61 protein-coding genes and 1 tRNA gene (1 of these 62 running past the window's edge) are annotated in these 57671 nt (G+C 29.7%); 58 read left to right on the forward strand and 4 right to left on the reverse strand.

Annotation, left to right across the window (positions count from 1 at the left end):
• A partial coding sequence (locus CLTEP_RS07435) for a MerR family DNA-binding transcriptional regulator (protein ID WP_153016297.1) occupies positions 1 to 124 on the reverse strand: 124 nt, incomplete at its 3' end.
• Positions 125 to 362: 238 nt separating this feature from the next.
• Here CLTEP_RS07435 and CLTEP_RS07440 point away from each other — a divergent pair.
• The 29 genes from CLTEP_RS07440 to CLTEP_RS07580 all read left to right on the forward strand — a co-directional run bounded on the left by CLTEP_RS07440 (position 363) and on the right by CLTEP_RS07580 (position 25067).
• Positions 363 to 839, forward strand: a complete 477-nt coding sequence (locus CLTEP_RS07440) for a hypothetical protein (protein ID WP_066824898.1) — start codon at positions 363 to 365, stop codon at positions 837 to 839.
• A gap of 780 nt (positions 840 to 1619) precedes the next feature.
• Positions 1620 to 2264, forward strand: a complete 645-nt coding sequence (locus tag CLTEP_RS07445; RefSeq protein WP_066824901.1) for a C40 family peptidase — start codon at positions 1620 to 1622, stop codon at positions 2262 to 2264.
• Between the two features lie 106 nt (positions 2265 to 2370).
• Complete coding sequence (locus CLTEP_RS07450) at positions 2371 to 3108, forward strand: SPOR domain-containing protein (protein ID WP_066824904.1); 738 nt, start codon at positions 2371 to 2373, stop codon at positions 3106 to 3108.
• A 146-nt stretch (positions 3109 to 3254) separates the two neighbouring features.
• Entirely contained in the window at positions 3255 to 3515 is a 261-nt protein-coding gene (locus CLTEP_RS07455; RefSeq protein ID WP_066824907.1) for a DUF4321 domain-containing protein, read from the forward strand.
• Positions 3516 to 3526: 11 nt separating this feature from the next.
• The gene (locus CLTEP_RS07460) at positions 3527 to 4102 is read left to right on the forward strand and encodes a Maf family protein (protein WP_066824910.1); all 576 of its coding nucleotides are present in this window, start codon (positions 3527 to 3529) and stop codon (positions 4100 to 4102) included.
• A 35-nt stretch (positions 4103 to 4137) separates the two neighbouring features.
• Positions 4138 to 4824 (forward strand): RadC family protein, encoded by a 687-nt coding sequence (gene radC / locus CLTEP_RS07465; protein WP_066824913.1) that lies wholly within the window; start codon positions 4138 to 4140, stop codon positions 4822 to 4824.
• 164 nt (positions 4825 to 4988) lie between these two features.
• Positions 4989 to 5840, forward strand: a complete 852-nt coding sequence (gene mreC, locus CLTEP_RS07470; RefSeq protein WP_066824915.1) for a rod shape-determining protein MreC — start codon at positions 4989 to 4991, stop codon at positions 5838 to 5840.
• A gap of 11 nt (positions 5841 to 5851) precedes the next feature.
• Complete coding sequence (gene mreD / locus CLTEP_RS07475) at positions 5852 to 6343, forward strand: rod shape-determining protein MreD (protein WP_066824917.1); 492 nt, start codon at positions 5852 to 5854, stop codon at positions 6341 to 6343.
• A gap of 18 nt (positions 6344 to 6361) precedes the next feature.
• Positions 6362 to 9325, forward strand: coding sequence for a penicillin-binding transpeptidase domain-containing protein (locus CLTEP_RS07480; RefSeq protein WP_084364754.1), 2964 nt, complete (start codon positions 6362 to 6364; stop codon positions 9323 to 9325).
• Positions 9326 to 9486: 161 nt separating this feature from the next.
• Positions 9487 to 10119, forward strand: a complete 633-nt coding sequence (minC, locus tag CLTEP_RS07485) for a septum site-determining protein MinC (RefSeq protein WP_066824919.1) — start codon at positions 9487 to 9489, stop codon at positions 10117 to 10119.
• A 15-nt stretch (positions 10120 to 10134) separates the two neighbouring features.
• The gene (gene minD, locus CLTEP_RS07490) at positions 10135 to 10932 is read left to right on the forward strand and encodes a septum site-determining protein MinD (protein ID WP_066824921.1); all 798 of its coding nucleotides are present in this window, start codon (positions 10135 to 10137) and stop codon (positions 10930 to 10932) included.
• Between the two features lie 13 nt (positions 10933 to 10945).
• Positions 10946 to 11203, forward strand: coding sequence for a cell division topological specificity factor MinE (gene minE / locus CLTEP_RS07495; protein ID WP_066824923.1), 258 nt, complete (start codon positions 10946 to 10948; stop codon positions 11201 to 11203).
• A 134-nt stretch (positions 11204 to 11337) separates the two neighbouring features.
• Positions 11338 to 12438, forward strand: coding sequence for a rod shape-determining protein RodA (gene rodA / locus CLTEP_RS07500; protein WP_066824926.1), 1101 nt, complete (start codon positions 11338 to 11340; stop codon positions 12436 to 12438).
• 146 nt (positions 12439 to 12584) lie between these two features.
• A complete protein-coding gene (locus CLTEP_RS07505; RefSeq protein WP_066824929.1) occupies positions 12585 to 12938 on the forward strand; it encodes a hypothetical protein in 354 nt (117 codons plus the stop codon).
• Positions 12939 to 12989: 51 nt separating this feature from the next.
• Positions 12990 to 13790, forward strand: a complete 801-nt coding sequence (locus tag CLTEP_RS07510) for a M50 family metallopeptidase (protein WP_242863887.1) — start codon at positions 12990 to 12992, stop codon at positions 13788 to 13790.
• Positions 13791 to 13863: 73 nt separating this feature from the next.
• Positions 13864 to 15729, forward strand: a complete 1866-nt coding sequence (locus CLTEP_RS07515) for a TIGR03960 family B12-binding radical SAM protein (RefSeq protein ID WP_066824934.1) — start codon at positions 13864 to 13866, stop codon at positions 15727 to 15729.
• On the forward strand, positions 15704 to 16405 hold the full coding sequence (locus tag CLTEP_RS07520; RefSeq protein ID WP_066824936.1) for a TIGR03936 family radical SAM-associated protein: 702 nt from the start codon (positions 15704 to 15706) through the stop codon (positions 16403 to 16405). The genes CLTEP_RS07515 and CLTEP_RS07520 overlap by 26 nt, the downstream gene beginning before the upstream one ends.
• A gap of 17 nt (positions 16406 to 16422) precedes the next feature.
• Positions 16423 to 17880 (forward strand): ribonuclease E/G, encoded by a 1458-nt coding sequence (locus CLTEP_RS07525; RefSeq protein ID WP_066824938.1) that lies wholly within the window; start codon positions 16423 to 16425, stop codon positions 17878 to 17880.
• 102 nt (positions 17881 to 17982) lie between these two features.
• Positions 17983 to 18294, forward strand: a complete 312-nt coding sequence (gene rplU / locus CLTEP_RS07530; protein WP_066824940.1) for a 50S ribosomal protein L21 — start codon at positions 17983 to 17985, stop codon at positions 18292 to 18294.
• A 19-nt stretch (positions 18295 to 18313) separates the two neighbouring features.
• A complete protein-coding gene (locus CLTEP_RS07535; RefSeq protein ID WP_066824942.1) occupies positions 18314 to 18643 on the forward strand; it encodes a ribosomal-processing cysteine protease Prp in 330 nt (109 codons plus the stop codon).
• Position 18644: 1 nt separating this feature from the next.
• The gene (gene rpmA / locus CLTEP_RS07540) at positions 18645 to 18950 is read left to right on the forward strand and encodes a 50S ribosomal protein L27 (protein ID WP_066824945.1); all 306 of its coding nucleotides are present in this window, start codon (positions 18645 to 18647) and stop codon (positions 18948 to 18950) included.
• 121 nt (positions 18951 to 19071) lie between these two features.
• The gene (gene obgE / locus CLTEP_RS07545; RefSeq protein ID WP_066824948.1) at positions 19072 to 20349 is read left to right on the forward strand and encodes a GTPase ObgE; all 1278 of its coding nucleotides are present in this window, start codon (positions 19072 to 19074) and stop codon (positions 20347 to 20349) included.
• A 15-nt stretch (positions 20350 to 20364) separates the two neighbouring features.
• The gene (locus CLTEP_RS07550; RefSeq protein ID WP_066824950.1) at positions 20365 to 20655 is read left to right on the forward strand and encodes a YhbY family RNA-binding protein; all 291 of its coding nucleotides are present in this window, start codon (positions 20365 to 20367) and stop codon (positions 20653 to 20655) included.
• Between the two features lie 86 nt (positions 20656 to 20741).
• Positions 20742 to 21344, forward strand: coding sequence for a nicotinate-nucleotide adenylyltransferase (gene nadD, locus CLTEP_RS07555; RefSeq protein WP_066824952.1), 603 nt, complete (start codon positions 20742 to 20744; stop codon positions 21342 to 21344).
• Positions 21345 to 21355: 11 nt separating this feature from the next.
• Positions 21356 to 21943 carry a bis(5'-nucleosyl)-tetraphosphatase (symmetrical) YqeK gene (yqeK, locus tag CLTEP_RS07560; RefSeq protein ID WP_066824954.1) on the forward strand — a complete coding sequence of 196 codons (588 nt, stop codon included), beginning with the start codon at positions 21356 to 21358 and terminating at the stop codon, positions 21941 to 21943.
• A gap of 18 nt (positions 21944 to 21961) precedes the next feature.
• On the forward strand, positions 21962 to 23263 hold the full coding sequence (locus tag CLTEP_RS07565) for an LCP family protein (protein ID WP_242863888.1): 1302 nt from the start codon (positions 21962 to 21964) through the stop codon (positions 23261 to 23263).
• Positions 23264 to 23305: 42 nt separating this feature from the next.
• Entirely contained in the window at positions 23306 to 23689 is a 384-nt protein-coding gene (locus CLTEP_RS07570) for a RidA family protein (protein WP_066824960.1), read from the forward strand.
• Positions 23690 to 23753: 64 nt separating this feature from the next.
• On the forward strand, positions 23754 to 24140 hold the full coding sequence (locus CLTEP_RS07575; protein ID WP_066824963.1) for a tetratricopeptide repeat protein: 387 nt from the start codon (positions 23754 to 23756) through the stop codon (positions 24138 to 24140).
• A gap of 18 nt (positions 24141 to 24158) precedes the next feature.
• Positions 24159 to 25067, forward strand: a complete 909-nt coding sequence (locus CLTEP_RS07580; RefSeq protein WP_066824966.1) for an RluA family pseudouridine synthase — start codon at positions 24159 to 24161, stop codon at positions 25065 to 25067.
• Between the two features lie 73 nt (positions 25068 to 25140).
• Here the strand turns inward: CLTEP_RS07580 and CLTEP_RS07585 are convergent, their stop codons facing one another.
• The gene (locus CLTEP_RS07585; protein ID WP_066824968.1) at positions 25141 to 26433 is read right to left on the reverse strand and encodes a D-alanyl-D-alanine carboxypeptidase family protein; all 1293 of its coding nucleotides are present in this window, start codon (positions 26431 to 26433) and stop codon (positions 25141 to 25143) included.
• A gap of 225 nt (positions 26434 to 26658) precedes the next feature.
• On the opposite strand from CLTEP_RS07585, the gene CLTEP_RS07590 reads away from it, so the two are divergent.
• From CLTEP_RS07590 to CLTEP_RS07610, 6 genes are all read left to right on the forward strand, one after another.
• A complete protein-coding gene (locus CLTEP_RS07590; protein ID WP_066824970.1) occupies positions 26659 to 27327 on the forward strand; it encodes a helix-hairpin-helix domain-containing protein in 669 nt (222 codons plus the stop codon).
• A gap of 73 nt (positions 27328 to 27400) precedes the next feature.
• Entirely contained in the window at positions 27401 to 28432 is a 1032-nt protein-coding gene (gene selD, locus CLTEP_RS07595; protein WP_084364760.1) for a selenide, water dikinase SelD, read from the forward strand.
• A 63-nt stretch (positions 28433 to 28495) separates the two neighbouring features.
• Positions 28496 to 29887, forward strand: a complete 1392-nt coding sequence (gene selA / locus CLTEP_RS07600) for an L-seryl-tRNA(Sec) selenium transferase (RefSeq protein ID WP_066824976.1) — start codon at positions 28496 to 28498, stop codon at positions 29885 to 29887.
• 12 nt (positions 29888 to 29899) lie between these two features.
• On the forward strand, positions 29900 to 31807 hold the full coding sequence (gene selB, locus CLTEP_RS07605; protein WP_066824981.1) for a selenocysteine-specific translation elongation factor: 1908 nt from the start codon (positions 29900 to 29902) through the stop codon (positions 31805 to 31807).
• A gap of 207 nt (positions 31808 to 32014) precedes the next feature.
• Positions 32015 to 32111 (forward strand) — tRNA-Sec (locus CLTEP_RS14635).
• Positions 32112 to 32364: 253 nt separating this feature from the next.
• Complete coding sequence (locus CLTEP_RS07610; protein WP_066824983.1) at positions 32365 to 32604, forward strand: DUF1292 domain-containing protein; 240 nt, start codon at positions 32365 to 32367, stop codon at positions 32602 to 32604.
• 30 nt (positions 32605 to 32634) lie between these two features.
• Here the strand turns inward: CLTEP_RS07610 and CLTEP_RS14870 are convergent, their stop codons facing one another.
• Entirely contained in the window at positions 32635 to 32805 is a 171-nt protein-coding gene (locus CLTEP_RS14870; RefSeq protein ID WP_161938359.1) for a hypothetical protein, read from the reverse strand.
• 307 nt (positions 32806 to 33112) lie between these two features.
• Between CLTEP_RS14870 and CLTEP_RS07615 the strand changes: the two genes are divergently transcribed.
• From CLTEP_RS07615 to holA, 5 genes are all read left to right on the forward strand, one after another.
• The gene (locus tag CLTEP_RS07615) at positions 33113 to 33277 is read left to right on the forward strand and encodes a zinc-ribbon domain-containing protein (RefSeq protein WP_066824985.1); all 165 of its coding nucleotides are present in this window, start codon (positions 33113 to 33115) and stop codon (positions 33275 to 33277) included.
• Positions 33278 to 33416: 139 nt separating this feature from the next.
• A complete protein-coding gene (locus tag CLTEP_RS07620) occupies positions 33417 to 36035 on the forward strand; it encodes a P-type ATPase actuator domain-containing protein (RefSeq protein ID WP_066824988.1) in 2619 nt (872 codons plus the stop codon).
• A gap of 72 nt (positions 36036 to 36107) precedes the next feature.
• Positions 36108 to 36365: a hypothetical protein gene (locus CLTEP_RS07625; RefSeq protein ID WP_066824990.1), complete on the forward strand. Its 258-nt coding sequence runs from the start codon at positions 36108 to 36110 to the stop codon at positions 36363 to 36365.
• A 41-nt stretch (positions 36366 to 36406) separates the two neighbouring features.
• Positions 36407 to 37777 (forward strand): ComEC/Rec2 family competence protein, encoded by a 1371-nt coding sequence (locus CLTEP_RS07630; protein WP_066824992.1) that lies wholly within the window; start codon positions 36407 to 36409, stop codon positions 37775 to 37777.
• A 161-nt stretch (positions 37778 to 37938) separates the two neighbouring features.
• The gene (holA, locus tag CLTEP_RS07635) at positions 37939 to 38970 is read left to right on the forward strand and encodes a DNA polymerase III subunit delta (RefSeq protein WP_066824994.1); all 1032 of its coding nucleotides are present in this window, start codon (positions 37939 to 37941) and stop codon (positions 38968 to 38970) included.
• 116 nt (positions 38971 to 39086) lie between these two features.
• Here the strand turns inward: holA and rpsT are convergent, their stop codons facing one another.
• Entirely contained in the window at positions 39087 to 39347 is a 261-nt protein-coding gene (gene rpsT / locus CLTEP_RS07640; RefSeq protein WP_066824996.1) for a 30S ribosomal protein S20, read from the reverse strand.
• A gap of 222 nt (positions 39348 to 39569) precedes the next feature.
• On the opposite strand from rpsT, the gene gpr reads away from it, so the two are divergent.
• From gpr to CLTEP_RS07730, 18 genes are all read left to right on the forward strand, one after another.
• Positions 39570 to 40544, forward strand: coding sequence for a GPR endopeptidase (gene gpr, locus CLTEP_RS07645; protein ID WP_066824999.1), 975 nt, complete (start codon positions 39570 to 39572; stop codon positions 40542 to 40544).
• A gap of 309 nt (positions 40545 to 40853) precedes the next feature.
• Complete coding sequence (locus CLTEP_RS07650) at positions 40854 to 41927, forward strand: stage II sporulation protein P (RefSeq protein WP_066825001.1); 1074 nt, start codon at positions 40854 to 40856, stop codon at positions 41925 to 41927.
• Positions 41928 to 41970: 43 nt separating this feature from the next.
• Positions 41971 to 42339, forward strand: a complete 369-nt coding sequence (locus CLTEP_RS07655) for a hypothetical protein (RefSeq protein ID WP_066825008.1) — start codon at positions 41971 to 41973, stop codon at positions 42337 to 42339.
• Positions 42340 to 42403: 64 nt separating this feature from the next.
• Positions 42404 to 44212, forward strand: coding sequence for a translation elongation factor 4 (gene lepA, locus CLTEP_RS07660; RefSeq protein WP_066825010.1), 1809 nt, complete (start codon positions 42404 to 42406; stop codon positions 44210 to 44212).
• 118 nt (positions 44213 to 44330) lie between these two features.
• A complete protein-coding gene (hemW, locus tag CLTEP_RS07665) occupies positions 44331 to 45458 on the forward strand; it encodes a radical SAM family heme chaperone HemW (protein WP_066825013.1) in 1128 nt (375 codons plus the stop codon).
• A 175-nt stretch (positions 45459 to 45633) separates the two neighbouring features.
• Positions 45634 to 46674: a heat-inducible transcriptional repressor HrcA gene (gene hrcA, locus CLTEP_RS07670; RefSeq protein WP_066825015.1), complete on the forward strand. Its 1041-nt coding sequence runs from the start codon at positions 45634 to 45636 to the stop codon at positions 46672 to 46674.
• Between the two features lie 105 nt (positions 46675 to 46779).
• Positions 46780 to 47433 (forward strand): nucleotide exchange factor GrpE, encoded by a 654-nt coding sequence (gene grpE, locus CLTEP_RS07675; RefSeq protein WP_066825017.1) that lies wholly within the window; start codon positions 46780 to 46782, stop codon positions 47431 to 47433.
• Positions 47434 to 47485: 52 nt separating this feature from the next.
• Complete coding sequence (gene dnaK, locus CLTEP_RS07680; protein ID WP_066825019.1) at positions 47486 to 49348, forward strand: molecular chaperone DnaK; 1863 nt, start codon at positions 47486 to 47488, stop codon at positions 49346 to 49348.
• 115 nt (positions 49349 to 49463) lie between these two features.
• A complete protein-coding gene (gene dnaJ, locus CLTEP_RS07685) occupies positions 49464 to 50606 on the forward strand; it encodes a molecular chaperone DnaJ (protein ID WP_066825021.1) in 1143 nt (380 codons plus the stop codon).
• Between the two features lie 140 nt (positions 50607 to 50746).
• On the forward strand, positions 50747 to 51685 hold the full coding sequence (gene prmA / locus CLTEP_RS07690; RefSeq protein ID WP_066825024.1) for a 50S ribosomal protein L11 methyltransferase: 939 nt from the start codon (positions 50747 to 50749) through the stop codon (positions 51683 to 51685).
• A 59-nt stretch (positions 51686 to 51744) separates the two neighbouring features.
• Positions 51745 to 52491, forward strand: coding sequence for an RsmE family RNA methyltransferase (locus CLTEP_RS07695; RefSeq protein WP_066825026.1), 747 nt, complete (start codon positions 51745 to 51747; stop codon positions 52489 to 52491).
• Complete coding sequence (gene mtaB, locus CLTEP_RS07700) at positions 52491 to 53798, forward strand: tRNA (N(6)-L-threonylcarbamoyladenosine(37)-C(2))-methylthiotransferase MtaB (protein WP_066825028.1); 1308 nt, start codon at positions 52491 to 52493, stop codon at positions 53796 to 53798. The genes CLTEP_RS07695 and mtaB overlap by 1 nt, the downstream gene beginning before the upstream one ends.
• 67 nt (positions 53799 to 53865) lie before the next feature.
• Positions 53866 to 54210: a histidine triad nucleotide-binding protein gene (locus CLTEP_RS07705; RefSeq protein WP_066825031.1), complete on the forward strand. Its 345-nt coding sequence runs from the start codon at positions 53866 to 53868 to the stop codon at positions 54208 to 54210.
• Between the two features lie 118 nt (positions 54211 to 54328).
• A complete protein-coding gene (rpsU, locus tag CLTEP_RS07710) occupies positions 54329 to 54505 on the forward strand; it encodes a 30S ribosomal protein S21 (protein WP_066825035.1) in 177 nt (58 codons plus the stop codon).
• Positions 54506 to 54530: 25 nt separating this feature from the next.
• Positions 54531 to 54977, forward strand: a complete 447-nt coding sequence (locus CLTEP_RS07715) for a GatB/YqeY domain-containing protein (RefSeq protein ID WP_066825037.1) — start codon at positions 54531 to 54533, stop codon at positions 54975 to 54977.
• 118 nt (positions 54978 to 55095) lie between these two features.
• Entirely contained in the window at positions 55096 to 55383 is a 288-nt protein-coding gene (gene yqfC, locus CLTEP_RS07720) for a sporulation protein YqfC (RefSeq protein WP_066825040.1), read from the forward strand.
• The gene (yqfD, locus tag CLTEP_RS07725) at positions 55364 to 56530 is read left to right on the forward strand and encodes a sporulation protein YqfD (RefSeq protein ID WP_084364762.1); all 1167 of its coding nucleotides are present in this window, start codon (positions 55364 to 55366) and stop codon (positions 56528 to 56530) included. Before yqfC ends, yqfD begins: the two co-directional genes overlap by 20 nt.
• Before the next feature lie 36 nt (positions 56531 to 56566).
• On the forward strand, positions 56567 to 57671 hold the beginning of the coding sequence (locus tag CLTEP_RS07730; RefSeq protein ID WP_066825042.1) for an HD family phosphohydrolase. Its footprint extends 1169 nt past the window's final position; 1105 of the gene's 2274 nt are visible here — the first part of the coding sequence; the start codon lies at positions 56567 to 56569; its stop codon lies off the right edge, out of view.

Consider the following 57671-nt stretch of genomic DNA (forward strand, 5'->3'; position numbering starts at 1 on the left):
AATATCTATATCCTGTCGGAGCAACATGATGTGGTTTTAATATATCTTTTTTATCCCATTCTCTTAAAGTTTGAGGGTTTTTATCTATAAGTTTTGCAAATTCTCCTATTGAATAATATTTCATTTATATCACCTCTTGAATTTATCATAACATAAACATTGTATAAATTCAATATATCAATATAAACTTCTATAAAGTTTTATAAACTGTTATTTAACCTCCTTAATTAATAAAACTTTACAATTCATATTATGATAACTACTATATATTTGGGACAGCACAGTTAAAAAGGATAAAAATATGTATCAATTGCACTTTATTATCATACATTGTTAATGTAAGAATTATTTGGAGGTATAATATGGATAAAGAAATAGGAAAATATGAAACTATAGAAATGGACAATGAAGAATATGAAATGGTTCCTATGGAACCAATGATGAACTTAAATGAATATGCTCCGGTTCAGCAGACGATGTCTATGAATGAATATGGGTATGAGGATAATGATGATATGGTGCCTCTTGAAGGTGGCTTTTTTCCAACGAGTAATATGATGTACTTAGATTATATGATACCAACTGAGAATGAAGAATATTACACTGATATTGAAGAAAGATATGATCAAGAATGCGATTGTTATCGAAAAAAGAAAAAGAATAAACATCATGACCATGATTATCACAATTATAATGATGTAGTAAGAATAGTTAGAAAAATTGAAAGATATAATCCTGGTATATATAGGATGATGAGGTTTTATGGTGTACCTTATCCAGTAGCAAATAGACTATTGAGAAGAATTGTTAGGTTAACGTTGATGTATTATGATGATTAGAAAATTATAATTAAGAAATATTAAAAGAAGAGACATAGTAGGAGAGGTGCTGGGGATTAGATACTAGGTGCTAGGTACTGGGAATTAGGTACTAGGAGTGGGAAGAAGGTACTGGGAACTTGAAAACAAGATTAAAATTGCTACGCAAATTCTTCAAAAACAAGGTTGTTAGTTTTCTAGTTGGCTAGTTATAAGTTAATGTTGAAATTATTATACGATTTCTTGAATATAATGTAAAAAAACATTTGCTGATTGTAAGTATATAGTAATCAAGTTATAAATCTGTACTAGCCATCTAGCACACTAGCAAATTTGTCTTATTTCCCAGTACTTTCCCTTATCTTATATCCCTCGTTTTCGTTTCTAGAACCTCGTACCTAATTAAGATGCTAGTTTTCAAGGTGTAAATCTATATAGTTGACTAGCGACTGGCGACTAGAGATTAGAGATTGGAGACTAAAACAAAATCGCCAGTTGCCAGTCGTCAGTCGCCAAGAGAGATTGTGTTCTTGATGAAGATTAGAGATTAGAGATTAGAGATTAGAGATTAGAGATTAGAGATTGGAAACTAGCCGTTTAGCCCTCTAGCAAACTAGCACACTGCTTTCCCTCCTAATACCTAACAAAAGTACAGGTATACTATTGGAGAGAATGTTTTCAATAAATTTCCATCTTGACAGATATATGATTTTTAAATTATAATAGTACTAGTGGTAATTGATAGAGGGAAGTTTGACATAGAGATTGTAGTCTTCTAGAGAATACAAGGGGGTTAACCTAATGGATGTCGGTGGTACGAAAAGTTTACGAATTATGTTAGTGTTGTTAGCTATTGGATTTATCTTAGGAGTATCTAGTATAGAAACGAAGGCAGATGTTGTTTTAAATAATAGTGTTAGTTTAAAACCTAAGACAACAAATTTCAAGACAACTAATGTTATTAAGGTACCAGATAGATCTGCAGAGAGAAGGAGAAGAGCGGAAGTTGAGGCGAGAAGAAGAGCTTCTAGAGGATTGACTACAGCAGCAAGGTATTCGGATAAAAGAATTTTAAAGGGAAGTGGCAATAGTATAGTTAATTATGCGTACAAATTTTTAGGAAGACCTTATGTGTGGGGTGCTGCAGGACCGAGGTCTTTTGATTGCTCGGGTTTCGTTCAGTACGTATATAGGCATTTTGGAATTCATCTTCCTCATTATACTGGTTATCAGGTTCAAAGAGGTGTTGCTGTTGCTAAGTCTGATTTGAAAGCGGGAGATTTAGTATTTTTCCATACGTATTCTTCATTTTCGCACGTTGGTATATACATAGGAAATGGGAAATTTATTCAAGCTTCATCAGGAAGTCATAAAGTTATAATAAGTAATTTAAATGGAAGTTACTATAAGAAACATTATGCAGGAGCTAGAAGAATCGTGAAATAGAATGTAACTCGGCAAATTTTGTCGAGTTTTTTTTTACATATTTTCTGCCATACATAAATATTATTTACTAGATGAGGTTATATGATGTTATGTAAGGAGGAAAAATATGAGGTACTCAAAATATGATATACGTAAAAGTAAGAATAGTAGTGTTGTGTTAATATTTATGCTTATATTAATTTTAGCTATAATTATTGGTTCGCTGATTTTTAAAGTTGTTTTTAAAGGGGCGTCTATGGATTCAAAATTACCTAAATTTAATATAAATAGAAGCAAAGATAATGGTAATAATAGAAGTGCGGTTGTTAATGGTAACGACGTTAAAGATAATACATCAAATAATATTTCAAATTTTTATGCTATTCAATGTGGAGCATTTAAAAGTAAGGAAAATGCAGATAATTACAGAAAAAGCTTAGCTGATTATGGAAATCCGTTTATTATAAGTAATGGTGGTTATTATAAAGTATTATTAGGAATTTATAAAGAAAATAATATATCTGAAATAACTTCTAAATTAACTGAAGATGGAATTGAGTGGACAAAGATAATATTTTCCTTTAATAAGGATTCGTTGTGCAATAGCGAGATTATGGAAATTATAAATGCTAATTTAAAAGTTGTAAATAAATTATCTGAGGATAATGTAAAGGCAATTGAAACGGCGGATTTTAAAAAATGGTCAGAATCACTTAAACAAGTAAATAAAAAAGATAAAAACTATAATCGTTTAATGAAATTAAAAGATTTTATAAGTGAGCTTCCTTCAAAATTAACTAAGGATAAAATAGTTGATGTATATAAAGTTTTGTATAATGTTCTGAATGAAATGAATATTAATTAAAATAAATGATAAGGATTACAGTATAAAAGATATTTCTATTATGGAAATATCTTTTATACTGTATATGTTTTTTTGATTTATGGTACCTTGATAATGTTTTTATAAAGTGATAAACTGTACTTGATGTGTAAAGGTGGGGGGATGGGATGAGTAGAAATGGTAAGGCAAGAGGGTATTTGATATTATATGTTATTATAGGTGCAATTACTGGTACGTTTATCGGGGAAGTACTAGGTAGTCATTTTAAAATACTTCGATTTTTAGAACATTCATATCATATTGGGATGACAAAACCTTTCTATTTGGATTTGCATGTTATGGGTATAACATTCGGAATTAATTTTAATATTAATATAATGTCTATGATTGGTGTTATTTTGGCAATAATAATTTATAGAGAGTATTAGGAGATGGTTAAATGGATATTATATTGGCATCGGCTTCTCCGAGAAGAAAAGAATTGCTTGATCAAATAGGAGTTTCATTTAAGGTTATACCAAGCAAAGTAGATGAAAATTTTGATATGCTTAAAGGTACTATAGAAAGTAAAGTAGAGGAATTAGCGTATATCAAGGCAAAAGAAGTAGCTCAAAAAGTGAATAAGGGTTTGATATTGGGTGCGGATACAATTGTTGTAATTGATGAAGAGATTTTGGGAAAGCCACTAAATGATGAAGATGCTTTTAATATGCTTTCAAGATTAAGTGGGCGAGAGCATAAAGTGATAACAGGAATTGCCCTTATTGATGTAGATAATAATAGGCATAGAGTAACGCATGAGAGTACTAAAGTGATTTTTGATACATTAACAAAAGAAAGAATAATAGAGTATATAAAGACTGGTGAGCCAAATGGTAAAGCTGGGGCTTATGCAATTCAGGGAAGAGCAGCGGTTTTCGTAAAAAAGATAGAAGGGTGTTATTTTAATGTTGTTGGATTACCTATATCAAAGGTAAATAGTATATTAAAGGAATTTGGAATAGACGTATTGTAATGGGGATGAGGGTAAATTGTTAGGAGATGGATATTATGATTCAAAATCTAAAAATAAAAGATTTACCCCAAAATGAAAGACCACAGGAAAGATTGCTCAGATATGGACCACAAGCATTGTCGAACTGCGAACTTTTAGCTGTTATATTGAGGACAGGTAATAGAGAGGAGAACATAATTTCAATATGCAATAGAATAATAACGGAAAGTGGAGGACTTAATGGAATTTTACGTGCCTCTTTTAAGGATTTCACTAATATTAAAGGAATTGGAAATACAAAAGCTGCTCAGCTTTTAGCAGTTGTCGAACTTTCCAGACGTTTTAAAACATTTAAGTCGGGTCTTGAGTATAAAGTTTTAAAGCCAGAAGATGCAGCAAATTATGTTATGGAAGAAATGAAGATTTTGTACAAAGAACATTTTAAGATAATTATTTTGAATACAAAGAAGGTTATAATTTCTGTAGAAGAAATTTCGGTAGGCACGTTGAATTCTTCGATGGTTCATCCTAGAGAAGTATTTATAGAGGCTATAAAGAAAAGTGCTGATTCTATAATTGTGTGTCATAATCATCCTTCGGGTGATCCTACTCCAAGCAAAGAGGATATTGACGTTACTTTGAGGCTTAAGGAGTGTGGAAAATTGCTAGGTATAGAGGTGATAGATCACATTATTATTGGTGATGGAACGTATGTTAGCTTAAAAGAGAGAAGCATTCTATAGATATTTATAGACGCCATTTTTTTCAGATGTCTGACGCTGATAAATGAAAACTAATTATTATTGTAATGCATAGCTTTGAGAATAATGTATAGTTTTACAAAAATAAATAAGAAAGAGATAAAAAATAAATTAATAAAGAATTAATGAAAAAGAAGAGGGAAAATATGAGATTTGTAGATAAACATAAATTGTCGATTATAACTGCCTGCTTATCTTTGGTGTTTATAGTTCTGATAAATTATAGTGCCAATAGTGAGAGAGTTACTTTTGTTGAAGATGGAACCGCTGTGATTCTAAATCCAGTTCAGGGTATTTTGTACAAATTGAATGTTAATATTAAGGAAACTTTTGGATTTTTATTTAACTATAAGAGAGTAAAAGAGGAGAATAAAAGATTAAAAGAGATCAACAATAAGCTTCAAAGATTTGAGATTGAAAATAAATTATTAAAAAAAGAAAATAATAGATTAAGGAAAATGCTTAATTTTATTCAGTCGAGTACTGAAGATTATAAATACATTGGATGTGACATTATAGGTATAAGCGGTAATAGTTTTTTTGATGGATTTATTATAAATAGAGGGTCGAAAGACGGTATAAAGAAAAGAATGGTTGCAGTTACGGCAGATGGGTTGGTTGGACAAGTTACTGCTGTTGGAACTAATTGGGCTATTGTTCAAACTCTTTCCAATGAAAATATTGCAGTTGCGGGTTATGTCGAAAGAAACTCTTTCAATAATGGAATTATTAAAGGATATAAGGATGATGATAACAAATTGCTTTATAGAATTGAAATTCCAACGCTTGAGTCGGATATAAAAGTGGGAGATGTTATTTTGACTTCTGGAATAGGAAGAATATATCCTAAAGGGATTAAAGTAGGAAAGGTTATTAATGTTATTGATGATAAAGGTCAAATAAGCAAGTATGGTATAATTAAACCGTATGTTGATATAAATAGGTTAGAAGAAATATTTATTGTAATACCTAAAGAAGAGAGAAATGTTAAATATTAAGGGGTAGTAGTATGAAAAAGGTTTTATGGTTAGTTTTTTTAGCGTGTTTGTTTCAAATTATAGATAATGCTTTAATGCCTTTCATTAGTATAAGAACGTACTACCCTAGTTTGCTTTTTTTGTTTATTATATGTTATTCAATAGTTAATGGAACAAAAGAAGCATTAATAATAGGCGTATTTACAGGTATGTTGCAGGATGTTTATTTTGCAAATGGTATAGGTATTAATGCACTTACCAATATGTTGGCATGTATTATAGCAGCACAGATTGGCCAGAGGATATTTAGGCACAAATCTTTTGTGCCTGTAATTACATGTTTTTGTTTGAGTATTTTTAAAGGGATAGGTATATTTTTATTGCTGCATATTTTAGGACAAAAGGTTTATTTGAGAACAGTTTTTTTTGATAGTGTATACAATGGTATTTTGGCATTTTTTATGTATAAATTTGTGTTTAGATTGAGCAACATTGATTTTATGAGAAAACGATGGGGATTTTAGTGAAGAAGTGGTGATGAAGTGAATAACGAAATTAATGAACAGAGATTTACAAGATATAAGACATTTATAGTGGTGATGGTTGCTATTTTTTCAGCTATAGTTTTGAGACTTGTTTGGCTTCAAGTTGTAAAAGGGGAAGAATTTAGACGAGAAGCAAATAATAAGTCACATACAATAGTATTTAAAAATGCACCAAGAGGAGAAATATATGATAGAAATGGAAAAATATTAGCCACTAACAGGCAGAGTTTTAATCTTATTTATACACCAACAAAAGAGAGCGAAAAGCATTTTTTTGAGACTATGAGCAAGGTGTTTGATATTTTAGATGAGAATGGTGAGGTTCAGAGAAATGATTTTCCTCTTAAAATTAATCCATTTAGGCTAGATTTTAATGTGAGCAGTAAGAGTTCTCGTTTGTGGAATGAACGCAGGTTTAAGAAGGATAGAGGTTATGATGATAAAATATCAAAAGAGCTTTTTGGAAACAAGAAATTATCTGAATTAAATAGTGAAGAGAAAAAGAGAATTGATGATGAATTGGATAAAATTACTCCAGAGGAGATTTTTTATGATTTGATTAGCAAATATTCATTGTATGATTTAGTTAAGTATGATTATATTGATAAACAGAAAAAAACATTTCAAAATATTGATGGATTAAGTGATGCTGAGATTCAGAGAAAAATCGAGAGTAAATGGAAACATCTAGACAAAAAAATTAAGATTAAGTTATTGACTGATAAATATGATTCTAAGACAATTTTGAGATATATGATTGTTAAAGATAAAAAGAGAATGCAAAGTTATTCAGGGTATAAACCTGTGGTGATTGCTAATGATTTGAAAGAGAAAACAGCATTTATTTTTGAACAGTTGCAGGCAGAGCTTCCGGGGATATCTGTAATTAAGCAGCCTGTAAGGTACTATCCATATCATGATCTAGCTTCATGCGTTATAGGATATATCAAGAAAATTAGTTTGTATGAAAAAGAGAGATATGAAGAAAAGGGATATGATATTAGTAGGGACTATATTGGTGCTTCGGGTATTGAAGGAAGATATGAAAGTATTCTGAGAGGATCAAAGGGACAAGAAAGTATTGAAATTAATAAATTTGGTAGAAAGATAAAAACACTTGGGGAGCTCACACCTTATCCTGGAGAAAATATCAAATTAACTATTGATGCTGATTTGCAAAGAGTTGCTGAAAAGGCTTTGGATGATACTATGAAGCTTCGTCAAAAACTTGGTAATAGGAATGAAAGAGGTAGAGTTAATCAAGATGGTGTTGATACATCAAATGCAACTAGAGGAGCAGCTGTTGTAATTGATGTAAATACAGGCAAAATACTTGCATTAGCAAGTAGACCAGGTTATGATCCTAATCTGTTTGCTGTACCTGGAAGATTAAATGAGCGAGAATATAGAAAGTTTTTCTTGCCTGATTTGGATAAATTTGGAAGAGAATATATAAAGAAAAGAAATTTAACTGAATATCCATTATACAAGGAAAAAGAGGAAAAGGAACTTGCAAAAGGGAATAAAGAATTTAACATAGAAGAATATATTTTGAATAAGCTATTTCCAATTGCAAAAGATATTAAGGGAAATACTTCTATAAGAGAGGATTACTATGATATTTATCCAAAACCATTTTATAACTATGCTACAATGTCACTTATACCACCTGGTTCAACATTTAAATTATTAACAGCAGTGGCTGGATTAGAAGAAGGTGTTATTACTAAAAACACTAAAATACTTGATAGAGGATACTATAACAAAAGATATAAGGATTATAAAGGTGCGAGTTGGAAATGGAATGAATTTAGAGGTTCTCACGGCCTTCAGAATGTTATTGAAGCTATAAGAGATTCGAACAACTATTTCTTCTTTGAAGTGGCTGACAGGCTTTTTGTTAAAGGTGGTGGTGAGTGCAAGAAGGGGCTTGATATGCTTGCTAAGTATGCATGGAAATATGGTTTGGGTATAAATCCTTTGGGCAATGAAAAACCATCAACTGGTATTGAGATAGGTGAAAATTTTGGTCAAGTTTATAACTATGTATCAGGTAAAAACACTTTAGCGATTCTTTATATGAGGCAATTATATGATTTTCTAGGTAAAAGTAGTGCTTCACACTGGGTTGGACAATACAAGAGTATAGATATAGTGCCTAGTGTTAATGATTCTAAAGAGGTTTATGATTTAAAGAAGAAAATATCAAAATTGATTATTTCACAGATGAAAGCTGATAATGTTAGTTCGAGTGAGCAGTATAAATATTTAAGGGATAATGTAGAACCTGTACTAAAAGAACTAATAAAGACATCTTCTGATTTAAACAGTATTGGGTATACTGATAGTGATATAGAAAGAATAATAATGGCTATTAATTATTCTGTAACTGATGCTAAAACTGAAATGAAGAGGGGTACTAATTTATACAATGCATCTATTGGACAAGGTACTAATCGTTTTACACCTTTACAGCTTGCAAATTATGTTGCAACACTTGTTAATGGGGGATATAGGTATAAGGTTCACTTGGTAGATGGAATATATGATCAAAATGGTAATATAGTAAAGGATTATTCTAAACCTGTTGTATTAAACAAAACAGGTGTAAGTTCTAGTACTATAGAAACAGTAAAGAAGGGTATGCTTGCTGTTACTTCAAGTAGTAAGGGAGGAACAGCATACAAGGTATTTAAGGATTTCCCAATAGTAAATGGTGGTAAAACAGGTTCTGCCACTTTTCATAATGACCAACATTCATTGGGAAGAGAAGCGTATGGTGTATATGTTGGTTTTGCCCCTTATGATAAACCTGAAATTGCGGTTTGTGTTGTTATTTTTGATGGAGCTCACGGAGGATATGTTGCACCAGTTGCAAAAGCTATTTATGAAGAATATTTCAAAGACAGAATATTAAAGATTAATCCAAACTATAAATTCATGTACCATGACAAAGATTAGTAATAGTGTATTTGGATATAAAAATAGCATGTTTGATGGTATAAACATGCTATTTTTTAGCGTTAAAATAGTATAAAATTAAATTTTTTATAATAATAGAAGGAATTTAATCAAGTTGTGTTGAAATATACGTTAATATGGTTATGGAGGTTCACACAGATATGGTAAATAACAAAATCATCATTAAAGGAAATAGGGATGGACTAAATGCAGTAATAAATATGAACAACTTTAGGGATTTTGATGATATGCTTGATGAATTGATAATAAAATTGTCTAAGGGTAAAAGATTTTATAAAGGTTGCAACCTTACCATAACTACTCAATTGAAGTATATAAGCGAAAGGAATATGAGAAGGTTAAAAGATGTACTTTTCGATGAATTCTTAATAAAAGATTGTATTTTTGAAGACATTAAAGAAACTTCTAATAAGGTGTTTAGTGGAATCTATGAGGGAAGGACAAAATTTTTGAGAAAGACTGTTAGAAGTGGGCAGGTGATAGAATATTCAGGTAATATTGTTATTGTAGGTGATATTAATCCAGGTGCTGAAGTGCATGCGGCGGGGAATATTATTGTTTTAGGTAGCTTAAAAGGCTTTGCACATGCGGGATGTAATGGAAATGATAAGGCAATTATAGCTGCGTTTAGTATGCAAGCTCAAATAATTCAGATTTCGGATATTATGACAAGAGCACCTGAAGATGACATTAAACCAGTATATCCTGAAGTTGCAAAAATTAAGAATGGCAATATAATTGTTGAGCCATATTTACCTAATAAATATTATTAATGGAGGGAAACATGTATGGGCGATACTATAGTAATTACTTCTGGAAAAGGTGGAGTTGGTAAAACAACAACTACTGCTAACATTGGCACTGCTTTGGCTAAATTAGGACAAAAAGTTGTAGTGGTTGATGGAGATACAGGACTTAGAAATTTAGATGTACTTATGGGGTTAGAAAATAGAGTTGTTTTTAATTTATTAGATGTTTTTGAAAAAAGATGTAAGCTTAAACAGGCTTTAATAAAAGATAAGAGATTTGATAATCTTTATCTTATGCCTACTGCTCAATGTAGAGATAAAACAGATATTAAAGCAGAGGATATGCTTTTTTTATCAAATGAACTGAAAAAAGATTTTGATTATGTATTAATAGATTGCCCAGCAGGAATAGAGCAAGGATTTGAAAATGCTGTGATTGGTGCAGATAGGGCGATAGTAGTGGTAAATCCTGAAATTACCTCTGTTAGAGATGCAGATAGAGTTGTGGGTAAACTTGATTCAAAGGGATTGAATAGGCATGAACTTATAATTAACAGAATGAATTATGAAATGAGTGAAAAGGGACAAATGCTTGCAGTTGATGATATTGTTGATTGTTTGGCTATTAAATTGATTGGAATAGTACCTGAAGATAAAAAGGTTACAATTTCTACAAATAAGGGTGAGCCTATAGTTTTGGATGATAATGCTTCTGCAGGAAAGGCATTTGCTAATATTGCAAAGAGAATAATGGGTGAGGAGATTCCATTTGAGTCCCCTAAAAGTACTGAAAATAGATTTTTTGCATCAATTAAAAAGATATTTAAGGTGAAATAATAGGAGGGATAAAATGGATTTGTTGAAAATTTTCTCAAGTAAATCACCAAAGGATATTGCATCAGATAGATTGAAGTTGATATTAATACATGATAGGGCGGATCTTTCACCTGATCTTCTTAATAAAATTAAAAATGATCTTCTGAATGTTGTTTCTAAATATGTAGAAATCGATAGCGATGATGTAGAAGTTAAAATGACAAAAACAGATGTAATTGAAGGGGCTTCACCAGCTCTAATAGCTAGTATTCCTATAAAAAAAATTAAATAGTATAATAAAATGAAAACTATGCGAATTTTAGCATGGTTTTTAATTTAGTGTCGATTAATAATATACTTATTGATATGTATGGGGTATAATATATTTGGAGTTCGATATACTTATTAGAAGGGACAAGTTGATTTATGATTTATAAGTTTTTCATTGGTAAAAAGATGCTTAAAAGACTCAATTTAGGGGTGCTTATTACGGCAATTATCATTGTCTTATTTGGATGCATGAATATATATAGTGTTGGTGGTATGTATTATATGAAATTACAACTAACATGGTTGGTGTTAGGACTAATAACTGTATATGTAATATTACTTTTTGACTATATGTTTCTTCAAAATATTGCTGGTATACTTTATTGGTTTAGTATATTTCTTTTATTATTAAATGATTTTTTGCTTGGAAGTACTACGAAGGGGGCTACTTCGTGGATAAAATTTGGGAATAGGGCAATTCAGCCTTCAGAATTTGCTAAATTAGCTTTGATAATTATGTTATCTAAAAAGCTTGAGGATATGGAAGGAAATATAAATGAACCTAAAAATTTTATAACATTAGTAATTTATGCTTTGATTCCAATGATTCTAATTGTAATACAGCCTGATATGGGTATGACTATGGTGTGCTTCTTTACTGTGTTAGGAATATTTTTTGCGGCTGGATTGAATTTAAAAGTAATTATTGGAGGATTGAATGGTATATTAGCTTTGGTAGCTATTATATGGAATTCTCCATTAATGAAACCATATTGGAAGGGAAGATTGGTTTCATTTTTGAATCCTGAAAAATATGAACTAGATTATGGACATCAACTTATTGAGTCTCAAAGAGGAATAGGTTCTGGAGGAGTTTTTGGTACGGGATTTTTAAGAGGTAAACAATTCAAATTTGTTCCAGAAGCACATACGGATTTTGTTTTTTCTGTATTAGGAGAAGAATGGGGGCTTTTGGGTGGCATTTTTCTTTTGATATTATATGGTGTATTAATATACAATATGATAAATACTGCGAGAAAATCTAAGGATATTTTTGGAACAATGCTATGTGTTGGAATAATTTCTTCATTATTGTTTTCTGTATTGCAAAATATAGGAATGACTATAGGTATAATGCCTATTACAGGTATAACGCTTCCATTTATGAGTTATGGAGGAAGTTCAATGCTTACAAATTTTATGTCTATTGGTATAGTTTTAAATGTTGGCATGAGAAATAAAAAACTAAATTTTTAGTTAATGTACTTCTAATTATATAGCATTTTTCAAAAACAATTCATATAAGCCATTATGATAAAATATATATATATTGAAGTCTATAATACAAGCTATATACAGCTTGTATTTAATGTTTTATATATATTTTATTGGGGGTGGATATTGTGGGAAATTATAATGCTCAGTATGAAAGCTATTATAAAAGACTTTTGAATAATAGAAAAAGCATGAATAAATTGCATAAATATAATAGGGCTAATAATAAAATTGCAAATGTACTAATGAGACAATTAACAGGAACGCTTATATTATTCTTAATAATTTTGTTTTGTAAATCAGTTACAACTTCAGCTACATATAAAGTGTATAATTTCAGTAAAACGTTGATTAACAAAGATTACGATTATAGATTAATTCTAAAAGAAGTAAAATCGTTTGATTTTTATAAATTTCAAGATAATGTTATTGATAAAATAGAAAACATTATGTGTAAAATCAATATTAATAATCCATTTTAGGAGGAGTTTTATATAAAAATTAGTAGACTTCTTATACCGTATATATTATTTTTGGTTGTCATTGGCTTTAAAGGTGAACTTGCACCTGCTTTTATTTTTGCATTAGTACATGAAATGTCACATTATTTAACTGCTAAAAAGTTGGGCTATACAGGACTTGATATGAATATTTTACCAATAGGAACAGCTCTTTATATAAAAGATTTAGATGAGGCTTCGGCAATGGAAGATATTATAATTTCAATATCTGGTCCATTGACAAATTTTATATTAGCATTTATATTTTATTTCTTGTGGGTAAAATTAAATAAGAGTGTATTTTATTGTTTTTACTTTACCAATTTTGCACTAGGAGTATTTAATTTGATTCCTGCATATCCGTTAGATGGAGGAAGAATACTTAGAGATATTTTATGGAAAAAATACATTTTTAAAACAGCAAATAAAATAACTACACATGTGAGTATAATGCTAGGTATTTTACTTATGCTTTTTTATTTTATTCTTTTTTTAAGAGGGAAACCAAATTTTAATTTGGGTGTTATAGCAGTATTCATAGTAATAATTTCTGTAAAAGAAAAGGAGAGGATAGCTTATTTAATTATGGGAGATATTATTAAAAAGAGATATAAATTTTTAAAAAGAGGATACATTGAAAATAGAAGTATATCAATATATTACAAAAAAGATTTATTGACAGCGGTTGGACTAGTTGATAAAAACAAGTATAATGTTTTTCTTGTATTGGATGATAGTATGGATGTTGTTGATATATTGTATGAGGAAGAATTGATTAATGCACTTAAAGAATATGGAAATATGTCTATAAATGATTTCTTAAATAAAAAATAATAATTTATATATTTTTAATTTTTCACATGTATGATAAAATATTATGATATGAAAAACGCGAGGAGGAAGTTTAATGAACAAAATTTCTGATGATATTTTGTATAGAGTTGAAAAACCTGCGAGGTATATAGGGGGAGAATTCAATTCATTTAATAAAGATATTAGTAAGGTTGATATACGATTTGCTTTTTGTTTTCCGGATGTATATGAGGTTGGAATGTCGCATTTGGGTTCAAAAATACTATATCATGTATTGAATCAAAGAGAAGATACTTTTTGTGAAAGATGTTATGCACCATGGCCAGATATGGAAAAGCAGCTGAGAGAAAATAATATAGAGTTATATGCACTTGAGAGTAAAGATCCATTGAATAAATTCGATTTTGTTGCTTTTACTTTACAGTATGAAATGAGTTATACAAATATTTTAAATATGCTTGATATGGCAAATATACCAATAAGGGCTTCAGAAAGAGGGGAACATGACGCTATTGTTTTTTGCGGCGGACCATGTGCTTACAATCCTGAGCCACTATATGATATAGCAGACTTTTTTTCTTTAGGTGAAGGGGAAGAAAATTTAAATGAAGTTCTTGATTTATATAAAGAATTTAAGAAAAATAAAAAGACAAAAAAGGAATTTCTAAGAGAGGTTTGTCATATTGAAGGTATTTATGTTCCTAGTCTTTATGATGTGGAATACAATGAAGATGGTACTATTAAGGCATTTAAACCTAAATATGATGATGTACCTTCAAAGGTAAAAAAGAGAATTATTAATAATTTCGATAAAGTAACATTCCCTGATAAACTTATGGTACCATATACTGAGGTAGTACATGATAGGGTAACATTAGAAGTGTTTAGAGGGTGTACTAGAGGATGTAGATTTTGTCAAGCTGGTATGATATATAGACCAGTAAGAGAGAAAACTACAGAAACTTTATTAGAACAGGCTGATAAACTTTTGAAGGCAACTGGTTATGAGGAAGTATCATTAGTATCGTTGAGTATTTGTGATTATTCTGATATAAAAAATTTAGTAACAAAGCTTGTAGAAAAATATAAGGACAGAAAAATAGGGGTGTCATTACCTTCTATTAGAGTTGACTCTTTTTCGGTTGAGTTATTAAATGAAATACAAAAGGTTAGAAAAACGGGGCTTACTCTAGCACCTGAAGCAGGTACGCAGAGAATGCGTGACATTATTAATAAGTGTGTTACAGAAGAGAATGTTATTGAATCAGTGAGCAGTGCATTTAAAGCAGGGTGGTCAAAAATAAAGCTATACTTTATTATAGGACTTCCATATGAGACAATTGATGATGTCAAAGGAATTGCGGAACTTGGTAACAAAGTAGTTGATGAATACTACAAGATTCCTAAAAATATTAGAAAAAAAGGATTAAATATAACCATTAGTACATCTATTTTAGTTCCGAAACCTTTTACGCCATTTCAATGGGCACCTCAAGCTAGAATTGAAGACATTAAAGAAAAGATCAATGTTGTAAGAAATAATATCAAAAGCAGACAGATAACATATAATTGGCATGAAACTATGGTAAGTTATATGGAGGCTGTACTTGCACGTGGTGATAGAAAACTTTGTGATGTAATAATTAAAGCCTTTGAAAAGGGAGCTAAATTTGATGGATGGAGTGAGTATTTTAATTATGAATACTGGGAAGAAGCAATGAACGAATTAGGAATAGATGGTGATTTTTATGCTCATAGAGAAAGAAGCTATGATGAGATACTTCCTTGGGATTTTATTGATATTGGAATAACAAAGGAATTCTTGATTCGTGAAAATGAAAAAGCAAAAGCAGTACAGCTTACTCCTGATTGTAGAGAAGTTTGTAGAAATTGCGGTATAAACAAAAGCTTTAAAGAAGGGAAGTGCTTTGAGGGTGCGATATTTAATAAAATACACTAAAGAAAGTGAAATAAAATTTGTTTCACATCTTGATTTGATGAGAACTATACAAAGAACTTTTAGAAGAGCTGAATTGCCAGTAGAATATTCAAAAGGATTTAATCCTCATATGATGTTATCTATAGCACAACCTTTATCTGTAGGTATGTATTCTTCAGGTGAGTATTTAGATATAATATTTTTTGAAGAGGTTAATGAAAATGAAATTATAGATAAATTAAATATGAATGCTCCTGGTGGAATTAAGTTTTTGGATGCAGTGAAAGTAGTGTCTAAAAAAGGTAAAAAGGATTTGCAAGCAATGGCACTTATCGATGCAGCTTCATACATATTAAAATTTAAGTTTTCTAATAGTGAATTGGTTGAGGAGGAAATAAAAACACTACTCAAAAAAGAGAGTTGGGAAACTGTTAAGAAGACTAAAAAAGGGAAAAGAGATATAAATATAAAGCCACTCATAAAGGAATTTAAGTATTGGATTAAAGATGATAATTTAGTAATAAGAATTTTAGCAGCTTGTGGAAGTAGAGAAAATCTTTCGGCTCAGCTTTTGGGTGAATATATTAAAGAAAATTGTGAAGGGTTAGAAAAAGATAGATTTATTGAAATAAAAAGAGAAGAAATGTATGCTTACAAGGACGAAAAGCTTCTACCCCTTAATAAATATTTTAGGTGATAATGGAGATTGAATTCTTGAAAGAGATATTTTTGGAAAGAAATACTTTGTTTTCTCGACTTGCAATAAGGGAATATGGAGTATTAAAGGAAATTTATATAGAAGAAAATGATAATTCGCCAAAAGTTGGGGAAATCTACAAGGGAATAGTTAAGAATATTGTTCCTGCTATAAAGTGTGCTTTTGTGGATATTGGATATACTAAAAATTGCTATTTATATATGGATAAAAATTTTTCTAATAATATAAAAACAGGGCAAGAAATAATAGTTGAAGTGATAAGTGAAGAATTAGGAGATAAAGGAGCAAAAGTATCAACTAATTTTACTATTGGTGGACGATACTGTGTTTTAGGTAATTTTTCTAAAAGAATAGTTTTTTCAAAAAAGATATTAGATAAAAGCTTTATTTATGAAATGGAACAATCACTAAATATTCCAAAAGGTATTTCTATTGTAATAAGGAAAAATGCTGAAGAGAAATGTATAAATGACATAAATGCTGAAATAAAAAGACTTTATTGTATATACAACAACATTATTAATGATTCTAAACATTGCATTAAACCTAGGTTGCTTTTAAGAAATAGTAATTTTTATAGAAGTGTTGAAGATGAAATATTGTTGTGTGATAAATGTAAAATAGTAGTTAATGATAAAGATGATTATGATTATTTTAATAATCTATATTACAAAAATGATAATATAGATATAATATTTCATAATGAAAGCAAAAATATATTTGCGTACTATGGATTAGAAAGAGAAATATTAAAAGCGACTCAAAGTATCGTAAAACTAGAGTGTGGTGGCTATTTAGTAATAAATAAAACCGAAGCAATGAATGTAATTGATATTAATTCGGGTGCTAATACTGATAATAATTCTATTAATAAAACAGCATATACAACTAATTTAGAGGCTGCAAATGAAATAGTTAGACAAATAAAGTTGAGAAATTTAAGTGGCATAATAATTATTGATTTTATTGATGTTAAAAGCAGAAAACTTCAGAATGATATAATAGAAATTTTAAGGAAGGGATTCTTGAATGATAGGAGTAGTGTAAAAATTTTGCCTTTCACTCAATTGAATCTTGTCCAAATTGTAAGAAAGAGAAGAGGCAAATCTATATATGAGAGTATTAAAGAAAAGTACGAAAATTCATGTGTAGAAGGAAATAGAATAAAACTTTCGTATATGATTTTTTTAATTTATAATGAAATACATTCTATTATTGAAGAAGTTAGCTTTAATAATGTATACATAGAGTTAAATAGAGTATATATGGAAGGTATTAGGAACAATTTAGATGTATTAACCGAAATAGCATATAAAATTAATGGGAATATATATATAAACTTTACAGATATAAATCAGTATTATACTGTTAAGCCACTTATATTTGAAAACGATATTAGGAAAGAACAGTATCATAAAAAATTAAATCAATATATTCTTTACAAATGTATTTAAGTGTGATAGAATGGCATTTGTAGGCCGCACACGTAGGGTTTAAAACATGTCGTTTTAGATGTGTACCTGAGTGGCGAGATTGGATAGAGGAGGTGCTTTTTAGTGTACGCAATTATTAAGACTGGCGGAAAGCAATACAGAGTTCAAGAAGGAGATGTAATTTTCGTTGAAAAATTACAAGCAGAAGTTGACTCAAATGTTGAACTTAATGAAGTATTAGCTGTAAGCAAAGAAGAAGGAATGGTTGTAGGAAAACCTGTTGTTGAAGGTGCTAAGGTTGTTGCTAAGGTATTAGCTCAAGATAAGGCTAAGAAGGTTATTGTTTTCAAATACAGAGCAAAGCAGGACTTTAGAAAGAAAAAAGGTCATAGACAGCCATACACAAAATTACAAATCGAAAAGATAGAAGCTTAATTGAAAGCAGTTTTGGTATATGATTATTGTTTGTTTTTTAAGGAAAGAAAATAATATTGTTACTTTCAACATAGAAGGTCATTCGGATTATGCTGAAGCTGGTAGCGATATTGTATGCAGTGCTGTTTCAGCTATTTCTATAACGACAATAAATGGTATTACTGATGTTTTAAAGATAAAACCTAGACATGTGATGGAAGATGGCTATTTAAATTTTAGTCTTCAGGGTAATTCACCTGATGAGATTGATAAATGTCAAGTTTTATTAGAAACAATGCTTTTGGGTTTAAAGAATTTGGAGAAAAATTACAGAGATTATATAAAGGTGATAGTAGAGGAGGTGCAGTAAAATGCTAAATATGAACCTTCAATTATTTGCTCATAAAAAAGGAGTAGGTAGTTCAAAGAACGGTAGAGATAGTGAATCTAAGAGATTAGGTGTTAAGCGTGCTGACGGACAGTTTGTTCTTGCTGGAAACATTCTAGTAAGACAGAGAGGTACAAAAATTCATCCTGGTCTTAACGTAGGCAGAGGTGGGGATGATACGCTTTATGCTAAGGTTGATGGAATCTTAAGATTCGAAAGACTTGGCAAAAACAAGAAAAAAGCAAGTGTTTATCCTGTAGAATTCGAGCTAGAAGCTGCAGCTGAATAGTTTAGTATTTAAGCACCCATTCGGGTGCTTTTTTAGAGTATATATTTTTTTGATTGAATACCATTAAAAATGTTAATACTAGTTAATAAAGGTTACTTTTAAAGTTAAGTGAGGTGAAATTATGTTTATAGATACGGCGAAGATTTTGGTTAAATCAGGAAAGGGAGGAGATGGAGCTATTTCCTTCAGAAGAGAAAAGTATGTTGCGAAAGGTGGTCCAGATGGTGGAGATGGAGGACGTGGTGGAAACGTCATTTTAGAAGCCGATAGTGCTAAAACAACACTTATGGACTTTAGATATAAAAAGAAATACACTGCTGAGCACGGAGTCAATGGCTCAGGTTCTAAGTGCTATGGAAAAGATGGTGAAGATTTAATAATTAAAGTTCCAATGGGAACAATTGTAAGAGATGTGGAAACAAATAAAATCATGGGGGATTTATCACACCCTAATGACAGGATAGTTGTAGCAGCAGGTGGACGAGGTGGAAAGGGAAATGCAAAATTTGCAACACCTACAAGGCAGGCACCTCATTTTGCAGAGCCAGGAATGCCAGGCGAGGAAAGATGGATTGCATTAGAGCTTAAATTACTTGCTGATGTTGGATTACTGGGTTTCCCTAATGTAGGAAAATCAACATTATTGTCAATGGTATCAAAGGCAAAACCTAAAATAGCTAACTATCATTTTACAACAATAAAACCGAATTTAGGAGTGGTTAATTTAAAAGGAATAGAGAGCTTTGTTATTGCGGATATACCAGGTATAATTGAGGGTGCTGCCGAAGGAGTCGGTCTGGGAATTGATTTTTTGAGACATATTGAAAGAACAAGAATATTGATACATGTTGTGGATATATCTGGACTTGAGGGAAGAGATCCAGTGCAAGATGTTATAAAAATAAATGAGGAATTAAAAAAGTACAATGTTAAGCTTTGGGATAGACCTCAAATAATAGCAGCCAATAAATACGATTTAATTAATGATGAATCGGTATTTATTAAATTCAAAGAAGAAATGAATAATATGGGATATGAACATGTATTTAAAATATCAGCAGCAACCAATATGGGTGTAGATGAGTTGATGAAGGAAGCTGCAAGAATGTTATCTAATATTCCAGTTACGGAGATTGAAATACCGGAGGAAGAGAGATTTGTTCCTGAAGAAAAGAAATTTACTTATACTATAAATAAAGTTAGTGAAGGAATTTACCAGGTTGAAGGCAGTTTTGTTGATAGATTGCTTGCAAGTGTAAATATACATGATCCTCATTCTTTAAAGTATTTCCAAAAGGTTTTAGTAAACAAAGGAATATTCGATGAACTTAAAGATATGGGAATAAAAGATGGAGATTTAGTAAGACTTAATGATTTTGAATTTGAGTATTTATTTTAGGAGGTGTCACATGATATGATAACGTCAAAACAAAGAGCTCAGCTTAGAGCGTTGGCAAATAATATCAATCCAATTTTTCAAATAGGCAAAGATGGAATTAATGATAATTTTTTAACTCAAGTTGATGATGCACTCGAAGCTAGAGAATTAGTTAAAATTAAGACATTAAATAATAGTGGTATTACACCAAGAGAGGCAATAGGTATTTTGTGTGATGAGCTTTCATGTGAGCCTGTTCAAACTATAGGAAGCAAATTTGTTATTTATAGAAAGTCTTCAAAAAAACCGAAGATAGAATTAAAATAGTTCTTTTGAATTTATCAAAAGTTTGGTAAAATTAAATGGAGCATAATGCTCCAGTATTATACATAATTCTACAGAGGAAGGTCGAAATGATTAAAAAGGCTATTTTCGGAGGAACGTTTGATCCTATACATAATGGACATATTCAGGTAGCGTATGAGGCTATGTATAAATTAAAACTAGATAAGGTTATATTTATGCCTTCTGGTAATCCACCTCACAAACAAGAATCTAAAGTTACTGATTCTAATATAAGATGTAGATTGGTTGAAGCTGCTATACAACACGAAAAGAATTTTGATATAAGCTATTATGAAGTGAATAAGTGTGAATTAAGTTATACTTATGAAACAGTGAAGCACTTTAAGCAAAGTGAGCCTAATACTGAATGGTATTTTATAGCAGGTGCTGATTGTCTTATTGATATTGATAGCTGGTATAATGTTGAAGGAATATTGGATTATTGTGATTTTGTCGTTTTTAATAGAACAGAGTATAGTATTGAAGATATTTTAATTCAAAAGGCTAAAGTCGAGAAGATATACAATAAAAAAATTATTTTTATAGATGAACATATTCTGCAAATATCATCTACTGATATAAGAAATAAAATTAAGAATAATAGAAGTGCTAGTTATCTAGTTCCTCATGATGCATATAAGCTTATTAAAGAATTGAATTTATATAAATAGGAGTGTATTGTGTGTGGAGTGAAGAAAGAATAATCGATTATTTAAGGAGAAATTTAAAAGAAAAGCGATTTATTCATAGTATTGGTGTTAGAGATACTGCTATAAAATTGGCACAATGTTATGATGCGGATATTAATAAAGCAGCATTGGCAGGGTTGGTACATGACGCAGGAAAGTATATGAGCGGTGAAGATATAATCGATATATTAAATATAAACAACATTGAAGTTGATTTCGTAACAAGCAAAAATCCAGATATTATGCATGGTATCGCTTCAGCATATATAGCAGAGAATATTATGGGCATTTGTGATAATGATGTTCTTGATGCGGTGCGGTATCATACAACGGGAAGAGAGAACATGACATTGTTAGAAAAAGTTATTTATTTGGCAGACTATATTGAGCCTTCACGTAACTATAAAGGTGTAGAAAAACTAAGAGAATTATCTTATAAAGATTTGGATACAGCATTGGTTAAAGCATTTGATAACACTATAAATTATGTTATAAAGAATGGATGGTTACTTCATTTAATGACTGTTAAAGCTAGAAATTATTTGCTCAGCGAAATAAATGAGCGTTCAATAAGAATTTAGTTATGGTGTGGTGAAATTATGAGTAGAATTGAAAAAAGAAAAAAACAAGAGAGCAAGAAAAGGAGTAGAAGAAAGAAAGCAACTAGTTTTTTGGGCATATTTATTGTATTGCTTTTAGTTGTTAGCATATTTGGAGCATATATAGGATATAAGTTATCTAAAGTTAATGATAATTCTGTAGATATAAGTGATGTTAAGGGTAATAAAGAAAATGGTGATTACAACGGTGAAAACAATGATTCTAGCATCAAAAAAGATAATTTTGTAAATGTTTTATTAATGGGAGTAGATATTGGTACGCCTGGAGTAGCTAAATCTAGAAAGAGAACCGATACTATTATTCTTTTAAACTATAATAAACTTATAGACAAAGTGAATTTGATTTCAATTCCAAGGGATACATATGTTAAGATAAATGGAAAGCCTAATAAAATTAACGCTGTGCATGTTTATGGTGGTGTGCCAGCATTGGTTGAAACGGTAGAAAAATTGCTTGACATCAATATAGATTATTATGCTAAAATTGATTATGCAGGATTTAGAGAGTTAATTGATGCAATAGGTGGAGTAGATATGAAAATCAATAGAAATATGTATTATGATGATCCTACTCAAAATTTACATATTCATTTCAAAAAAGGAACTGTTGTCCATTTAAACGGTAAAAAGGCAGAAGAATTTGTTAGGTGGAGAAAGAACAATGACAATACAGGTTTAGCTAACGGAGATATTGGCAGGATTTCAAACCAACAGCTATTTATAAATAAGGTTGTTGATAAAATTAAATCTCCAGAGATAATATTCAAATTACCATCTATACTTAACATTATACCTAAATATGTTGAAACCAACATGAATATCGATGAAATCATTAAATATGGTACGAAATTGGCAAAAATAAATATGGAAAATATAGATATGATTACATTAAAGGGTGAAAGTGGTTATTTGAATGGTATATCTTATTATTTTTATGATCAAAGTAAAAATAAGGATATATTAAAGATGATTCATGATGATGATTATGTTATAATTGATAAGAAATCACTTAAAATTAGAGTTCTTAATGCAACAAATAAAAGAGGTTTAGCTAAAAACTTTTCTGATTTTATTAATAAAGAAGGATATACAAAAACTTTTTTAGGAAATGCAAAAAGTACAGATGTAACAAAGATGATATTTTATGGTGTAGATGAGAATGTTGCAAAGGTTGTTGAAAGAGAATTTAATATTCATAATGTCGAAATTAATGCTAAAAAAGAAGGTAACTATGATATTGTTATAATATTAGGAAGAGATCATGATTATGTTAATAATTAAAAAATAATAAGAATACATAATGAATTTTAGGAGGGTATTAATATGGAAAAACAAATAATTAAAACTGGAAATGCACCTGCTGCAATAGGACCTTATTCACAAGGTGTAAAAATAGGGAATTTAGTATATACTTCTGGTCAGTTGCCAATCGATCCTTCAACTGGTGAATTGGTAAATGATGATGTAAAGAAAGCTGCAGAGGCATCATTAAATAATGTTAAAGCTATACTTGAAGAAGCAGGAACTTCTTTGGATAAAGTAATTAAAACTTTAGTATTTGTTAAGGATATGAATGATTTTGCTGCAATTAATGAAGTGTACTCTAAATTCTTTACTGAAAATTATCCTGCAAGATCATGTGTACAGGTTGCAAAGTTACCTAAAGATGCTCTTGTAGAAATAGAAGCTATTGCTATTGTTGAATAATATTTTAACCTCGAGATTTCTCGGGGTTTTATAAATATTTTAAGAGACTGTTGGGGGGAAAGTCATGGGAGTATTAAAGAGGATATATTGGCTTAAGTATGCAGGAAAAACGAGAAAATATTACAATGCAAAAAAGTATGATAAGGCATTAATATGTGCAGAAAAAGCACTTGAATTTGCTGAAGAAGCATATAATCCAGAACACTTAAATGTGAATAGAGCTCTTTTTAATTTAGTTATTGTGCATAGAGTAAGAAAAGAGTTTGATAAAGCTTTAGAATATGGTAAAAGAGCGATAGAAATAACAGAGAAAAATAGAGGTAAGGATGATATTGCATTAATTGATGATTTGAAAAATATCTTACAAGTTTATGAAGACATGGGGCAGAAGGATAAAGCTGATGATATAAGCAATAGAATTGAATACATACGAAAGATAAATGGCGTTTAGAAAATCAGAGGTGAAAGAATGAACAATAAACTTACTTATTATGTAACAAATGAATATGACGGTATTAAGATAAGAGATTATCTTAAAGATATAAAAGGGCTTTCAGGAAGATTTATAAAAGGTGCTGGAAGAGGTGGAAGAATAAAAGTAAACGGTAAAGAGGCAAAGCTGAACTATATTCTTAATTATGGCGATAAAATAGAGATTAATGTCGAAAAGGAAGAAAGTCAAAATATAGAACCAGAAAAAATGGATTTAGATATAATATATGAAGATAAAGATTTGATTGTTGTCAATAAAATTCCAGGAATTGTTGTCCATCCGACTAAAAGTCATCCTACAGGAACTTTGGCCAATGGACTTATATATCATTTTAGAGCGAATGGAGAAAAGTGTATTGTAAGATTAGTTAATAGACTTGATATGGATACTTCAGGTTTGGTGATTGTTGCTAAAAATCAATTTGCTCATATGTCGTTGTCATATGCTATGAAAAATAAAGAAATCGAAAAGAGCTATTTAGCCGTTGTGCATGGCACACCTAAATGTGATAAAGCTACTATTGATTTACCTATAGATAGACCGACGATGGATAGTATAAAGAGAGAAGTTATGGAAAATGGTAAAAAAAGTATTACTCATTACGAGGTTTTAGAAAGTTATGCTGAAGGTTCTCTTATAAAATTAAGACTTGAAACAGGAAGAACACATCAAATAAGAGTTCATTTAAGCCACATAGGTAATTCTATATATGGTGATTCTCTATATGGTAAAAAGGAAGATGAATATATTAAAAGACAAGCATTACATGCATATAGAATAGCATTTCCACATCCTAAAACAGGAGAAAAAATAGAATTGGAATGCGATTTGCCTTATGATATTAAAGAATTAATATATAAAATATCATCAAAAACAACACCATAGGTGTAAATTTCTACCCTGTGGTGTTGTTTTTTATTTTATAAGAGTTTTTGAACTTTGTTTTAGCAATATGAATTTACTTTTTTCTACGTTTTTTTATATGATTAATTTGAAGTATTCTTATTAAAACAATCAAAAGAATTATAAGTGATATAGCAATTATAAATGGCGTTTTACCAGGATTAGTGTAGTGTGACTTTGTATCATTAGTGCTATTAGAAGCTAAAACGGAAACTGAATTCTTAGAATTATTTTCTGGGCAATAATCGCATCCGCTTAAAAGCTTTAGAGTTCTTTTTTTATCTTTATATGTTATAGTAGCATCTGTGATATATTCATTTGTTTTATAAGATTTACTTAAATCTATTTCCTTATAATTAGGAAGGGGTACGTAAGTTGAATTTTTTTGCTTTACTATATAAAAATCACTACTTGCTATAAGAGGCATTGAAATATTTGAATCAGGAACATGATAGTTTGTTAATACATCTCCTTTTGCATAAAGTTTTACTAATTCATAATTATTAAAACCGTATTCAAATAGTTTTTTACAATCATTATAAAAATGTTTTTTGCTGTCGTGAATTAATGCAACTATAAGTCTTTGATTATTTTTCATAGCACTTGCTACATATGAATGCTTAGATTGAATTGTATAACCTGTTTTAGCAGCTTCTAGATATTTATAATATGGAGCTTCATTACCATTGATGAGCCTATTTCCATTCCATAATGGACGTACTTGTTCGCATTTATTAGTTGGTTGAATTTTATATGAAAGAGTTTTTGCAATTTTTCTATATTCAGGATGCTTCATTAATTCACGCATAATAAGTGCTAAATCATAAGCAGATGTTCTATGCTTATCATCATATAGTCCATTTGGATTAACAAAGTGTGTATTTTTGCATCCGAGCTCAGCAGCTCTTTTATTCATCATATTAGCAAAATTTTCTACAGAACCCCCAATGTGTTCAGCAAGTGCAACAGCACAGTCGTTAGCAGATACTAGCATCAATGCATATAAAAGATCTCTTACTTTGATTTTTTCACCCTTATATATGTAAATTCGGCTTCCATCAGTTTGCTCGGCTTTTTTACTAATAGTTACAACATCATCTAGAGAACAGTTTTCTAATGTAAGAAGTGCAGTCATAGTTTTAGTTGTAGAAGCTGGAGGGTAAGGCGTATTCATATTTTTTTGATAAAGAATCTCTCCAGTAATTGCATCCATTATTACAGCACCATCAGCTGCTGGGTTTGGTGGAGGAGAGATTGCAAATACTTTCGTATTTAAGTTAAAAATTAGAAATGATAGAATATAAAATATAGAGAATATTTTGACAAATGTTTTATTAGTTGTTTTCATAGTATCCCCCTTATGTTTCAACTTTTTGTTTAATAAATATCGAATGATTAATTATTAACTGATAAAATAAATTCAATACTTGTTGCATATTTAAGGGCTCAAAAATTCCAATTTTGTTCGCACAGTAATAAGTATACCAAAAAATTAAAAAAAGTGCGATAGAAATTTTATCAATATGGGAATAATTACTTATGTATGAATAAAATGGTCTCACGGAGGAACAATATGGATAAGAAAGGTAAAGATAAATTAATAGGTTCATTAGCTTTGCTTATTATTGCTATTATATTTTTGATTATTGGGTATTTCATTTCTAAACCAAAAGAATATGATTCTTTAGAAGATAATGATATAGAAAAGGAATGCTCACTTATATATACATCAAATGATTGTGAAAATGAAGAGAACAATGGTAGTATAGACGAGTTTGAGTGCGGTGGTAAAGGAGATTGTATTGTAGTTGATATTAAAGGAGCTATTAAAAAACCAGGTGCTTATGAATTAAAAAAAGGAAGTAGAGTTGAGGATTTAGTGAAGATTGCGGGAGGATTTACAGAAAATGCTGATAGGGTTGCTGTACATCTTTCAAAAAAGCTTTACGATGAGGACTATATTTATATTAAAAGAAAAGGTGAAAAAGAAAGACAAGATTTGCCTGTAAATGATAATAAAAAACAGAATAATTCATATGTAAATAAGAATAAAATAAATATAAATTCAGCAACTTTAGAACAATTAAAAACTCTTCCAGGCATAGGAGATGTAAAGGCAAAAAGTATTATTGATTATAGAACAAAAAAGGGTGCATTTAGAACAGTAAATGACTTACTTAATGTTAAAGGAATAGGTAATAGTACACTTGACAATTTAAAAAATTTAGTAGTGGTTAAATAGATTTTTACTTGTTTATTAATAATAAATGGTTTAAAATTATGAATGCAATATAATTTACATAAAGGGGGTATTAATTGTGAGTAAAAGACTAACTGAGTTATCAAAAACATCTGGCTGAGCAGCTAAAATAGGGCCGGAGACCCTTTCAAAAATATTATCAAAGCTTCCCAAAATGGAAGATGAAAATTTAATTGTTGGAATTGAAACATCAGATGATGCAGCAGTATATAAATTAAATGATGAGATTGCAGCTATACAAACATTGGATTTTTTTACACCTGTTGTTGATGATCCATATACATTTGGACAAATTGCAGCAGCTAATTCATTGAGTGATATATATGCAATGGGGGGTAAACCAACAGTAGCATTAAATATAGTATGTTTTCCTAACTGCTTAGATATTAATATACTTGGAGAAATATTAAAAGGCGGAGCTGATAAAGTTAAGGAAGCAGGTGCAGTAGTTATAGGAGGACATTCTGTTGAGGATGAAGAACCTAAATATGGATTATCTGTTATGGGGCTTGTTCATCCTGATAAAGTACTTAAAAATTATGGCGCTAAAATTGGAGATGTTTTGGTACTGACTAAGCCACTTGGTACAGGAATAATCAATACTGCTATTAAGGGGCAGCTTGCATCAGAGGAGGCCTATAATAAAGCAGTAAAAATTATGAGCACTCTCAATAAGTATGCTGGAGAAATTATTTTAAATTATGATATCAATGCTTGTACAGATATAACAGGTTTTGGTATAATGGGGCATTCTTATGAGATGGCACACGGCTCAAATGTAACTATCAAATTAAACAAAGATAGCATACCATATATTGAAGAAGCTAGGGAATATGCAGATATGGGTTTAGTTCCTGCAGGAAGTTATAATAATAGGATGTATCTAGATGAAAAATATATTTTAAAAGATGTTCCTGAATGGTTTGAAGATATTTTGTTTGATCCTCAAACATCAGGAGGGCTTTTGATATCATGTAGCAAAGAAGAAGCTAAAAAAATGTTATTTGAATTAAATAAGCTTGAAATTAAATCTTCAATTATTGGTGAAGTAGTTCCATTTGATAGTGTACATATTGTTGTAGAGTAGAAATATATTAAATGAAAATGGTTGTAATTAAAAAACATTAAAATATAGGAGTATAGTGTAATTATGAATAAAGAGCTTTTGAGAAGATTACCTAAAGTAGATGAACTTCTAAACCAAGAAAAAATTAAAAAGTATTTAAATATTACTATGCGAAATATAATAGTAGATTCAATAAGGGAGACAATATGCAATTACAGAAATATGATTATTAAAGGTAGAATTGATGCTTTTACGAATGAAGATATTATTAATTCTGTAATAATGACTATTGAAGAAAAGGATGAATTTAGACTAAGGAAGGTTATCAATGCTACAGGGACAGTCATCCATACTAATATGGGAAGATCGTTATTATCAAAAGGTGCAGTAGAAAGGGTTATTGATGTAGTAGAAAATTATAATAACCTAGAATATGATATAAATAAGGGTAAAAGAGGATTAAGATATTCACATATTGAAGAAATTATTACTAAGATTACTGGTGCTGAAGCAGCTATGGTTGTTAATAATAATGCTTCTGCGGTTATGTTAGTATTAAGCACACTATGTTATGAAAAAGAAGCCATAGTGTCAAGAGGACAGCTTGTCGAAATAGGAGGCTCATTTAGAGTACCGGAGGTAATGAAATTAAGTGGTGCAAAACTTGTTGAGGTAGGGACAACAAATAGGACTCATTTGTTTGATTATGAAAATAATATTAGTGAGGATACAGGAGTTCTATTAAAAGTTCATACATCTAACTATAAAATATTAGGTTTTACTGAAGAGGTACCTTTAGATGAACTTGTCGAACTAGGCAAAGAACATAACATACCTGTTATAGAAGATATTGGGAGTGGAGTTCTTGTTGATTTTTCAAAATATGGTTTTGCATATGAACCGACAGTTCAAGAAAGTATAAAAAAAGGTGTAGATGTGGTAACTTTTAGCGGAGATAAAATGCTTGGTGGTCCACAGGCTGGAATTATAGTTGGAAAGAAAAAATATATTGACAAAATGAAAAAAAATCAATTAACTAGAGCACTTAGAATCGATAAGATGACTCTTGCAGCATTAGAAGGAACTCTTAAATATTATTTAGATGAAGAGGAAGCAATTAAAAATATTCCTACATTAAGCATGATATTAGCAGATAAAGACGATATTATGAAAAAAGCACAAAAGCTCAAGGAAATGTTAGAAAAAAGTTTAAGGAACTATGATTTCAATATTAGTGCTGATTTTTCTATGGTTGGTGGTGGTTCTATGCCAACTGAAAAAGTAGATACATATGTAATTAGAATAAAGAGTAAGAAAATAGCAACTGAGAAATTAGAGTATTTACTAAGAATGAATAAAATTCCTATTATTGTTAGGGTGTGTAATGATGAAATAATATTGGACTTAAGGACGATTTTTGAGAAAGACTTTAACACTATTCTTGATGCTTTTCAGAATGCAGAGAGCAAATTATAGGAGGTAGTGTGTATGAAGAATGTAATAATAGGTACAGCAGGGCATATAGATCATGGTAAGACAACTCTTATAAAAGCATTAACTGGAAGAGAGACTGATACTTTAAAAGAGGAAAAGAAACGAGGAATATCAATAAATTTAGGATTTACATATTTTGATTTGCCTTCTGGGAAAAGAGCAGGAATAATTGATGTTCCAGGTCATGAAAAGTTTATTAAAAATATGCTTGCTGGTGTTAGTGGTGTAGATGCTGTACTTTTAGTTATTGCAGCAGATGAAGGTATAATGCCTCAGACTAGAGAACACTTGGAAATACTTCAATTATTGGATGTTAAGAAAGGAATTATTGTTTTAACAAAAGCTGATATGGTTGATGATGAATGGCTTAGTTTGGTTAAAGAAGACATTGTAGAAGAACTTAAAGGTACATTCTTAGAAAAAGCACCTATTCACTCAGTTTCATCAGTGACATGTCAAGGAATAAAAGAGCTTATTCATGAGATAGATAATATTACTGAAGAAATAGAAGCAAAGGATACGGGGGGACATTTTAGACTTCCTGTAGATAGGGCATTTTCAGTAAGTGGATTTGGAACAGTAGTTACTGGGACTATTATCAGTGGACAAGTAAAACTGGGTGATAATGTTGAAGTTTATCCTAAAAAGATTATTACAAAAGTTAGAGGAATTCAAGTTCATGGAAAATCAGCAGATATAGGGTTTGCAGGACAAAGATGTGCACTCAATCTTTCAAATGTCAAGGTGAATGACATAGGAAGGGGAGATGTGGTTGCAGCTGAGGAACTAATGGAGCCTTCTATGATGATTGATTGTAAACTTTATTATCTTAAGGGTATGAAAAAGCCACTTGTTAATAGGCAGAGGGTTAGGCTTTATCATGGAACAAATGAAATACTTTGTAGAGTTGTTTTGTTAGATAAAGAGGAGATAGAGCCAGGAGAGAGTGGATATGTTCAGTTCAGGTTAGAATCACCATTAACAGCACAGAGAAATGATAGATATGTTATAAGAAGCTATTCTCCTATGATCACAATAGGAGGGGGCAGTATTATAGAACCAGTTGCAAAAAAGGCTAAAAGATTTGATGAGGAGTATATTGAAGAGATTAAATTGAAAGAAAGTGGAACAACAGCGGGTATTTTGGATAATGTAATTAAAAAGTTAAGTCATGAGTTTCCGGATAAAATGCTTATAATAAAATCATTAGGGAAAAATGAGGAGAATATAGAAGAAAAGCTAGAAAAACTTGTTGAGGAAAATAAAATAATTTGTTTATCATCTATGAATAAGAGCATATATATTCACAAAGAGTTTCTGGAAGATAAGCTAGAAGAAATAAAGAAATTATTGGCAAACTATCATAAAGAATTTCCTCTTAGAGTGGGTATGTCAAAGGAAGAAATAAAGAATAGAATTTTTGGTAAGAGCATAAAACAAAAAGTTTATGATGAAATTTTAGAAATATTTCAGTATAAAAAAGAGATTAATGTTTATGACAAATTTATTGCTTTATATGACTTTAACATAAAACTAGATGAAATCCAAAGTAAAATGAAAGAAAATATTATTAATATATATGATAAAGCAAAATTTTCTCCACCTAAATTTTCAGATTTGCTTAATTGCGAAAGTGACAAAAATAACTTTAAAATGGTTTATGAAATGCTTATAGAAAGTGAAGTTTTAATTAAAACTAGTGAAGATTGTGTATTTTTGAAAAAACATTACAATAATGCAATAGATATTGTTGTTGATTATATTAAGCAAAATGGCAGTCTTACCACTTCAGTAGCAAGGGAGATTTTGAATACCAACAGAAAGTTTGCAGTTTCATTGCTTGAGAACTTTGATAATTTAAAGATAACTAAAAGAGTAGGGAATGAAAGAGTACTTTTTTAGAGAATAGAGAAGGATAAATAGAGAATAGTGAACGATAAATAGAGAATAGTGAATGGTGAATAGAGAATAGTAAAGGTTGAAGTTGCGGATCAATTTTTTTAGAAGGCTATATAATGATAAAATTGTCGTTATAAGTCGAAAAAAAGTGTTGCATATATTTTTATTATGTGCTATAATTTATCTCGTTTCAGGGAGAAAATATAGCATGGGGGTAGATAGGTGCTGGTGTGCCTACCGGTCTTCAAAACCGTGTTGCGGCGTTAGTAGCGTCGTGGGTGAGTTCGATTCTCACATACTCCCGCCAGTAGGGTAGATAAAAGGGCTAAGCTGCTTTGTTAATTCGGCTTAGCCCTTTTGTCATTTATGTATCACATATGAAATATTCATAGAAATACTGGTAAGAAAACTACATTTGTTTATATCGGTGATGGTAGACATGCATAAAAGCATATAGAATTTCTTGAAACACATTTTGAAAAATAATTTAGTAATAGTTTTTAGTGTTTTTGCACATCCTATAGATTGCAAAGGTAAAAAATGTGTAAAGGAGATTCGATATGAGTAATAAACCATTTATGACAGTACTAAATGCCAAAGGCGAAAGAGTGGAATTAGAGTTAGTCGATACTATTAATCTAAAAAATAATAAATACGTTATTGTATCACAAATCAACTCAGATGATGCGTATGCATACAGAGTTGTTGAAAAAAACGGTGAAAAAGAATATGTTTCAATTGGAAGTGGAAGCGAATTTCATAGTGTATTAGAGGAATATAATAAAAGAAATAAACATTAAATAAAGTGAGGGAAGTTACTATCCCTCACTTTATTTAGATTTGTTATTTTTTGTTTTGTAACTAGGAGGATTTATTCTGTTTACCATACCAGCTTGAGCCATTTGATAGCTTTGAGATGATGGATCCATTCTTTGAGCTCGGCTGTCATTGTTCTTTTTCGTAGCTTTTTTAGGAGCTTTAGGTGCTTTGCCATTATTCATAAAAATATCTCCTTTCAAGTAGTTTATCAATATTGAAAAATTTTCTATTTTATAGGTGGAATATAGAAGCTTTGTTCTAGTAAAATGAACTAATTAGAATAACATCATTAGTAGTATTAGTAGTTGACAGATAATTATTCTTTTTTCACGTAAAGTAAAGTTGTCAAAAAAGTGGCTAAACTTTTTGTTGACTATTTATGAATAAAATGTTATAATCGATAAGTAATAGAAATTTTAACATACAGACTGTACTCCTTCTTGGAATATAGATCGTTGTGTTAAATGTCCTGAGAAGGAGGTGGAAATAATGGCAGATAAAACTCTTGTTTGTCAAGATTGCGGAAAAGAATTTGTTTTCACAGAAGGCGAGCAACAATTTTACAAGGAAAAAGGTTTCGAAAATGAACCAAAAAGATGTCCAGATTGTAGAAAAGCTAGAAAACAGAGAAGAAACAGATACAATGATAGATAATTGTATAGTATGAGCTGCTGAAAGATTTAGCAGCTCTTTATTTTTTTGTTTATAAAAATATAAATCTTTCCTTAAGGTAATTACAGTGAAATACGAATATAAGAGTATGACGATATTTTGATGAGAAGGTTGTGTTTTTATGTCTACGTGGTATAAAAAATCTGCTGTTACAATAATTAATCAGTTGGGTAGTGATATAAATACCGGTTTGAATAGTGAGTATGTTGAGAAGAATAGAACCATATATGGAGAGAATAAACTATTAAAGCGAAAAATGCCAAGCATTTTTAATATATTTCTAAAGCAATTAAATCAAATATGTTTTTTTTCTGTTATCATTATTATAATGTTACTATTTTATTTCAAGTATTATAATATAAGTGCAATTGTGATAGTTACTATGATTACTAATTTAATTGTTTGCACATGGTTGGAAAATAATAATATAAGAAAGATTAATGTAATCGAAAAATTAACTTCTTCATATGTTGATGTTATTAGAAATGGAAAAGTAGTATCGGTTCATTCTTCTGAACTTGTAGTTGGAGATATAGTTTACCTTAAAAAGAACAGATATGTTCCTGCTGATTTAAGAATAGTTGAAAGTGAAGGGCTGAAAATTAATGAAATGTCTGTTACAGGAGAAAACTATGATGTTGAAAAATTTTCAGCCAAGATTGAAGAAACTCTATATAATATTTCAGAGATGAAAAATATGGCGTTTAAATCTACTAAAGTAACACATGGTAGTGGTATAGGTATTGTTGTTGAAGTTGGAATGAATACTCAAATTGGTAAGATAACGCAAGTATTGAATGATAATTCATATAATAAACATAGTTTATTAAAAAAGGTGAACGAAACAATAAATAGTATTGCACTTATGGCTATTATTGTAGCTATTATAATTTCAATAATAGCACTGCTTTTGGGTATGTCAGTTATTGATATAGCCAATATAAGTTTAAGTATATTATTAATTGGTATACCTTTTCAAACTACAATATTATTGTTTTTATATTTATTTATTTTTACCAAAATACTTAGTAATGAGAAGATTCATTTAAAGAATTTATCCTCAATAGAAAAACTTGCAAATGTATCATTATTATTTACTGAGAAACTTAATATTTTTTCGAAAAATGAAATGATAGTCAAAAAAGTATATGTTGATAATCAACTATATGATGCTTTAAATGAAAAAAATATATATATGTTAAGAGAAAACAGTAATGATAGTTTTGATAGGCTAATTCAAATTTCTTTGCTGTGTAATGATTCAACTTATTCCATTGAAGATGATTATGAAGAAGGGGATATTTTTGAAATAGCTCTTATAAAATTTGCACAAAGTAATTTGTTTTTTAAAGATAGTATAAACGCCATGTTTAGAAGGGTATTTGAGATACCATATGATTTAGATAAGAAGATAAAGACAACCATAAATGAAGTTGATAATAACTATAGGGCCAATGTAGTTGGTTCAGTAGACAGTATCTTAGAAAGATGCACACATATATTGAAGAATGGTATCGAGGTGGAGATTACAGAACAGGATATTGAGGGCATAAAGAAAGCTGTTTTTGAAATGTCTAAGGAAGGTTTAATATCAATAGGAGAAGCATATAGAAATTTTAATTATGAGCCGACTCTTGATGAAAATATTGAAAGCAATTTAGTTTTCGTGGGAGTAGTTGGCATGATTAATCCTTTGAAATTAGATGCGTATGATGCTATTAATTTTTGTAATGATAATAATATTAGAGTTATTGTTTCAATGGAAGAAAATAAAATTGCATCATTTGAAATAGGGAAAGAATTGAATTTAATAAAGAATAATATGAATGTGCTATCTGGTTTTGAACTAGAATTTATGGATGAAAAGGAATTTAGGAAAAATATAAAAATTAGAAATGTTTATTCTATGCTTGGTATAAAAGAGAGAGCTAGAATCGTTAAGCATTTAAAGGATATGGGATATATAATTGCTTCATTTGGAAGTAAATTAACAGAAATGCCTTATTTGAAAATATCAGATTTGACAGTAGCAATAGGAGAAAAGTGCAGTAAAACAATAAAAAAGATATCTGATATTTATATGGAGAATATAGATATTGTTAGATTTTTGAGATTGTTTAAGGAATGCAAACAAATAATGCAGACTATATTGAATATTATTGCATATTTGGTTACTTGTATTTCAGCAGGCATGGGTATTATTGTACTTGGTTTTGCTTTTAACCAAAGCACTATTTTGAATGTTAATAATATTATTTGGATAAATTTTATTACAATAATTATTAGTTGCATTGCCATTATGCTTAATTATAAGAATACTGCATACTGTAAAATGAAAAGTATTGATTCTAAATTAATGTCGAATATAAATTTAAATAAACATGTAGTTACAGGACTTTTTATAGCTTTGGTTTCATTTGGAGGATTTTTATATGCAAATAGAATTTTACAAGAGAGTGCTCAAACAGTAGTATTTGCGATATTGGGTATATTTGAAGTGCTTTTTGCATTCAATTTTTCGGATGGCAAAATTTTATTTAAAAATTTATTTTCGAATTTACTACTTTTTCTAAACTTGTTGATTATAGGAATAATATTATCGGTACCTTATAAAGTCGATTTTTTAGGACTTAATAGTATTCATATTAAAGAATGGTCTATAATTTTGATTTTACCTGTAGTTGGATTTTTTGTGACTCATGTATATAGATATAGTAAATATAAAAATTCATATAAATAAACATAAGTTATTGTAATAATAATATTGTATTTGTAATATTATTATTTTGAAAGCTATATGAGGAGTTATGATATGAATTTTAATTATAAGGGTATAGCACTTATACCAATAGTAACTTTAATAGTAAATATAATAAAAAAGGCTGGAGTGCCAAGCAAGTTTGCACCTTTGGTTTCGCTTATAATAGGGTTAATATTCGGTATTTTATTTTTAGCAGATAGTGATGTAAAACAAGGTATATTACTAGGAATAATCATTGGTATAAGTGCTTCCGGGCTTTATTCAAACGGAAAAGAATTAACAAGGAATATTTCAAGGAAAAGTAATTAAAATGGTAAAAATGGATATACTCTAAACATGGAGGTGATACCATGGAAAGAGATATCATTGGGAGACCGTTGTGCTATTATGCTTTTAGTATTTATTTTGGGTGCTATTCATTAATAGTTTATGATAAGAGTAAATTACTTGGTGCAGTTTTAACTGCATCTTTTTTAATAGTGTTTTTAATAAGTTTGGATAAAAAGTTTTTTGCTATAGTGCTTGGATTTTATTTTCTAGGTATAGTATCTATAAATATGTATTACTGTAACAGCATTCCAAGTCAATCTATTATAAGAGTTAGAATTGTAGAATGTAATAAGAACTGTTGTATAGCAAATTATAATAATAGGCTCATAAAATTATACATAAATTGTGATGAAAATAGTAAAGCCATATGTGAGGGAATTAAAGTTACTGTAAGAGGAAATTTTTCAAGAATAAATAATTATTCAAGAGGATATATAGGAAATTACTATGTAAAACAAATAATTTCAATGCATAAAGATATTTGGTATAAATTATCAGAATACAAAAGAGAAGTATATATGGAATTTGAAAATAAGCTAGGTAAACAACACGCTGCTTATGTTATGGCATTATGCGTAGGAGAAGATAAGTACTTATCGTTTGGTCAAAAGGAGAATATGAAAAAATTAGGTATTGTTCATGCTATATGTGTTTCGGGTTTTCATATAGCAATTTTATATATGGTTCTCGAATATTTAGGGGGAATGACTATAGCTTTTCCTTTATCACTTATATATGTATTATTTACAGGGTGTAAATCTTCCACAATTAGAGCATTTATTATGATTTCTATTATGAAAATTTCTAAAAAAGTATTTAGAAATTATGATAGTCTTTCAGCACTTTGCTTTTCGATAATTGTAATTTTGATTATAAAACCTTTTTATGTTATAAGCATAGGGTTTGTATTATCTGTGCTTTCTGTACTGGGAATAATTTTGTTTTATAAAGTATTTAATAGATGTCTCTATAAATTACCTATAAAAGTGAATAATTCAATTAGTTTAAGTATTTCGTCACAAATTTTTTCTATGCCGTATGCTGCATTGATTTTTAAAAAAATAAGTATTGGATTTATATTAGCAAATATTTTATTAATGCCTATTTTATCTATAGTTGTTATTTTAGGCAATATGGGTATTTTATTATTTAAAGTCAAATTCATTTTCTATATAATATGCTACATATTAAAAACGGTATTAACTATATTTTCAGGTGCAGAATATATTCTATCGAGAATTGTGCCTGATATGATGAATATATCATTTATTAATGTTGAAATATATTTATTGCTGTTATTTACTTTGATTATGATTAAGAAGGGTAATAATGAGGTTAAATTTATACCACTGTGCGTACTTCCTGTTTTAATATTACAGATTTATGTTTAAGACGTTTTAAAGAAAATAACAAGTCAAATATGCTTTTTAAAATGCTTAAAGTGAGAATTAGAAATGAAATTAATGCTGATATATATAGAGAGAATTATGCTATAATATATTTGGTCGATATACATTTGTTTTAAATATCTTTGTGGAGGAATAGTGATTTTATGAATTATTTTGAATTTGAGAAGCATATAAAGAATGGTGATATAAAAAATGTTTATGTTTTTTTTGGTACAGATGAAAACTTAATTAAAAATAGCATAAAGTTAATTTCTGATAGAGTAATAAATGATGAATTAAAGGAATTAAATTATGTAAAGATAGATGGGAGCAAGGCAGATTTTAGTGAAATTGAAAATGCATGTGAGACATTGCCAATTATGAGTGATAAAAGGATTATTGAGGTTTATAGAGCGGATTTTTTAGATGATAAAATATGTAATACTAAAAAAGAGAAGAGTACTATGTTTAACCAAATATACAAATATTGCAAAGATATTCCTCGCCACTGTATATTGATAATGTATATAATTTTAGGGAATGATAGAGATAAACCGGGTAAAAAATTAAAGAGTATGGATAAAGTGTCATATGTTGTAAGAGTTGATAAATTCAAGGGCGAGATGCTTAGAAAAAGAGTGAAAGAATTGTTTTTGAGTAGAGGTAAGAAGATTGAGAGAGCAGAATTGGTTCTTTTCTGCAATGAAGTAGATAACAATATGAATATAATAGAAAATGAAGTGGAGAAACTATGCAGTTATACAGAGGAAAGGGATATAAAAAAAGAAGATATTTATGAAATGCTTCCTCAAAAGAATGATAAAGATATTTTTAATTTAGTTGATTTATTATCTCAGAGGAAAATAAAAAATGCATTAGATGTTTTGCATGAACTCATATTTAAAGGAGAAAAAATACCATATATACTTTTTATGATTCAGAGACAATTTAAGCTGCTTTTTAATATAAAAATAGGAGTGCAAAGTGGTAAGGATAAAGAAAACTTGGCTCGTGAGTTGAAATTACATCCCTACATTTGTGAAAAAATGATAGCTCAAAGTAAAAAATTTGAATTAGAACAGCTTGAAAGAATTTTAGAAATGTGCTTAGAATCAGAGAGCAGAATAAAAAGCACTTCATCTGATAATAGAATAGAAATGGAACTGCTTATCATTAACTCAATAGTAAATAAATGATAATACTTAACATAAAACAAAAGTATTGTAAATTCTGTTATTGATGAAAAATTTACAATTAAAATGATAATGTTAAGGTAAAATAAAAAGCCAGTTTAAAAACTGGCTTAAGTACATTACATAGCGTTTAATTTTGATGCTAATCTTGATTTCTTTCTTGCAGCTTTATTTTTATGTAAAACATTCTTTGAAGCAGCCATATCTAAAGCTTTAACTACGTTTCTGAAGTTTACAGTAGCTTCTTCTTTATTACCAGCTTCAACAGCTACCTCGAATCTCTTGATTGTTGTCTTTAATGCAGATTTAATCATTCTATTTCTAAGAGCCTTAGTTTGATTTACTCTGATTCTTTTCTTAGCAGATCTTGAATGTGCCATTATTTTTCACCACCTTATTATGTTATATATTATACGCAGCTTGGGGAAAATGCGTAATGTTTCATATTAACACGAGTTATTATAGCATTAATTTGATATTACTTCAAGTATATATTTCTAAAAAATATGAAAAGTAAAAAACAATTTATAGAATAATTTAGTGTCAAATTGCAAATTATTAATTATATATGCAATATGTTAAGAAAAGGTTAGGGTGATGAAATGATAAACATTAGAACTGATTTAGCTGTTGAAGCACAGGAGATGTATAAGAAACAAACAAAGCAGAATATTCCTGGTACAAAAATTAGTGAATACATGGATGAAGATATAAAAGTTACAATAGTTTCTATAATTGATGAAAAGGGAGAAGAGATTATAGGAAAACCTAAAGGAACATATATTACTCTCGAAATACCAGAATTTGTACATTACGATCAAGAATCTATGAATAGAGTGAGTCAAGTTATTGCAAAGAATCTATCACCATTAATAAAATTAGAAGATAGTATGACGGCACTTGTTGTTGGGCTTGGAAACTGGAAAGTTACGCCTGATGCTGTCGGACCAAAGGTTGTTTCAAAGATAATGGTTACAAGACATTTGAAACAGTTAGTACCTGACTCGATCGATGAAGAAGTTAGGCCAGTATGTGCTATTGCACCAGGTGTATTGGGTATAACAGGTATGGAGACTCGTGAGATTATTAAAGGTATTGTAGAAAAAACAAAGCCTAATCTTGTGATTTGTGTTGATGCATTAGCGTCAAGAAGACTTGAAAGAGTAAATAAAACGATTCAGATTAGCAATACAGGTATATCACCAGGTTCTGGTGTAGGTAATAGACGTATGGAAATTAGTGAAAGAACTTTAGGTATTCCAGTAATTGCTATTGGTGTGCCAACTGTTGTAGATGCGGCTACTATGGCAAATGATACTATCGATTTGGTATTGGATGAAATGATAAAATTATCGAATAAGGGAGGAGAATTTTATAATATACTAAAGTCGGTGGACAAAAACGAAAAACACAGACTCATTAAAGAGGTTTTAGATCCATATGTTGGCGATTTAATGGTGACTCCTAAAGAGGTTGATATGATAATTGATTCTGTTTCTAAAATTATTGCAAATGGAGTGAATATAGCACTTCAACCTGCACTTGATTTAGAAGATATAGGTAAGTATATTAATTAACGCATATGTTTTATATATGATTTATAATTTTGTAAAACTCCTACTTAATAGAGTGGGAGTTTTAAGTTTTTAATTAAAAAAAATTTTTCATATCAATATTCAATATTCAATATTCAATTGCTCAATATTACAATACTTTTATTTTTATAAGTGGGATGTTGAAGCTTTTGCTTTAGCAAAACGAGTTCGCTTTGTTCTGGAAAATATTCCAAGAATATATACATGATAGTACACATATATTTTATTATAAACGATGGGAAATGTTGTGGGGGTATTAATATAATAGAATAAGATTGAGGGGTGTAAAAAATGGCTTACAAAAGTATAAAAAAAGGTAAATATAATTCCCATAATGGAATGAATAAATTTTATTTTAATCTACTGATAATAGTGCTTATAATATTGTTTTTAACTGTTTTGCCTATAAAAATGAACACTCGAAATACCATTCAAAATAAGGACAAGTTTTCTATGAACACTCCTTTGACGAAAGATAAAAATGAAAATATTGGTATGATAAAGCGTATTGCTTATGAATTTGAATCAAAAATAAAAGATCCAATTACAATTATGAGCAGGGAATTGATATTTTTTAAAAGTGGAAATGATAAAAATAATAAGAATTGTACTGATATAAAACCTTTTGTTATCAATAATGATGATATTTCAAAAATCAATAGTTTACAGAATGAAAACTATGATAAAGAGTTTTCGTTAGATGATAAAGGAATAATTAAAACTTCAAAGATTGTAAATAAAAATAGTGTTGTTTCTAAAAAGGCTTGTATATTAATTTATCATTCACATACAAGTGAAGGATACAGACCTAAAGATTCACATACTAGAGACAATAATTATAATGTTTGTAAGGTTGGAGACATAATTGCAAATGAATTAAGAGAAAAGTATAAAATAAATGTAATACATGATAAAACAATACACGATAAGTCATATATAAAAAGCTATTACAATTCGAGGGAAGCTGTAAAAAATTATCTAAAAAAATACAAAAGTTTTGATATTATTATTGATATTCATAGGGATGAAATAGAGGATAAGAGACTTGTAACAGGTAAAGTAAATGGTAAGTCTGTTGCAAAGTATATGTTTGTTCTTGCTACAGGTAATCCTCATTATTCTAAAAACAGAGCATTAGTTAATAAGTTAATTGCCATATCAGATAAATTATATCCGGGACTTTTGAGGAATATTAAGTTATATGATAAATATAAAAGGGGTATAACATATTTTAATCAGGATTTAAGTGATAATGCTATTTTAATGGAAGTTGGAGGTAATAGCAATAACATTGATGAAGCTAAAAACTCAGCTGCTTTTATAGCTAAAATTTTAGCGGAATATATTTACAATAAATATGAATAAAAAAATTGAAATAGGCACATCCTTAAAAGGGAGGTGTTTATTTTTGCTTAGAGATAAAAGAAAATACATATTTGTGATTATTTTAGTTTTAATGATAGTATTTGTAGGGATAATTATAGTTAATATTCACTTAAATAAAAGTGTAGGATGCTTTAATTCAAATTACACGAGTGAAAGAGAAAAGAACAATTTTAAGATATATGTAATAAAGGGTTCTAATGAAGTAAAATTGGAGTTCTTAGAACATTGTATTCAAATAAATAAAAGCAAAATTAATGCTTTAAAATATAATTTAAATAAAAAATTAATACATATATTAAAGTTAGTAAATAATAAATATCACTATTTGTTGGATAGTATAAGTATAAATTGGACAAAACTATTGACAAGGTTAGAGAATATTGTGATATAATCTAACATGGTGAATAATTGATATTTATCGATAGAATACATTTACTTTATGGAGGTATTGTGATATGCCGAATGAGAGACAGAAGAAGATACGAAATTTCTGTATTATTGCACATATAGATCATGGAAAATCGACACTTGCAGATAGACTTTTAGAGAAAACAGGAACTTTGACTAAGAGAGAAATGGATGAACAGGTTCTTGATACAATGGAACTAGAAAAAGAGAGAGGAATCACTATAAAATCACAAGCGGCAAGACTTGTTTACAAGTATGACGATGGTGAAGAGTATATATTGAATCTAATAGATACTCCAGGTCATGTAGATTTTAATTATGAGGTTTCGAGGAGTTTAGCAGCATGTGAAGGTGCTTTATTAGTTGTTGATGCAACGCAAGGTATACAAGCTCAAACACTAGCGAATTGTTATCTAGCAGTGGATAATGATCTTGAGATAGCACCAGTAATAAATAAAATTGATTTACCAAGTGCTAGACCAGAAGAAGTAAAGAAAGAAATAGAAGATGTGATTGGTATTGAGGCTCATGATGCACCTTTAGTTTCTGCAAAGACTGGGTTGAATATTGATGATATTTTTAAAGTTATTATTGAAAAGATTCCTGCACCTTCTGGTGATGAAAATAAACCTTTAAAGGCACTTATTTTTGATTCATATTACGATAGCTATAAAGGTGTAGTATGCTATGTAAGACTGATAGATGGGAAGGTTAAAAAAGGTACAAAAATTAGATTTATGGCTTCTAATAAAGTATATGAAGTTACTGAAGTTGGCGTATTTACACCTGATTATATGGCTATATCTGAACTTAGAGCGGGTGATGTTGGATATATTACAGCGTCTATCAAAAATGTTAGAGATGCTCACGTAGGAGATACCATTACAGAAAATGATAATCCAGCAGATAAACCTTTAGAAGGTTATAGGCCTGCTATTCCTATGGTTTATAGTGGAATTTATCCTATTGATGGTGCAAAATATGAAGAATTAAAAGAAGCAATAGAAAAACTTCAATTAAATGATGCTGCACTTTCATTTGAACCAGAGACATCGATAGCATTAGGGTTTGGATTTAGATGTGGTTTTTTAGGATTGCTCCATATGGAAATAATACAAGAAAGAATAGAAAGAGAATTTAATATTGATATTATTACTACGGCTCCATCGGTTATATACAAAGTGTATAAGACTGACGGTGAGCTTATTGAAATAACAAATCCTACTAATATGCCTGAACCATCTGAAATTAAACATATGGAAGAGCCAATTGTAAGTGCATCAATTATTGCTCCGTCAGATTATGTTGGTGCTATAATGGAATTATGTCAGGACAGGCGTGGTGTGTTTATAAATATGGAATATATTGAAACTACAAGAGTTCTAATAAAATACGATATTCCTCTTAATGAAATTATTTACGACTTCTTCGATGCACTTAAATCGAGAACGAGAGGATATGCGTCATTTGATTATGAATTAAAAGGTTATAAACAAACAAAATTGGTTAAATTAGACATATTGCTAAACAAAGAAAAAGTAGATGCATTGTCTATGATTGTGCCTGAAGAAAGAGCTTATTTAAGAGGAAGAAATATGGCACAAAAATTAAAGGAGTTAATTCCTAGACAACTTTTTGAAATTCCTATTCAGGCTACTGTTGGAACTAAAGTTATTGCGAGAGAAACTATAAAGGCTTTGAGGAAAGATGTGTTAGCTAAATGCTACGGTGGTGATATTTCAAGAAAGAAGAAACTTTTAGAAAAACAGAAAAAAGGTAAGAAGAGAATGAGACAAGTAGGAAGTGTAGAAGTTCCTCAAGAAGCATTTATGGCGGTACTTAAGGTGGATGATTAAAAATGCATTCAATAAAGCATATAAGAACTTTGTTCTTGTATGCTTTTAAAATATTTTAAATATTTTTGTGCAATATATTTTGATATTTTGAAATAATAATTAAGAGAGGTCATAATTTATGAAGGAATTAGCCTTGTACATACATATTCCATTTTGCAAGCAGAAATGCTTTTATTGTGATTTTAAGTCATATAGTGGTAAAGATGAATTGATGAATGATTATATAGAGGCATTATGTAAAGAAATTGAACGTAATAATGACAAAGTATTTAAAACAATATTTATTGGCGGAGGTACTCCTACCTATTTGTCAGAAGATAACTTGATTGCTTTGCTGAAAACAATAAACGCATTGAAAACATCAGAAGAATTAGAGTTTACTATTGAAGGCAATCCAGGTACATTTACAAAGCGAAAATTAAAAATATTAAAAGATATGGGAGTAAACAGATTAAGTATTGGCGTCCAAGCGTGGCAAGACTTTTTATTAAAAAATCTTGGGAGAATTCATACAATACAAGAATTTATTACAGGTTATGAATTAGCAAGACAAATGGGATTTACAAATATCAATGTTGATTTAATGTTTGGACTACCAGAACAAACATTGAATCATTGGGAGGAAACTTTAACAAATATTGTAAAATTAAATCCGGAACATGTATCATGCTATAGCTTAATAATAGAGGAAGGAACGCCATTCTTTAATAAGTATGAAGAAGGCAAATTGACATTACCAGATGAAGATACTGAAAGAAGTATGTATCATATTGCATTAGAAATTTTAGAATCAAGAGGTTATAATCAATATGAAATTTCAAATTTTTCTTTGCCGAATTGTGAGTGTAAACATAATTTAGCTTATTGGGAATTAGGAGAATATATTGGGTGTGGAGTATCGGCACATTCATATGTAGATGGATATAGAGTAGAGAATATACATTCTATCAAGGAATATATAAGAAGAATGAATAATAAATTGAGTCCAGTATTTTCTGCTCATAAAAATTCAAAAAATGATGATATAGAGGAATTTATGTTTATGGGACTAAGAAAGATTAAGGGAATTAGCAAAGAAGAGTTTAAAATAAGATTCTCTACGGGTATTTATGAAATATATAGAGATGTAATACGTAAATTTAAGTATAGTGGTTTATTAATTGAGGATGATAGTTCACTTAGATTATCTCCTAAAGGTGTGGAAATATCAAATTACATTCTTTCAGAATTTATTTTAGATAGATAAAATGAGTAATATGAAATAATTTAAAGAAATAACGATATAATTTTAAATAATTCAATATAAAAGTGATATATCATATATAGAAGTAATTGACAAAAATAAATCTTAGTGATATTTTAAGAACATAGTCATTAGCACTCGAGTTGAGTGAGTGCTAACAAAGAGGTGATGGTATTTGATGAATGAAAGAAAAATAAGAATACTTGAAGCCATAATCAATGATTATATACAAACAGGAGAGCCAGTAGGATCTAGGACTATAGCAAAGAAATATAATCTTGGTATTAGTTCTGCAACTATAAGAAATGAAATGGCAGACCTTGAAGAATTAGGGTATATTGAGCATATTCACAGTTCTTCTGGAAGGATTCCATCTGACTTGGGATATAGGCTTTACGTTGATGAATTGATGAAAGTCAAAGAATTGTCGCTTGAAGAGGAATTGATAATCAAGAGCAAGTTGCTATCAGAAGCTTTATATCAGATTGATAAGATTGTAGAAAGAGCAACATCACTTCTTTCTGATTTAACAAAGCTAGCATGTATTGTTAAAGCTCCATCTATGAAAAAGAGCTTTGTAAAATGCATTCAGCTTTTAAAGATTGACAGCAATAATGTATTGGTTGTTATAGTTACTGATAGTGGAATTATTAAAAACAATGTTATAAGGATTAGTCAACCAGTAGACAGAATTAATTTAGAAAAGTTAAGTTATTTACTTAATATGAGGTTAAAAGGGTTGACAGTAGATGACATTGATTTGGAAGTAATAAATAATATAAAAAATGATTTTGTTGGTCATGATGATATTTTTAATGCTCTTATTCCAACTATATATGATAGCTTAAAGAGTATGGAGACACCTCAGGTTTATTCCACTGGAGAGACGAATATATTTAACTATAATGAATACAATGATGTTGAAAAAGCAAGAGCTTTCTTGGAATTAATAAATAATCAAGATTACATCAAAGATTTATTAGAAAACAGCATGGGTGGTGATAATAAGCTATCAATCATTATTGGTGAAGAGAACAAGATAGAAGAAGCGAAGGATTGTAGCATAATTTCAGCTGTGTATTCTGTAAAGGATAGACCACTTGGAGTGATAGGAGTTATTGGACCGAAGCGAATACGCTATGATAAGATAGTACCATTATTGAATGAATTCATTAATGAGCTTAATAGAAAGCTAAATGATATCTATTATGACTATTGATCGATTTTACAAGACTCCTACTTCTATAAGTGGGAGATTGAAGATTTTGATTTAGCAAAACGAGTTCGCTGTGTTTTGTAGATAAATATTTTGGTACAAAATCATATGCATGAATGGAGGAAGAAGGCATTGGAAAATAGGGTTGATGAAAAAAAAGAGCATAAAGAAGAAAATATAATCAATGAAACAGATGATATGAATAATACTGACAATGTAGTTGAAAATGAAACAGAAGATGAAATTGTTGAAGAAGTTGAACATGATGAAGAAGTCAATAAGGAAAATGAGGTACAGAAATTGAAAGATGAAAATAGAACATTAAAAGATGAACTAAAGAAAATAAACAATATATTGTCTACAGTGCAAGAAAAGCATTTAAGGCTTACTGCTGAGTATGATAATTATAGAAAAAGAACTGTAAAAGAAAAAGAAAATATTTATACTGATTCATGTGCAGATGTTTTAAAAGAATTTCTACCTGTTTTAGATAACTTAGAAAGGGCAGTCGAGGCAGAAGGAAATATAGATGAGTTAAAAAAAGGTGTAGAGATGACATTAAAGCAGTTTTATTCAGCTTTGGAAAAGCTTAATGTTGAAGAAATACCTACTGAAGGAGGTTTCGACCCTAATATTCATAATGCAGTTATGCATATAGAAAGTAAAGAGTTTGGTAATAATGAAATTATTGAAGTGTTTCAAAAAGGTTATAGAAGAGGAGAAAAAGTACTCCGTTACAGTATGGTAAAGGTAGCAAATTAATATACTGAAACAATATTCAGAGTGAAAAAATATGATGTAGGAGGTAACAAAAATGGGAAAGATTATAGGAATTGATTTAGGAACTACAAATTCTTGTGTTGCGGTTATGGAAGGTGGGGATCCAGTTGTAATCCCTAATTCAGAGGGAGCTAGAACAACACCATCAGTTGTTTCATTTCAGGCAAATGGTGAGAGATTAGTAGGTCAAGTTGCTAAAAGACAGGCAATCACAAATCCAGATAAGACAATAATTTCAATTAAAAGATTAATGGGAACAGATCATAAGGTTAAGATAGATGACAAAGAATATTCTCCACAAGAGATTTCAGCTATGATTCTTCAAAAAATAAAGAAAGATGCTGAAAGTTATTTAGGAGAACCTGTTACAGAAGCAGTTATTACAGTACCAGCTTACTTTAATGACAGCCAAAGACAAGCAACTAAAGATGCTGGTAAGATTGCAGGATTAAATGTTAGAAGAATAATCAATGAACCAACAGCAGCTTCATTAGCTTATGGATTGGATAAGATGGATCAAAATCAAAAGATTCTTGTTTACGATCTTGGTGGTGGAACATTTGACGTATCAATATTAGAGTTAGGTGATGGTGTTTTTGAGGTAATGTCTACAAATGGTGACACTCATCTTGGTGGAGATGATTTTGACCAAAAAATAATTGATTACATTGCTGATACTTTTAAAGCTGAAAATGGAATAGATTTAAGAAATGATAAAATGGCTTTACAGAGATTAAAAGAAGCTGCTGAGAAAGCTAAAATAGAGCTTTCTTCATCAACTCAAACAAATATTAATTTGCCATTTATTACAGCTGATGCAACAGGACCAAAACACATAGATATGAATATTACGAGAGCTAAGTTCAATGAGTTAACTCATGACTTAGTAAATAGGACAATAGAGCCTATGAAAAAGGCATTAAAAGATGCAGAGCTTTCAATGAGTGATATAGATAAAGTTATACTTGTTGGTGGTTCAACAAGAATACCAGCTGTACAAGAAGCTGTTAAAAACTTTACAGGCAAAGAACCTTCAAAAGGAATTAATCCTGATGAATGTGTTGCTGTTGGAGCAGCAATTCAAGCAGGAGTATTAACTGGAGAAGTAAAAGATGTATTGCTTCTAGATGTTACTCCATTAACATTAGGTATTGAAACTTTAGGTGGAGTTGCAACACCACTAATAGAAAGGAATACAACTATACCAACTAAAAAGAGTCAAATATTCTCTACTGCTGCTGATGGTCAGACATCTGTTGAAATACATGTTGTTCAAGGTGAAAGACAGATGGCAGCTGATAATAAGACGCTTGGTAGATTTACATTATCAGGAATTGCTCCAGCACCAAGAGGAGTTCCTCAAATCGAAGTTACATTTGATATAGATGCAAATGGTATAGTTAATGTATCAGCTAAAGATAAAGCAACAGGAAAGGAAGCAAATATTACAATAACTGCTACAACAAACTTGTCTGAAGAAGAAATTCAGAAGGCTGTTGATGAAGCTAAGAGATTTGAAGAAGAAGATAAGAAGAGAAAAGAAGCAATTGAAGTAAAGAATAATGCAGAGCAGGCTGTTTATCAAACAGAAAAGACATTACAGGAGTTAGGTGATAAAGTTTCTGCAGAAGATAAAGCTAAGGTAGAAGATAAGCTTAATGCACTTAAGTCTCTTAAAGAAGGAAATGATATTGAAGCTATTAAGAAAGCAACTGAAGAATTAACTCAAGAATTCTATGCAATATCATCAAAAATGTATCAACAAGCAAATCCACAAGGCGCACAAGGAGCACAAGGTGCAGGATTTAATACAGGAGATATGGGTGGTACAGCAGAGCAACCAGGAAATGATGATAATGTAGTAGATGCTGATTATGAAGTAAAAGAGGATAAATAGATTTTACAATAACATTAAGGGAAGGGTATTTACTCCTCCCTTAATTTGAGTATTATAGTACTATGAGTATTATGTTAAATTTTAAATTTATTTTAGCTAGGTGGTGAAACTGCGGATGGCAAAGGATTATTATAAAATTTTAGGGTTAGAAAAAGGTGCAAGTGAAGCTGATATTAAAAAAGCATTTAAGAAACTTGCACTTAAGTACCATCCAGATAGAAATTCAGGTAATAAGGAAGCAGAGGAAAAATTTAAAGAGATAAATGAAGCATATCAAATATTGTCCGATCCAGAAAAGAAGGCAAGATATGATCAGTTTGGGACTGCTGATTTTAGTGGTGGATTCAGTGGCTTTAATGGTGCGGGATTTGATTTTTCGGATTTAGGAGATATATTTGGAGATATATTTGGTGGCGGCTTTGGTGGCTTCGGTGGTTTTGGAGGTTCATCAAGAAGAAATACTAATGCACCAAGAAAGGGTGCAGATATTGAGACTACGATTAATTTAACTTTTGAAGAAGCTGCATTTGGTGTAGAGAAGAATATTACAATAACTAAAAGGGAAAAATGTGAAGTGTGTTCAGGAACAGGAGCAAACCCTGGAACTTCTCCACGAAAATGTGATAAGTGTGGGGGAACTGGTATTATAAGACAAACTAGAAGCACTGCTTTTGGTAGTTTTACTACTCAAACAACATGTGATAAATGCGGTGGTAAAGGTGAAATAATAGATAGCCCTTGCAAAAATTGTAATGGAACTGGTACTGTAAAAAAAGAGAAAAATATTAAGATAAATATTCCAGCTGGTGTCGATACTGGAAATGTGATTCCACTAAGAGGACATGGACAGCCAGGAAGTAATGGTGGACCTCCTGGTGATTTATATGTTCATATTAGAGTTATGCCTCATAAACGATTTGTTAGAAAGGGTAATGATATATATATAGAAGAGCATATATCAATTGGCAAGGCAATATTTGGTGCAGAAATAGATGTTCCTACAATAGATGGAACTGTTTCATATAAAATACCATCAGGAACTCAATCGGGTACTGTGTTCAGATTAAAGGGTAAAGGTATACAAAGAGTTAATGGTTATGGCAGAGGAGATCAATATGTAAAAGTAATTGTTGATATTCCTAAAAAATTAAATGATAAGCAAAAGGAAGCACTTGTAAAATTTATGGAGGCTTCGGGTGAAGATATTAATTCGACTGATGGAAATAAAAAAGGTTTTTTCAAGAATATGTTTAAGTAATGATTAATATCGGCTTACTTCATAGTATGGAGTAAGCTTTTTGGCTAATGAACTTGTTTTGTTAAAGCAAAAAGTTTCAATCTTCCACTTACAGAAGAGGAAGTTTTGTAGAATCGATAAATATAATTGAGGTGATACGTATGGATAAAGAATGGATTGAAGTTACTGTAGTAACAAGCAGTGAAGCTGTTGAGGCGGTTACGGGAATATTTTATAATGTTGATGTTAAAGGAATTTCTATATTGGATTCAGAAGATGTAGAATTTAAGAAAAAAAATGAAAGCGATTGGGATTATTTTGATGAAAGTTTGCTAAATATTAAAAATGGTGCAGTTGTTAAAGCATATTTTAAACAAGATGAAACATTCAATGAAAAGCTAGAATATATTAAAAAGAAAATTGATGACTTAGATAAAGTTGGGCTCGACAAGGGAGAAGGTTTGATTACTGTAGCTAAAGTTAATGAAGAGGATTGGGAAAACAATTGGAAAAAATATTATAAGCCTACTAAAGTTGGCGAAAATATTGTTGTAAAACCTATATGGGAAGAATATAATAAAAAAGATGATGAAATAGTTCTAGAATTAGATCCAGGAATGGCTTTTGGTACGGGAACCCATGAAACAACTAGAATGTGTATAAAGGCATTAGAGAAATATGTTGATAATGATGCAATAGTTTTTGATATAGGAACAGGCTCGGGAATATTATCTATAGCAGCAGCAAAACTAGGTGCCAAAAATGTTATAGGGGTGGATTTGGATCCAGTTGCAGTTGCTTCAGCAAAAAAGAATGTTGGTTTTAATAAAATAGATAATATTGAAATACTGCATGGGAATTTAATGGAAGTTGTTAAAGGAAAGGCAGATATTGTTGTAGCAAATATTATTGCAGATATTATTTTATTATTGACTGAAGATGTTAAAAAGTTTATTGTACCTGGAGGAAAATTTATTTCATCTGGTATAATATTAGATAGGAAAGATGATATTATAAATAAGCTTGAGGACTGTGGATTTAAAATTGATGAAGTAAATATTGAAGGTGAATGGACTTGTATAGTTGCTTCGTTGTTATGATTTTTATAAAACATATTAATCATACTTTCGCTTATATTTTAAATGAGAGGATGTAATTGATGCATAAATTTTTTGTACCTGAGGATAAATTTTATGACGGTTTTGCGGTTATTGAAGGTGATGATGTAAAACACATTTATAAAGTATTGAGATTGGGTATAGGGGAGAAAATAAGCATAAATAATTGCAATGGTAATGAATTTCTTGGTGAGATTGTAGAAGTGAACAAAAGGGAAGTCAAAGTTAATATAATGAAGGAATTACCATTAAACAATGAGAGTACAATTGGTGTGTTTTTATTTCAAGGATTGCCTAAGAGCAGCAAGATGGATTTGATTATACAAAAAACAACTGAATTAGGTATTAAAGCTATTAATCCAGTTAGTATGAAACGAGTTGTTGCAAATGGAACTAAAGATATGAAGCTTGAGAGATGGAACAGGATTGCACTTGAAGCGTGTAAGCAAAGTAAGAGAAGTTTAATTCCTGTTGTTAATAAACTTTGTACTTTTGAAGAAATGATTTCACAACTTAAAAATATGGATTTGGTAGTTGTACCATATGAAAATAAAAAAGGGTATGGTTTAAAAAGATTATTTAATAAAATAGATAAAATGAATATTAAAAATATTGCTATTGTAATTGGTCCAGAAGGTGGATTTGAAGACTATGAAATTAACATTTTGGAAAGTATAGGTGCTGAAATAGTTACATTAGGACCTAGAATTTTAAGAACAGAAACAGCAGGTTTTACTGCATTGAGTATTATTATGTATGAAATAGGAGACTTAGGAGGAAACATGTAATGAAGGTTGCTTTTGCTACTTTAGGTTGCAGAGTGAATATGTATGAAACAGAGGCAATGTCAGAGCTATTCATTAAAGAAGGACATGAAATAATACCTTTTAATAAAATAGCAGATGTATATATTATTAATACTTGTACAGTTACAAATATGGGCGATAAAAAATCCAGACAAATGATAAATAGAGCTAGGAGAAAAAATGAAAATGCAGTTATTGCGGTGGTAGGATGTTATTCACAAATAGCACCTAAAGAAATAAGCAGTATTGAAGGAGTAGATATTGTACTTGGAACAAGGAATAAAAGCAAAATAGTGCATTATGTTAATAGATTTATTGAAGAGAAAAAGCAGATAATAAAAGTGGATGATGTACTACATAATAAAATATTTGACGACTTAAATATTGAAGAATATCAATACAAAACAAGAGCATTTTTAAAAATACAAGATGGATGTAACAGATTTTGCTCTTATTGCTTAATACCTTATGCAAGAGGTGCTGTATGTAGCAAAGAACCTAAAAAAGTGATTGAGGAAGTACATAAATTAGCAGAACATGGATTTAAAGAGATAATATTATCAGGTATACATATAGCTTCGTATGGCTTTGAACTAAAGGGAAATTGGAATTTGATTAAAATATTAGAAGAAGTGAATAATGTAGAAGGAATTGAAAGAATAAGAATAGGTTCAATTGACCCTACATTTTTTACTGAAGATGTTATAAAGAATATTTCACATATGGATAAAATGTGTCCACATTTTCATTTATCGCTTCAAAGTGGTTGTGATGAAACTTTGAAAAGAATGAATAGAAGGTATTCAACTAGCGAATATAGAACTGTCGTGCAAAATTTAAGAAAACACATTAAGGATATTTCAATAACGACAGATATAATAGTTGGTTTTCCAGGTGAAACAGATTATGAATTTAATAAAACATATGAATTTTTAAAAGAAATAGAATTATCCAAAATGCATATATTTAAGTATAGTCCTAGAAGCGGAACAAAAGCTGCAAAAATGCAGTGTCAAGTGGATGGTAAAGTAAAGGATATTAGAAGTCATAAATTGATTGAATTAAATGAGAAGTTAGAAAAGCAATTTATGCAAAAATATATTGGTAGAAATATGGAAGTATTATATGAGCAAAAGAGTAAAGAACATGAAGGATATTATGAGGGGTATACTCCAAATTATATTCGTGTTTTATCTAAAATGAATGATGATGTATTTATAGGAAAGGTGTTACCAACTAAATTACATAATGTTGATAAAGAATTTATGTATGGAACTATAAATTTTTAAATATCAATATTGCAGGAATATTGATAAAAATGTTGAATGTTATAGTAGTTTTGAGGGAGGTGAAAACATGGAGAATTGTATTTTTTGTAAAATAATTAATAATGAAATTCCTAGCGAGAAGGTATATGAAGATGATAAAGTATTGTGTTTTAAGGATATCAATCCTGAAGCACCTGTTCATATTCTAATAATTCCAAAGGAACACATAAGCAGTGTTAATGAATTGAATGAAGAAAATGCAGATATTATTTCGTATATATTTTTGATTGCGAAAAAATTAGCTAAACAACTAGGAATAGCTGAAAATGGGTATAGAATAGTTAATAATTGTGGAAATGATGGGGGTCAGACAGTAGAGCATATACATTTTCATATGCTAGGAGGAAGAAATCTTCAGTGGCCACCGGGATAGATTTGTTAAATAATATTGACATTTAACAAATTTGTGTTGTATAATTTAAAACGTGCTATTTATTCCCGTAATGCTGTTGCTTATTTAATTAAAAAGACTAGCGGAGGGAGGGATATGGATGTCAGAAATTAAAGTAAGAGAAAATGAATCACTAGAGAGTGCTTTAAAAAGATTTAAGAGAGAATGCGCTAAGGCTGGTGTTTTAGCAGAAGTTAGAAAAAGAGAACACTATGAAAAGCCTAGTGTAAAAAGAAAAAAGAAATCAGAAGCTGCTAGAAGAAGAAAAAGAAAATAGAAAAATTGAAAGAGGGTAAGATTTAATGTCCTTAAAGGAGATTCTACAGCAAGATTGGAAGGATGCTTTAAAGGCAAAAAATAAATTTAAAGCTAATACTATAAGTATGGCTAAAGCAGCTATATTGCAAGCAGAAAAAAGTGGAACGTCCGTGATAGATGATGATGATATTATTCAGATTCTATCAAGAGAAGTTAAACAGAGACGTGAAGCATTGGAAGAGTTTGAAAAAGCTAACAGACAGGATTTAGTTGATAAGACTAAAGATGAAATTGAAATTTTACTTGAATACCTTCCAAAGCAGTTGTCAAAAGATGAAATAATGGAAATTATTCGTCAAGCAGCAGTCGATGAGGGAGCAAATAGTATGAAAGATATGGGCAGGGTTATGTCTGCAGTAGTTCCTAAAACTAAAGGAAGAGCAGATGGAAAGCTTGTCAGTCAATTGGTAAAGGAATACTTAAACAAATAATAAAGACCTAGTTTATCTAGGTCTATTTTTATGCCTATTTTTTGCTTATATTCTCAAAATGTCATTAATTAAGATTATCATTCATAGATTATAATGGAATGCTAAAAGAGGTGATATTTTGAGAAACAAAATTGACAAGTCAAAGGAAATTATTGCAGAGAAATTAGATTTACCAAGAGAAGTTGTAATGGATTTACCTAAAATAACTATAATAGCTAATACCGAAATAAACATAGAAGGACATAAAGGAATTTTAATGTTTACGGAAAATGAGATTCAAGTTAATACAAAGCAGGGAATAGTAGTTGTTATGGGAAGTAATTTAGAAATATCATATTTAGGGGGAAGTACGATTACCTTAAAAGGATTTTTTAATAGCGTACTATATGATAAAAATGAGCAATAATAAGACTATTAATAAAGGAATTGTGATTATTGAGATTACAGCTATTAATCCCGATAGCTTTGTAAATATTTTATGGAGAAATGGTATAGAAATAAAAAGAGTACACAAGGAAAATATTTGCACATACACTATGCAAATAAATGCTTGTGATCTAAAAAAAGTGGAAAGTATTGCCGAAAATTATGGTGTTAAAGTGAGTGTTTTAAAAAAGTATGGAGTTAAATTTATAATTTTAAGATATAGAAAAAGAAAAGCATTTTTGTTTGGAAGTATTTTATTTATTCTTATGATATATTATTTAGCTTCCTTTATATGGAGTGTCAATATAGATACAGAATATAATATTTCGCCATATGAAATAAGAAAAGAATTATTAACTTGGGGTATACACCCAGGCATAAGCAAGAGAAAAATAGATATTTTTGAAATAGAGGATAGATTGATGAGAGAAAATGATGAAATAGTTTGGGCAAAAGTTCGTGTTGAGGGTACTCATCTTCATATTAAAATTTCAGAAAGGCAAACTCCACCTAATCTTATAAAAGATGATACTCCATGTAACCTGGTAGCAAATAGAGATGGTGAAATAATAAGAGTATATACTAAGGCTGGAACTGCTGTGGTTTCAGAAGGAGATATGGTTAGAAAAGGTGAGATTTTAGTTAATGGTAGACAGGGTAGTGAAGGAGCGGAATATTTAGTTCATGCTGACGGAAAAGTAATAGCTAAAACTTTTTATGAAAAGAGTAAAATATTGAAATCATATAAAATTATTAGGAAAAGAACGGGCAAAAAATCAAGAAAAGTTTATTTTACCGTATTAGGTAAAAAAATATTTATAAAAAATGATTTAAATAATTTCAAAAACTATGATAAAATAATAAATAATACCTTATTTTTTAAAAATGAAATTTATTATGAAGTGGAAGAGGAAAGAGAAGAAATAGAAGACTGTGATGATATGATTCAAGGTGCATTTAAAGAGTTATACGATGATATAACAGTTAATTTTGATAAATCTGTTAAAATAGTTGATAAAATTAAGGATGTTAAATTTGATGGCGATAAATATAAAATTAGACTTGTTGTAGTAGTCGAAGAAAATATTGCAGTTCCTCAAAAGATAGAATATGTAGATGAAGATTAGTCATATAATCACTCAAGCTAAAAAGGTGGGTATGTCATGAAAGATAAAATTATGAATTTAATGAAAATATATAAGGTAAAAATGGTAATTATATTTGTTATAACTTTTGTTGCTACATTTGGTGTTTTAATAAGTGCATTGGCACCTAAAATGTACTCATTAAAGGAAGGCGATATAGCTGTAGAAAACATTAAAGCACCATATGATATCGAAGATACTTTGGCTACTGAAAAGAAGAGACAGGAAGTTTTAAAGTCAGTACAAGATCAATACACTGTGCTAAGAAGTGTAAAGGGAGATGTTATTCAAACAATTGACAATCTGATTTCCAAAGTAATAGAGATTAAGGGTGCTAATATAAATATTCAGATTAATGATGGAGTTGAGGATAGTAAAGAGCTTTCAGAGAAAGATAAGAAAGTATTAGCAGAAAAAAGAAAGAAATTGGAACAAGCAGCTCAAAATCAGAAAAAAATAATTAAGCTAAAAAGGTTAAAGGAAGAATCTCCAATAAAGCTATCTGATGAAAACTATGAAATTCTTTTAGAATTAAATATTTCAGAATTAGAGCAATTAAAAAATTTCTTAGAAAATGTAATGTCGGAACTATATGATGAATTCCAGATAAATGCAAAGAAACCTGTAAAGAAGTTACAAAATAATTCTTCAGATGATATTACTAATAATCATGATAATAATATTATCGATAATGCTTATGATGAAATAAAGTTGGAAGATCAAAAAAAGGCACAAGATTTTATTGAATCACAATTTAATAAATCTGAGTTTTCTAAGCAAATAAAAGAATTGGGAAAATCAATTGGGTTTACTCAAGTTAGGGCAAATGTAATGTATGATGAGGCTAAAACTAAAAAATTAAGATATGAAGCTCTTAGCGAGGTAAAACCTATTATAATAAAAAAGGATCAGATTATTATAAAAGAAGGTGAACCAGTTACTAAAGCTCAAATTCAGTTATTGAGAGATTTACATAAATTGAATGATAGCAGTAGTTCAATTTGGTATAGGTATTTATGCATAGGCTTACTTATAATAATTACAATGGTAATACAATTGATGTATTTATATAAATATCATATAGATATTTTTCATAATACTAAAACAATTATTTTGATAAATT

The organism is Clostridium tepidiprofundi DSM 19306 (assembly GCF_001594005.1).
GTDB lineage: Bacteria > Bacillota > Clostridia > Clostridiales > Clostridiaceae > Clostridium_AC > Clostridium_AC tepidiprofundi.

Excerpts from the sequence above, each read along its gene's own strand:
- rpsU (WP_066825035.1), top strand. The coding sequence starts at position 54,329 with ATGTCAGAAATTAAAGTAAGAGAAAATGAATCACTAGAGAGTGCTTTA.
- dnaJ (WP_066825021.1), top strand. The coding sequence starts at position 49,464 with ATGGCAAAGGATTATTATAAAATTTTAGGGTTAGAAAAAGGTGCAAGT.
- CLTEP_RS07455 (WP_066824907.1), top strand. The coding sequence starts at position 3,255 with ATGAGTAGAAATGGTAAGGCAAGAGGGTATTTGATATTATATGTTATT.
- CLTEP_RS07535 (WP_066824942.1), top strand. The coding sequence starts at position 18,314 with ATGATTATTGTTTGTTTTTTAAGGAAAGAAAATAATATTGTTACTTTC.
- CLTEP_RS07650 (WP_066825001.1), top strand. The coding sequence starts at position 40,854 with ATGGCTTACAAAAGTATAAAAAAAGGTAAATATAATTCCCATAATGGA.
- gpr (WP_066824999.1), top strand. The coding sequence starts at position 39,570 with ATGATAAACATTAGAACTGATTTAGCTGTTGAAGCACAGGAGATGTAT.
- CLTEP_RS07440 (WP_066824898.1), top strand. The coding sequence starts at position 363 with ATGGATAAAGAAATAGGAAAATATGAAACTATAGAAATGGACAATGAA.
- holA (WP_066824994.1), top strand. The coding sequence starts at position 37,939 with ATGAATTATTTTGAATTTGAGAAGCATATAAAGAATGGTGATATAAAA.
- rpmA (WP_066824945.1), top strand. The coding sequence starts at position 18,645 with ATGCTAAATATGAACCTTCAATTATTTGCTCATAAAAAAGGAGTAGGT.
- minC (WP_066824919.1), top strand. The coding sequence starts at position 9,487 with ATGGTAAATAACAAAATCATCATTAAAGGAAATAGGGATGGACTAAAT.
- hrcA (WP_066825015.1), top strand. The coding sequence starts at position 45,634 with ATGAATGAAAGAAAAATAAGAATACTTGAAGCCATAATCAATGATTAT.
- CLTEP_RS07695 (WP_066825026.1), top strand. The coding sequence starts at position 51,745 with ATGCATAAATTTTTTGTACCTGAGGATAAATTTTATGACGGTTTTGCG.
- mtaB (WP_066825028.1), top strand. The coding sequence starts at position 52,491 with ATGAAGGTTGCTTTTGCTACTTTAGGTTGCAGAGTGAATATGTATGAA.
- obgE (WP_066824948.1), top strand. The coding sequence starts at position 19,072 with ATGTTTATAGATACGGCGAAGATTTTGGTTAAATCAGGAAAGGGAGGA.
- prmA (WP_066825024.1), top strand. The coding sequence starts at position 50,747 with ATGGATAAAGAATGGATTGAAGTTACTGTAGTAACAAGCAGTGAAGCT.
- lepA (WP_066825010.1), top strand. The coding sequence starts at position 42,404 with ATGCCGAATGAGAGACAGAAGAAGATACGAAATTTCTGTATTATTGCA.
- CLTEP_RS07620 (WP_066824988.1), top strand. The coding sequence starts at position 33,417 with ATGTCTACGTGGTATAAAAAATCTGCTGTTACAATAATTAATCAGTTG.
- selA (WP_066824976.1), top strand. The coding sequence starts at position 28,496 with ATGAATAAAGAGCTTTTGAGAAGATTACCTAAAGTAGATGAACTTCTA.
- grpE (WP_066825017.1), top strand. The coding sequence starts at position 46,780 with ATGCATGAATGGAGGAAGAAGGCATTGGAAAATAGGGTTGATGAAAAA.
- CLTEP_RS07625 (WP_066824990.1), top strand. The coding sequence starts at position 36,108 with ATGAATTTTAATTATAAGGGTATAGCACTTATACCAATAGTAACTTTA.
- mreC (WP_066824915.1), top strand. The coding sequence starts at position 4,989 with ATGAGATTTGTAGATAAACATAAATTGTCGATTATAACTGCCTGCTTA.
- CLTEP_RS07585 (WP_066824968.1), bottom strand. The coding sequence starts at position 26,433 with ATGAAAACAACTAATAAAACATTTGTCAAAATATTCTCTATATTTTAT.
- CLTEP_RS07460 (WP_066824910.1), top strand. The coding sequence starts at position 3,527 with ATGGATATTATATTGGCATCGGCTTCTCCGAGAAGAAAAGAATTGCTT.
- CLTEP_RS07550 (WP_066824950.1), top strand. The coding sequence starts at position 20,365 with ATGATAACGTCAAAACAAAGAGCTCAGCTTAGAGCGTTGGCAAATAAT.
- CLTEP_RS14870 (WP_161938359.1), bottom strand. The coding sequence starts at position 32,805 with ATGAATAATGGCAAAGCACCTAAAGCTCCTAAAAAAGCTACGAAAAAG.
- radC (WP_066824913.1), top strand. The coding sequence starts at position 4,138 with ATGATTCAAAATCTAAAAATAAAAGATTTACCCCAAAATGAAAGACCA.
- CLTEP_RS07575 (WP_066824963.1), top strand. The coding sequence starts at position 23,754 with ATGGGAGTATTAAAGAGGATATATTGGCTTAAGTATGCAGGAAAAACG.
- rpsT (WP_066824996.1), bottom strand. The coding sequence starts at position 39,347 with ATGGCACATTCAAGATCTGCTAAGAAAAGAATCAGAGTAAATCAAACT.
- CLTEP_RS07445 (WP_066824901.1), top strand. The coding sequence starts at position 1,620 with ATGGATGTCGGTGGTACGAAAAGTTTACGAATTATGTTAGTGTTGTTA.
- mreD (WP_066824917.1), top strand. The coding sequence starts at position 5,852 with ATGAAAAAGGTTTTATGGTTAGTTTTTTTAGCGTGTTTGTTTCAAATT.
- CLTEP_RS07515 (WP_066824934.1), top strand. The coding sequence starts at position 13,864 with ATGAACAAAATTTCTGATGATATTTTGTATAGAGTTGAAAAACCTGCG.
- rodA (WP_066824926.1), top strand. The coding sequence starts at position 11,338 with ATGATTTATAAGTTTTTCATTGGTAAAAAGATGCTTAAAAGACTCAAT.
- CLTEP_RS07570 (WP_066824960.1), top strand. The coding sequence starts at position 23,306 with ATGGAAAAACAAATAATTAAAACTGGAAATGCACCTGCTGCAATAGGA.
- yqfD (WP_084364762.1), top strand. The coding sequence starts at position 55,364 with ATGATAAAAATGAGCAATAATAAGACTATTAATAAAGGAATTGTGATT.
- CLTEP_RS07630 (WP_066824992.1), top strand. The coding sequence starts at position 36,407 with ATGGAAAGAGATATCATTGGGAGACCGTTGTGCTATTATGCTTTTAGT.
- CLTEP_RS07565 (WP_242863888.1), top strand. The coding sequence starts at position 21,962 with ATGAGTAGAATTGAAAAAAGAAAAAAACAAGAGAGCAAGAAAAGGAGT.
- CLTEP_RS07615 (WP_066824985.1), top strand. The coding sequence starts at position 33,113 with ATGGCAGATAAAACTCTTGTTTGTCAAGATTGCGGAAAAGAATTTGTT.
- CLTEP_RS07610 (WP_066824983.1), top strand. The coding sequence starts at position 32,365 with ATGAGTAATAAACCATTTATGACAGTACTAAATGCCAAAGGCGAAAGA.
- hemW (WP_066825013.1), top strand. The coding sequence starts at position 44,331 with ATGAAGGAATTAGCCTTGTACATACATATTCCATTTTGCAAGCAGAAA.
- selB (WP_066824981.1), top strand. The coding sequence starts at position 29,900 with ATGAAGAATGTAATAATAGGTACAGCAGGGCATATAGATCATGGTAAG.
- dnaK (WP_066825019.1), top strand. The coding sequence starts at position 47,486 with ATGGGAAAGATTATAGGAATTGATTTAGGAACTACAAATTCTTGTGTT.
- CLTEP_RS07715 (WP_066825037.1), top strand. The coding sequence starts at position 54,531 with ATGTCCTTAAAGGAGATTCTACAGCAAGATTGGAAGGATGCTTTAAAG.
- minD (WP_066824921.1), top strand. The coding sequence starts at position 10,135 with ATGGGCGATACTATAGTAATTACTTCTGGAAAAGGTGGAGTTGGTAAA.
- CLTEP_RS07580 (WP_066824966.1), top strand. The coding sequence starts at position 24,159 with ATGAACAATAAACTTACTTATTATGTAACAAATGAATATGACGGTATT.
- minE (WP_066824923.1), top strand. The coding sequence starts at position 10,946 with ATGGATTTGTTGAAAATTTTCTCAAGTAAATCACCAAAGGATATTGCA.
- nadD (WP_066824952.1), top strand. The coding sequence starts at position 20,742 with ATGATTAAAAAGGCTATTTTCGGAGGAACGTTTGATCCTATACATAAT.
- CLTEP_RS07705 (WP_066825031.1), top strand. The coding sequence starts at position 53,866 with ATGGAGAATTGTATTTTTTGTAAAATAATTAATAATGAAATTCCTAGC.
- CLTEP_RS07590 (WP_066824970.1), top strand. The coding sequence starts at position 26,659 with ATGGATAAGAAAGGTAAAGATAAATTAATAGGTTCATTAGCTTTGCTT.
- CLTEP_RS07450 (WP_066824904.1), top strand. The coding sequence starts at position 2,371 with ATGAGGTACTCAAAATATGATATACGTAAAAGTAAGAATAGTAGTGTT.